The sequence below is a fragment of the Phocicoccus schoeneichii genome, from assembly GCF_014635565.1.
In the GTDB taxonomy this organism is placed as follows: Bacteria; Bacillota; Bacilli; order Staphylococcales; family Salinicoccaceae; genus Phocicoccus; species Phocicoccus schoeneichii.
Genome location: NZ_BMDB01000001.1, coordinates 748958 through 806628, shown reverse-complemented (window position 1 = coordinate 806628; position 57671 = coordinate 748958). Strand labels below are relative to the sequence as shown.

Annotated in this window: 57 protein-coding genes, 1 pseudogene and 2 riboswitches (2 of these 60 running past the window's edge); of the genes and pseudogenes, 41 read left to right on the top strand and 17 right to left on the bottom strand. The window is 38.6% G+C overall.

Going from position 1 to position 57671, the window contains the following annotated elements:
- On the bottom strand, positions 1-641 hold the 5' portion of the coding sequence (locus tag IEU51_RS04140) for an ABC transporter permease (protein ID WP_186085370.1). The gene continues 124 nt to the left of window position 1, outside the view; the window shows 641 of its 765 coding nt (coding positions 1-641); the start codon lies at positions 639-641; its stop codon lies beyond the left edge, outside the window.
- A complete protein-coding gene (locus IEU51_RS04135; protein ID WP_186085373.1) occupies positions 638-1342 on the bottom strand; it encodes an ABC transporter ATP-binding protein in 705 nt (234 codons plus the stop codon). The genes IEU51_RS04140 and IEU51_RS04135 overlap by 4 nt, the downstream gene beginning before the upstream one ends.
- A 71-nt stretch (positions 1343-1413) precedes the next feature.
- Here IEU51_RS04135 and IEU51_RS04130 point away from each other — a divergent pair, with 71 nt between their 5' ends.
- From IEU51_RS04130 to IEU51_RS04105, 6 genes are all read left to right on the top strand, one after another.
- On the top strand, positions 1414-2262 hold the full coding sequence (locus tag IEU51_RS04130) for a DUF72 domain-containing protein (protein WP_186085376.1): 849 nt from the start codon (positions 1414-1416) through the stop codon (positions 2260-2262).
- 13 nt (positions 2263-2275) lie between these two features.
- Entirely contained in the window at positions 2276-3103 is an 828-nt protein-coding gene (locus IEU51_RS04125; RefSeq protein ID WP_186085378.1) for a sulfite exporter TauE/SafE family protein, read from the top strand.
- A gap of 9 nt (positions 3104-3112) precedes the next feature.
- On the top strand, positions 3113-4432 hold the full coding sequence (locus tag IEU51_RS04120; RefSeq protein ID WP_186085381.1) for a bifunctional metallophosphatase/5'-nucleotidase: 1320 nt from the start codon (positions 3113-3115) through the stop codon (positions 4430-4432).
- 155 nt (positions 4433-4587) lie between these two features.
- Positions 4588-4753: riboswitch (Lysine riboswitch) on the top strand.
- Between the two features lie 64 nt (positions 4754-4817).
- Positions 4818-6419, top strand: coding sequence for a Na+/H+ antiporter NhaC family protein (locus IEU51_RS04115; protein ID WP_186085384.1), 1602 nt, complete (start codon positions 4818-4820; stop codon positions 6417-6419).
- An 82-nt stretch (positions 6420-6501) separates the two neighbouring features.
- The gene (lipA, locus tag IEU51_RS04110; protein WP_186085387.1) at positions 6502-7422 is read left to right on the top strand and encodes a lipoyl synthase; all 921 of its coding nucleotides are present in this window, start codon (positions 6502-6504) and stop codon (positions 7420-7422) included.
- Positions 7415-7765, top strand: coding sequence for a YutD family protein (locus tag IEU51_RS04105; protein WP_229713829.1), 351 nt, complete (start codon positions 7415-7417; stop codon positions 7763-7765). The genes lipA and IEU51_RS04105 overlap by 8 nt, the downstream gene beginning before the upstream one ends.
- A 33-nt stretch (positions 7766-7798) precedes the next feature.
- Here the strand turns inward: IEU51_RS04105 and IEU51_RS04100 are convergent, their stop codons facing one another.
- Positions 7799-8083: a DUF3055 domain-containing protein gene (locus tag IEU51_RS04100; protein WP_186085391.1), complete on the bottom strand. Its 285-nt coding sequence runs from the start codon at positions 8081-8083 to the stop codon at positions 7799-7801.
- A 76-nt stretch (positions 8084-8159) separates the two neighbouring features.
- On the opposite strand from IEU51_RS04100, the gene IEU51_RS04095 reads away from it, so the two are divergent.
- Both IEU51_RS04095 and IEU51_RS04090 read left to right on the top strand, forming a co-directional pair.
- On the top strand, positions 8160-8585 hold the full coding sequence (locus IEU51_RS04095; RefSeq protein ID WP_186085394.1) for a DUF86 domain-containing protein: 426 nt from the start codon (positions 8160-8162) through the stop codon (positions 8583-8585).
- A gap of 68 nt (positions 8586-8653) precedes the next feature.
- Positions 8654-9190: a biotin transporter BioY gene (locus tag IEU51_RS04090; RefSeq protein ID WP_186085397.1), complete on the top strand. Its 537-nt coding sequence runs from the start codon at positions 8654-8656 to the stop codon at positions 9188-9190.
- A 157-nt stretch (positions 9191-9347) separates the two neighbouring features.
- Here the strand turns inward: IEU51_RS04090 and IEU51_RS04085 are convergent, their stop codons facing one another.
- Positions 9348-9665: a YuzD family protein gene (locus tag IEU51_RS04085; protein ID WP_186085400.1), complete on the bottom strand. Its 318-nt coding sequence runs from the start codon at positions 9663-9665 to the stop codon at positions 9348-9350.
- A gap of 112 nt (positions 9666-9777) precedes the next feature.
- Here IEU51_RS04085 and IEU51_RS04080 point away from each other — a divergent pair.
- From IEU51_RS04080 to IEU51_RS04050, 7 genes and pseudogenes are all read left to right on the top strand, one after another.
- Positions 9778-10002 (top strand): annotated as a pseudogene (locus IEU51_RS04080) (NifU family protein); the annotation flags it as partial.
- Positions 10003-10047: 45 nt separating this feature from the next.
- Positions 10048-10305 carry a DUF1450 domain-containing protein gene (locus IEU51_RS04075; RefSeq protein WP_186085405.1) on the top strand — a complete coding sequence of 86 codons (258 nt, stop codon included), beginning with the start codon at positions 10048-10050 and terminating at the stop codon, positions 10303-10305.
- Positions 10306-10344: 39 nt separating this feature from the next.
- Positions 10345-10704: a HesB/IscA family protein gene (locus IEU51_RS04070; RefSeq protein WP_186085408.1), complete on the top strand. Its 360-nt coding sequence runs from the start codon at positions 10345-10347 to the stop codon at positions 10702-10704.
- A gap of 117 nt (positions 10705-10821) precedes the next feature.
- Positions 10822-12033, top strand: a complete 1212-nt coding sequence (locus IEU51_RS04065; protein ID WP_186085411.1) for an NAD(P)/FAD-dependent oxidoreductase — start codon at positions 10822-10824, stop codon at positions 12031-12033.
- 57 nt (positions 12034-12090) lie between these two features.
- Positions 12091-12408 (top strand): YuiB family protein, encoded by a 318-nt coding sequence (locus IEU51_RS04060; RefSeq protein WP_308808169.1) that lies wholly within the window; start codon positions 12091-12093, stop codon positions 12406-12408.
- A 9-nt stretch (positions 12409-12417) separates the two neighbouring features.
- Positions 12418-13890, top strand: a complete 1473-nt coding sequence (locus IEU51_RS04055; RefSeq protein WP_186085414.1) for a leucyl aminopeptidase family protein — start codon at positions 12418-12420, stop codon at positions 13888-13890.
- Entirely contained in the window at positions 13883-14248 is a 366-nt protein-coding gene (locus tag IEU51_RS04050; RefSeq protein WP_186085417.1) for a PaaI family thioesterase, read from the top strand. Before IEU51_RS04055 ends, IEU51_RS04050 begins: the two co-directional genes overlap by 8 nt.
- Before the next feature lie 190 nt (positions 14249-14438).
- Here IEU51_RS04050 and mnhG read toward each other — a convergent pair whose 3' ends face one another.
- From mnhG to IEU51_RS04015, 7 genes are read right to left on the bottom strand one after another with little or no spacing between them, the layout of a single operon-like run.
- Entirely contained in the window at positions 14439-14840 is a 402-nt protein-coding gene (gene mnhG / locus IEU51_RS04045; RefSeq protein WP_229713828.1) for a monovalent cation/H(+) antiporter subunit G, read from the bottom strand.
- Positions 14833-15132, bottom strand: a complete 300-nt coding sequence (locus tag IEU51_RS04040) for a Na(+)/H(+) antiporter subunit F1 (protein ID WP_186085423.1) — start codon at positions 15130-15132, stop codon at positions 14833-14835. The genes mnhG and IEU51_RS04040 overlap by 8 nt, the downstream gene beginning before the upstream one ends.
- Positions 15129-15608: a Na+/H+ antiporter subunit E gene (locus tag IEU51_RS04035; protein WP_186085426.1), complete on the bottom strand. Its 480-nt coding sequence runs from the start codon at positions 15606-15608 to the stop codon at positions 15129-15131. The genes IEU51_RS04040 and IEU51_RS04035 overlap by 4 nt, the downstream gene beginning before the upstream one ends.
- Positions 15609-17102 (bottom strand): Na+/H+ antiporter subunit D, encoded by a 1494-nt coding sequence (locus IEU51_RS04030; protein ID WP_186085429.1) that lies wholly within the window; start codon positions 17100-17102, stop codon positions 15609-15611.
- On the bottom strand, positions 17092-17433 hold the full coding sequence (locus IEU51_RS04025; protein WP_186085431.1) for a Na(+)/H(+) antiporter subunit C: 342 nt from the start codon (positions 17431-17433) through the stop codon (positions 17092-17094). Before IEU51_RS04025 ends, IEU51_RS04030 begins: the two co-directional genes overlap by 11 nt.
- Positions 17433-17852, bottom strand: a complete 420-nt coding sequence (locus IEU51_RS04020; RefSeq protein WP_229713827.1) for a Na(+)/H(+) antiporter subunit B — start codon at positions 17850-17852, stop codon at positions 17433-17435. Before IEU51_RS04020 ends, IEU51_RS04025 begins: the two co-directional genes overlap by 1 nt.
- 16 nt (positions 17853-17868) lie before the next feature.
- Positions 17869-20286, bottom strand: a complete 2418-nt coding sequence (locus IEU51_RS04015) for a Na+/H+ antiporter subunit A (protein ID WP_186085437.1) — start codon at positions 20284-20286, stop codon at positions 17869-17871.
- A 175-nt stretch (positions 20287-20461) separates the two neighbouring features.
- On the opposite strand from IEU51_RS04015, the gene IEU51_RS04010 reads away from it, so the two are divergent.
- The 15 genes from IEU51_RS04010 to IEU51_RS03940 all read left to right on the top strand — a co-directional run bounded on the left by IEU51_RS04010 (position 20462) and on the right by IEU51_RS03940 (position 38797).
- Entirely contained in the window at positions 20462-21049 is a 588-nt protein-coding gene (locus IEU51_RS04010; RefSeq protein ID WP_186085440.1) for a peptidylprolyl isomerase, read from the top strand.
- A gap of 81 nt (positions 21050-21130) precedes the next feature.
- A complete protein-coding gene (locus IEU51_RS04005) occupies positions 21131-21328 on the top strand; it encodes a hypothetical protein (protein ID WP_186085443.1) in 198 nt (65 codons plus the stop codon).
- Between the two features lie 157 nt (positions 21329-21485).
- On the top strand, positions 21486-21866 hold the full coding sequence (gene ygs, locus IEU51_RS04000; protein WP_186085446.1) for a S1 domain-containing post-transcriptional regulator Ygs: 381 nt from the start codon (positions 21486-21488) through the stop codon (positions 21864-21866).
- 176 nt (positions 21867-22042) lie between these two features.
- Complete coding sequence (gene pruA, locus IEU51_RS03995; RefSeq protein ID WP_186085448.1) at positions 22043-23584, top strand: L-glutamate gamma-semialdehyde dehydrogenase; 1542 nt, start codon at positions 22043-22045, stop codon at positions 23582-23584.
- 25 nt (positions 23585-23609) lie between these two features.
- The gene (locus IEU51_RS03990; RefSeq protein ID WP_186085451.1) at positions 23610-24797 is read left to right on the top strand and encodes an ornithine--oxo-acid transaminase; all 1188 of its coding nucleotides are present in this window, start codon (positions 23610-23612) and stop codon (positions 24795-24797) included.
- 164 nt (positions 24798-24961) lie between these two features.
- A complete protein-coding gene (locus IEU51_RS03985) occupies positions 24962-25561 on the top strand; it encodes a TVP38/TMEM64 family protein (RefSeq protein ID WP_186085454.1) in 600 nt (199 codons plus the stop codon).
- A gap of 9 nt (positions 25562-25570) precedes the next feature.
- Complete coding sequence (gene lepB / locus IEU51_RS03980; RefSeq protein WP_186085457.1) at positions 25571-26107, top strand: signal peptidase I; 537 nt, start codon at positions 25571-25573, stop codon at positions 26105-26107.
- Positions 26108-26119: 12 nt separating this feature from the next.
- The gene (locus IEU51_RS03975) at positions 26120-29689 is read left to right on the top strand and encodes a PD-(D/E)XK nuclease family protein (protein ID WP_186085459.1); all 3570 of its coding nucleotides are present in this window, start codon (positions 26120-26122) and stop codon (positions 29687-29689) included.
- On the top strand, positions 29655-33173 hold the full coding sequence (gene addA, locus IEU51_RS03970) for a helicase-exonuclease AddAB subunit AddA (RefSeq protein WP_186085462.1): 3519 nt from the start codon (positions 29655-29657) through the stop codon (positions 33171-33173). The genes IEU51_RS03975 and addA overlap by 35 nt, the downstream gene beginning before the upstream one ends.
- Positions 33166-34188 (top strand): DUF418 domain-containing protein, encoded by a 1023-nt coding sequence (locus IEU51_RS03965; RefSeq protein WP_186085465.1) that lies wholly within the window; start codon positions 33166-33168, stop codon positions 34186-34188. Before addA ends, IEU51_RS03965 begins: the two co-directional genes overlap by 8 nt.
- Before the next feature lie 101 nt (positions 34189-34289).
- On the top strand, positions 34290-34907 hold the full coding sequence (locus IEU51_RS03960) for a DUF47 domain-containing protein (protein ID WP_186085468.1): 618 nt from the start codon (positions 34290-34292) through the stop codon (positions 34905-34907).
- A gap of 10 nt (positions 34908-34917) precedes the next feature.
- On the top strand, positions 34918-35916 hold the full coding sequence (locus IEU51_RS03955; RefSeq protein ID WP_186085471.1) for an inorganic phosphate transporter: 999 nt from the start codon (positions 34918-34920) through the stop codon (positions 35914-35916).
- 68 nt (positions 35917-35984) lie between these two features.
- Complete coding sequence (locus tag IEU51_RS03950; protein WP_186085474.1) at positions 35985-36875, top strand: fumarylacetoacetate hydrolase family protein; 891 nt, start codon at positions 35985-35987, stop codon at positions 36873-36875.
- A 17-nt stretch (positions 36876-36892) separates the two neighbouring features.
- Positions 36893-37279 carry a YisL family protein gene (locus IEU51_RS03945; RefSeq protein WP_186085477.1) on the top strand — a complete coding sequence of 129 codons (387 nt, stop codon included), beginning with the start codon at positions 36893-36895 and terminating at the stop codon, positions 37277-37279.
- A 114-nt stretch (positions 37280-37393) separates the two neighbouring features.
- Entirely contained in the window at positions 37394-38797 is a 1404-nt protein-coding gene (locus tag IEU51_RS03940; RefSeq protein ID WP_186085479.1) for an alpha-amylase family glycosyl hydrolase, read from the top strand.
- A gap of 126 nt (positions 38798-38923) precedes the next feature.
- Here IEU51_RS03940 and IEU51_RS03935 read toward each other — a convergent pair whose 3' ends face one another.
- The 3 genes from IEU51_RS03935 to IEU51_RS03925 are packed head-to-tail and all read right to left on the bottom strand — an operon-like array spanning position 38924 to position 41928.
- On the bottom strand, positions 38924-40249 hold the full coding sequence (locus IEU51_RS03935) for a CoA-disulfide reductase (RefSeq protein WP_186085482.1): 1326 nt from the start codon (positions 40247-40249) through the stop codon (positions 38924-38926).
- A 1-nt stretch (position 40250) separates the two neighbouring features.
- Positions 40251-41093, bottom strand: a complete 843-nt coding sequence (locus IEU51_RS03930; protein ID WP_186085485.1) for a DegV family protein — start codon at positions 41091-41093, stop codon at positions 40251-40253.
- 10 nt (positions 41094-41103) lie between these two features.
- Complete coding sequence (locus IEU51_RS03925; protein WP_186085487.1) at positions 41104-41928, bottom strand: Cof-type HAD-IIB family hydrolase; 825 nt, start codon at positions 41926-41928, stop codon at positions 41104-41106.
- 97 nt (positions 41929-42025) lie between these two features.
- On the opposite strand from IEU51_RS03925, the gene IEU51_RS03920 reads away from it, so the two are divergent.
- Both IEU51_RS03920 and thiT read left to right on the top strand, forming a co-directional pair.
- Positions 42026-42334, top strand: coding sequence for a metal-sulfur cluster assembly factor (locus IEU51_RS03920; protein ID WP_186085490.1), 309 nt, complete (start codon positions 42026-42028; stop codon positions 42332-42334).
- 70 nt (positions 42335-42404) lie between these two features.
- Positions 42405-42502: riboswitch (TPP riboswitch) on the top strand.
- A 31-nt stretch (positions 42503-42533) separates the two neighbouring features.
- Positions 42534-43091 carry an energy-coupled thiamine transporter ThiT gene (gene thiT / locus IEU51_RS03915; protein WP_186085493.1) on the top strand — a complete coding sequence of 186 codons (558 nt, stop codon included), beginning with the start codon at positions 42534-42536 and terminating at the stop codon, positions 43089-43091.
- A gap of 105 nt (positions 43092-43196) precedes the next feature.
- On the opposite strand, the gene IEU51_RS03910 is transcribed toward thiT, so the two are convergent.
- The gene (locus tag IEU51_RS03910) at positions 43197-44018 is read right to left on the bottom strand and encodes an undecaprenyl-diphosphate phosphatase (protein ID WP_186085496.1); all 822 of its coding nucleotides are present in this window, start codon (positions 44016-44018) and stop codon (positions 43197-43199) included.
- A 179-nt stretch (positions 44019-44197) separates the two neighbouring features.
- Between IEU51_RS03910 and clpB the strand changes: the two genes are divergently transcribed.
- Positions 44198-46789: an ATP-dependent chaperone ClpB gene (gene clpB, locus IEU51_RS03905; RefSeq protein ID WP_229713826.1), complete on the top strand. Its 2592-nt coding sequence runs from the start codon at positions 44198-44200 to the stop codon at positions 46787-46789.
- 53 nt (positions 46790-46842) lie between these two features.
- Here the strand turns inward: clpB and glpK are convergent, their stop codons facing one another.
- Together glpK and IEU51_RS03895 are read right to left on the bottom strand one after the other, a co-directional pair.
- The gene (gene glpK / locus IEU51_RS03900) at positions 46843-48342 is read right to left on the bottom strand and encodes a glycerol kinase GlpK (RefSeq protein ID WP_186085499.1); all 1500 of its coding nucleotides are present in this window, start codon (positions 48340-48342) and stop codon (positions 46843-46845) included.
- A gap of 66 nt (positions 48343-48408) precedes the next feature.
- Positions 48409-48612: a YjzD family protein gene (locus tag IEU51_RS03895; protein WP_186085502.1), complete on the bottom strand. Its 204-nt coding sequence runs from the start codon at positions 48610-48612 to the stop codon at positions 48409-48411.
- 265 nt (positions 48613-48877) lie between these two features.
- Here IEU51_RS03895 and IEU51_RS03890 point away from each other — a divergent pair, with 265 nt between their 5' ends.
- The 8 genes from IEU51_RS03890 to putP form a co-directional block, all read left to right on the top strand.
- A complete protein-coding gene (locus tag IEU51_RS03890) occupies positions 48878-49924 on the top strand; it encodes an ABC transporter ATP-binding protein (protein WP_186085505.1) in 1047 nt (348 codons plus the stop codon).
- The gene (locus IEU51_RS03885; RefSeq protein ID WP_186085507.1) at positions 49924-50874 is read left to right on the top strand and encodes an ABC transporter ATP-binding protein; all 951 of its coding nucleotides are present in this window, start codon (positions 49924-49926) and stop codon (positions 50872-50874) included. The genes IEU51_RS03890 and IEU51_RS03885 overlap by 1 nt, the downstream gene beginning before the upstream one ends.
- Positions 50867-51829 (top strand): oligopeptide ABC transporter permease, encoded by a 963-nt coding sequence (gene opp4B / locus IEU51_RS03880; protein ID WP_186085509.1) that lies wholly within the window; start codon positions 50867-50869, stop codon positions 51827-51829. The genes IEU51_RS03885 and opp4B overlap by 8 nt, the downstream gene beginning before the upstream one ends.
- 174 nt (positions 51830-52003) lie before the next feature.
- Positions 52004-52927 carry an ABC transporter permease gene (locus IEU51_RS03875; protein WP_186085677.1) on the top strand — a complete coding sequence of 308 codons (924 nt, stop codon included), beginning with the start codon at positions 52004-52006 and terminating at the stop codon, positions 52925-52927.
- A 304-nt stretch (positions 52928-53231) separates the two neighbouring features.
- The gene (locus tag IEU51_RS03870) at positions 53232-55049 is read left to right on the top strand and encodes an oligopeptide ABC transporter substrate-binding protein (RefSeq protein ID WP_186085511.1); all 1818 of its coding nucleotides are present in this window, start codon (positions 53232-53234) and stop codon (positions 55047-55049) included.
- Positions 55050-55161: 112 nt separating this feature from the next.
- Positions 55162-56121 (top strand): beta-ketoacyl-ACP synthase III, encoded by a 960-nt coding sequence (locus IEU51_RS03865; RefSeq protein ID WP_186085514.1) that lies wholly within the window; start codon positions 55162-55164, stop codon positions 56119-56121.
- Positions 56121-57362, top strand: a complete 1242-nt coding sequence (gene fabF / locus IEU51_RS03860) for a beta-ketoacyl-ACP synthase II (RefSeq protein ID WP_186085517.1) — start codon at positions 56121-56123, stop codon at positions 57360-57362. The genes IEU51_RS03865 and fabF overlap by 1 nt, the downstream gene beginning before the upstream one ends.
- 117 nt (positions 57363-57479) lie before the next feature.
- Positions 57480-57671: the start of a sodium/proline symporter PutP gene (gene putP, locus IEU51_RS03855; protein WP_186085520.1), read on the top strand. Its footprint extends 1359 nt past the window's final position; the window shows 192 of its 1551 coding nt (coding positions 1-192); it begins with the start codon at positions 57480-57482; the stop codon falls past the right edge of the window.

Sequence of the window (57671 nt, the reverse complement as noted above, 5' to 3'; positions counted from 1 at the left end):
AGTTGGTACATCACTGCTTCTAGTGGATCGCCACCACCGATGATGAGACCGCTCATCATTCCTGGTAGTTGCACGAGTCCCATCGTCTTCTGAGCTTCAATCGTCGGAATCATGCTGGTCTTAATCGCCGACTTCAAACTCGTCTTAATCGCATCTTCTGGTGTCCCACCAAAACTCAAGATGAGTTCAATCACTTCATCGTTTTGACTGATTTCAGACTTAAATTTATTTAAGAATAGAAGCGATAAAACCATAGTGTTACCGATAATCATACCTGAAATTGGAATGACGTACTGAGGTGTAAACGGGATGATGTTGAACACGATGAGCATAGTCATTGAAAAAGCTTCAACGACAACAAGCGCCAGAATAATGATCCACGTGATGTGCGGAATACCTTTTCCTTTTTTTACGATATTTTGACTCGCTGCACCAATCATCAATAATATCATCAAAACAATATAAATTGCGTTGTCGCCTTCGAACACGAAAGTCAAGATATACCCGACCGCAATCAGTTGAATAATCGAACGGATAGTCGCAATTAAAATATCTTTCGTTAACCCAAGCTTCAAATACGCTGTCAAAATTAAAGGGATGATAACGAACACTAATGATAATAGAAGACTCGTAATACTCAATTGTCATCACTCCTTAAAAATTCACGTAAACGTTCTGTTTTTGGATTGTTTAACAACGCTACCTCACCAGATTCAATCAATTGTCCATCAGATAAAAACCAAATATCATCTGAGACACGTTTCGCCTGTTCTAAATTGTGTGTTACCCAAACAATCGTTAAGTTATGTTGGTCACGTAATCTCACAATGAGGCGCTCGATTTCTCGAGACAATCTGTAGTCGAGGCTTGCCGTGATTTCATCGAGTAATAGAACTTCCGGTTTATTAACAAGTGTGCGTGCGAGCGCGACCCTAGACCGTTCTCCACCGGACAACTTTTTGACCTTATGATCTAGAAATGATTCGTCTAAATCCACGTCAGAAAGAAGTTTCAGAGCTTCTTCTCTTGGCAATTCCTCATTAAACAAATCACGCGGGAGTTTCAAATTGTCGTACACAGTACCTTCAATCATCGGGCTCGACTGAAAGGCCATACCGATGCCTCGGCGAAGCGAGATGACATCGTAGTTTTTTTGGTTTTTATCTTTAAAATAAATTTCACCAGAATCTGGAGATAACAAACCATTGATGTGCTTTAAGGTCGTTGACTTTCCTGCACCAGATGGACCGACGAGCGCGGTAATTTTATTTGTTTTAAATTCACCGCTGATGTGACTCAAAATATCTTGATGTGAAACGTTTTTAAATTCTATAAGTGCCACACTATTCCTCCTAAGTGTTGATATATTAATATACCCATTTTCTTGTGGTAAAATACATATAGGTGATTATTATGATATATGTTGGGCTCACTGGGTGGGGAGACCACGACTCAATCTATACGGATTTAACAAATAAAAATGATAAATTAAAAAAATATGCTTCTTATTTCCCGCTCGTTGAAGTCGATTCAACATATTATGCAATTGTTAGACAGTCTACCATACAGAAATGGTGCAGCGAAACACCAGATTCTTTTAAATTTGTTGTAAAAACTCACAGATTTATGACTGGACATGGTGATTTTAGGGAAAACTATAAGTCAATACGTGATGTTTTCGATGAATTTAAAGAAATGCTCGCTCCGATGGTGGCGTGTGGCAAACTCGCTTATATTTTAATGCAGTTTCCACCTTGGTATGAATTAAATGAGCGCAACATCAAGTACATTCGCATGGCAAAGGAGATGCTCGCACCGTTAAAAGTTGCGATTGAGTTCCGAAATGAAACTTGGTATCAAGATGAGTACAAAGAACAAACTATCGAGTTTTTACATAGCGAAGGGCTGATTCACACAATTGTGGACGAACCGCAAGCAGGTGTTGGATCTGTGCCATTTGTGAACCGCATTTCTGACGAGATAGCGTTTATTCGTTTACACGGTAGAAACGTACATGGATGGACGCAAAAAGACCGCACGAGTGAAGAGTGGCGAAATGTTCGATACTTATATGATTATAATAAATCTGAGCTCGAGTGGCTCGAAAAACAAGTTCAAATTTTGAAATATAAGTCGAAAGATGTGTTCATCATCTTTAATAATAACTCAGGAGGACACGCGGCTAGTAATGCGTTAGAGTTCATTGATGCTTTAGGCATTGAGTATCAAGATCTCGCACCGAAGCAACTCAAGTTGTTCTAGAGGAGTGTAAGTTATGATATTAACGATCATCATTCTCATATTAATAGGTCTTGGTTCGTCCGTACTTGGTGCTTTAGTCGGTATCGGGGGCGGAATTATTATCGTGCCTGCCCTTGTTTTTATCGGTATCAACCTTGGTATGATTGAAGGGATGACGCCACAAATTGCGATTGGTACCTCTTCTATGATTCTCGTGATTACTGGGCTGTCGGGGATGCTTGCCTACGGGAAGAGTAACCAAGTCGACCGATATAACGGAAGTATCTTTTTAATAGGCCTCGTGCCAGGTGCGTTTGTTGGTTCGTATGCCAGTAGTTATTTAACAATTGATAGTTTTAACTTATATTTTGGAATATTTCTTATTTTTATTAGCATATTATTAACAGTTAGAGATAAAATCAAGCCAATCAAAATGTTTCAGAATCCTAAGTATATGCGACCACACGTGGATAAGGACGGTAACGTGCATAACTATGGTGTGCAGCCGTCGATTGCGATTATACTGACGTTTATTGTGGGATTTGTTACTGGGCTATTTGGTATTGGTGGAGGTGCGTTAATGACGCCACTCATGCTCATCGTATTTAGAATGCCTGCGTCGATTGCGATTGGTACGTCTATGATGCTTATTTTCTTCTCGAGTATGTCGAGTGCAGTGGGACACGCGTTCCAGGCACATGTATCATATTGGAGCTTGTTGTTACTTGCGCCCGCTGCGTTTTACGGTGCACGACTTGGTGCGAAAATTTCACATCGATTCTCGAATGATAGTTTAGTGAGTCTACTTCGTGGAGCGCTGTTTTTAATCGGTATCTATTTAATTATCCAAACTGTGATTTAGGAGGACATTATGGACATTCATATCTTTCATACAAATGACGTTCATAGTCATCTACACAATTATAAAAAGCAAATGCAATACATAAAAGATAAGCGTGCTGAGTATGGAGATCTTATGCTGTACGTGGATATTGGAGATCACGTAGACCGTGCGCATCCGTATACTGAAGCGACGCTTGGGTCAGCGAACGTTAAACTCCTGAATGAAGCGGGTTGTGACGTTGCAACGATTGGTAATAATGAAGGAATCACGTTGCCGAAAGAGACACTCATGCATTTGTATGATGATGCTGATTTTGACGTCGTATGTGTAAATTTGAGAGATGTGGATACGGACTCGCTTGTTTTTAAACCTTACACGGTAAAGGAAGTTCGTGGTGTGCGTATTGGGTTTGTCGCTGCGACAGTTGAATTTACGCCGTTTTATTTGGCGGAAGGATTTTTAGTTGAAGGTGCGTTTCAGTATTTGGAGCACTATTTAGCGGAACTCGAAGAAATCACGGACTGCATCGTTGTCTTGTCGCACCTTGGTAAGTTTGACGAAGAGCGCATCGCGGAGACATTCCCGAGTGTCGATGTTGTGCTCGGTGCGCACACGCACCACCATTATCCTAAGGGCGCAGTCGTTTCAGACACGCTCATCTCAGCTGCGGGGCGTTACGGTGAATATACGGGTCACGTGACTTTATCTTTTGAAGATAAAAACATGGTAGCAAAACGGGCAGAATTAATTAAAACAGACATGCTCGTTGGAGTGGAAGAAAACTACTACCAGGTTGGGAAGTCGTTGCTTGAGAAAATGGTAGTTGTGGAAAATTCTGTTCCTGTGACGCGCGACTTGTATAGTATTTCAGAATTTACGTATACATTCATGCAGATGTTGAAGCGGTTCACGGAGACAGACGTCGCGCTGATTCATGCGGGACTTGTGGCAGATGCATTTGAAGGTGGGACGTTGACGCAGTTCGACTTGCACAGAATTTTGCCACACTCCATTAACGCGGTGCGCGTGGAGATTACGGGACGCGAGCTGAAAGAAATTTATAGTCTTGCGAATCAACATGAATTCAAGGACCGCATTTTGAACGGACTTGGGTTTAGGGGCGACATATTTGGTGTGTTTCTAATGGACGGACTCGAAGTTGTCGAGTTAGAGCGGAAGTTTCTAATAGGCGGAGAATTGGTAGTGGACAGTGCGACGTATACAATCGGAACGCTTGACATGTATACCTTCGGCCGCATCTTTCCACAATTTAAGAACGCTAAAAAAGAATACATGATGCCAGAATTTTTGAGAGACATCGTATATAAGTACAAAGAGATGCTGTAGAGCGTCTCTTTTTTATTTAGTAGTATCTTGGAATGTGCGTGTGTTTTATATTGCTGTGATGATACGCCCGTCAGCGCGATGAGGAGGGATATATTCTGACCTAGAACCCCCTCTTTGACATCTCACAATTTCTTTCGTATAATGATAGTCAATTAAATACAAGTAGAGGTTGCACACAACATCAGTAGTTTCCGGGAGTAGTCATGCGAGGATCGGTTATGAAAGGGGCGTGTGCCGAAGGGTAGCACCGGAAAACTGCTTCCCTGGGACTTGTCTTAACAGGATAAGTACTGTCAGTTTTACTGATGCGCTACACGCCATAACACACAAGTGCGTCGTATCGTACTTGTGTTTTTTTATTACAAAAATAGGAGAGTTTATAAAAATGGAAGCATTCTTAAACTGGACATATATGCCACTGATTCCACCGTTACTCACGTTACTGCTTGTCCTTATCACAAAACGCGTGGACTTAAGTCTCGGCATTGGTATTTTAACAAGTGCATTTGTCATCACGAACGGTGATATCTTAGGTACGCTTAAAAAAATCTGGGATGCATTCATTGGTCTTATGATAGAAGGGAACTGGCTCAATACGTGGAGTGCCTATATCTTAATCTTCTTAGCACTTCTCGGAGTGATGAGTGCATTCATGAGCATGTCGGGGGGTGCGCGTGCCTTCACAAACTGGGCGCTCACTAAAATTACGACGCGCCGCGGAGCAACGTTCTTAACGGGTATTCTTGGAGTTATTGTGTTTATCGACGACTATTTCAGTGCAATTATTACAGGTCAAGTTGCAAAACCTTTAACAGATAAATACAGAGTATCCCGCGCGAAACTCGCGTACTTTGTAGATACAACAGCATCACCAGTATCTGTAATTTTCCCGATTTCATCGTGGGGAGCAACGATCATGGGTCTTACAGCACCACTACTGATAGCAGCTGGGCTCAATCACATCACACCGTTCGAATCGTTTATGTACATGATCCCGCTTAACTTCTACAGTATTGCGGCTCTCACACTCATGTTCATCGTGATTTTTACGAACTTCGATATCTTTGGGATGCGCCGCGAAGAAACGCGTGCGTTTAAAACAGGCGTTCTGCGTGACGAAGGCATGGATTTAACTGAAGATGAAGACCTACCAACCGCGAAATACTCACAAAAAGAGGCATTAATCGTCCCGCTCATCGGTCTAGCAGTCGGGGTGCTCGTTGGTATGACGATTACAGGTATTCAAGCGGGTGGCAGTTTAAATCCGCTCACAATTATCGAAAATAACTCTATCACCCACTCACTGATTCTTGGTGGTATTATCGGAGTTTTACTTTCAATTTATTACTACTATAAATACACAAAAGACGATAAATCATTTACCGGAAAATCAACGCTTTTAGGATTCAAAGAAGGATTCTTAGCAATGCTTGGACCAATGACAGTTCTTACACTTGCGTGGATGACTGGTGAATTAATTGGAGAACTAGGAACAGGAACACTCTTAGGTGAGATGGTACAAAATTCAAATATTCCATCACAACTTATTCCAGCGATTGTGTTTATCGTTGCATGTATCATGGCAGTTTCAACAGGTACGTCATGGGGTTCATTCGGTATCTTAGTACCAATCGCAGGTAACATCGTTGTGACATTACAAGAACCAACGTTACTCTTACCATCAATCGCGGCAGTGCTCGCAGGTGGTGTATTCGGTGACCACGTTTCACCAATTTCAGACTCAACGATTCTATCATCAACGGGATCTGGGTCAGACCACATCACACATGTGATGACGCAAATTCCATACGCATTAATTGCAGCGACAATTTCACTTCTATCATTCATTACAGTTGGATACACAGAATCAACAGGGATGGCACTCATCGTGTTCGTCGTGCTCTTTATCCTCTTATTCGTGTTGATAAAAACACTGTACAAACCGGTGGTTACAACTGAGGATAAAAAAGAAATTATTGGCGCATAGAAAACCGATTTCAAAAAGGCCACAAATTAACAGTTAATTGTGTTATGATGAATCTAAATGACAATGATGGGTAGGGATAGAATTGGCAACTAAGCGTGAAGAAATTCTTAGAAAACCAGAATGGTTAAAAATCAAACTTAATACGAACAAAAACTATACAGATTTAAAGAAAATGATGCGTGCGGAAAACTTGCACACAGTATGTGAAGAAGCAAGATGTCCAAATATCCACGAATGTTGGGCAGACAGAAGAACTGCAACATTCATGATCTTAGGTTCAGTATGTACACGTGCGTGCCGTTTCTGTGCGATTAAAACAGGTCTTCCAAGTGAAGTGGACTGGGATGAGCCACGTCGTATTGCAGAGTCAGTTAAGAAAATGAATCTGAAACACGTTGTAATCACAACAGTTGCGCGTGACGACTTACGTGACGGCGGTGCTGGAGTGTACGCTGAAACAATCAGACGTGTGCGCGAAGAAAACCCGTATACTACTGTAGAAGTATTACCGTTCGACTTTAATGGTAATAAAGAAAACATCAAATTATTGATGGATGCAAAACCAGACATTCTAAACCATAACATTGAAACAGTAGAGCGTTTAACACCAAGAGTACGTGCGAAAGCAAAATACGACAGAAGCTTAGAAATGCTTCGTTATTGTAAAGAGCTTTACCCAGAAATTCCAACAAAATCAAGCATCATGATTGGTTTAGGGGAAACTGAAGAAGAGATCTTGCAAACAATGGACGACCTATTAGCGAACGGCGTTGATATCTTAACAATTGGTCAATACTTACAACCGACAAGAAAGCATATCAAGGTAGAAAAATACTACTCTCCATTAGAGTTCGGTAAACTGCGCAAAATCGCAATGGAAAAAGGATTCAAACATTGCCAAGCGGGACCAATGGTACGTTCAAGCTACCACGCAGACGAGCAAGTAAACGCTGCTGCACGTGCGCGTCAAGAACAAGGTGAGGCGTTACTTAACCGTGAATAAATATATTACGGTCGGGCACATGCATTTTGAACTCATCAAAGAGCATCGAGATGCATTTGACATCGAACAATTCAAAGACAAATATAATGAAGTACTGAATAAGTATGATTTTATTGTCGGTGATATTGGTTACGAAAAGTTAAGACTCACTGGATTTTTTAGAGATGATAAGAAAAAGACAGATATAGATAAGAAATTCAGTGCGATTGAGGACTATCTGTTCGAGTATTGTAACTTTGGATGTGCGTATTTTATCTTGCGTAAATTGTCTAAAGCTGAACAAAAATCACTCGGTTTAAAAGATGAAAACCCGAGCGCCAAAGAAGAATCTATAGAAAAATAATAAGCATGTGCCGACGGTGGCGCATGCTTATTTTTATTCGCTGAACCAGCCTGGGGATAGAACTTGGTTTAAGAAATCTTTTACTTCAAGAGCTTGGTCTTCAGTTAGACCGAGCGCGAATTCTACGTATCCAGGTTCTTCTAAATCGTCTGGACCCATGATACTAAATTTATTATTTTGCATATTCAAGACGAGCGTTTTACCGAAAAATTTTGTTGTATGCACGACAGTTAGGTCATAACGCCCATAGTCTCCGGCGATGCCGACGAATCTCACGGCACCATTTTCTTCATCGTCATATAAATAAACGTTTTTCACTATACTCCTCCTAAGGCGTGTCTACTTTCATTATGGTATCATATTATTTAGTAAAGAATGTAATTGGAGGACCAACATGTATTTTGTAGATAAAGACCTATTACTAAGAAGATTGGATTACATTGAGTATTTGACAACGGAGATTGATACAGATCACACACTTGCCTTAGAGCGCGTATGTCAGATGCTGATTGAGGCAACGGTGGACGTTGGAAACATGATTATCGATGCGTTTATCTTAAGAGATCCAGGGAACTATTTAGACGTGATGGATATCATGAAGAATGAAAAAGTGATTCCTGAAGCAGATTTTAGTAAATTTGAGGCGACGTTTAAGTGGCGTAATGCCCTTGTTCGTGATTATAAACAAATCGACCATGAAGCGATGCGTAGTGAGTTTAAAGAGAATCTATCGGCGTATCAGAACTTCAAAAAAAATGTGGAACACTTCTTTAAAACGGATCCACAAGCTGTGACTGCATTTATGAGTGACAAAGAATGAGTAGTGGTTTGACCACCGAATAAAAGTTTTGTTATGATATTTCCATATTGTTTAAAAAGGAGATCTAAATGAAGACAAAACAACTGATTTTAGTCGCATTATTTGCAGCATTGATTGCTATTGCAGCACAAATCAGCATCCCGATTGGTCCAGTACCGATTACATTACAAGCACCGATGGTGATTTTAGCAGGATGTTTACTTGGACCAAGATACGGAGTCATGAGTGTCGGTGTATACATACTACTTGGTTTAATCGGAATACCCGTATTTGCAGGAGGAAGTGGCGGATTTGCATCAATTGTAAGCCCAAGCTTTGGGTTTATACTTGGATTCTTACCACTCGCAATGTTTGCAGGGATTGCTGCTCAGCCAGAGCGCAGTGTAGTTATGAGCGGAGTGATTGTTTCGCTTGGCGTACTCGTATTATTTACAATTGGTTTAGTATACTTTTATTTTGTAATGAACTATGTGGTGATGACACCAGTGAACCTTACAAAAGCAATCGGATTCACAGTAACACCATTTATTTTAAAAGACTTGATAGTAGCCGTGTGCACGATCGCATTCTCGCGCGTACTTGTACGTCGAGGCGTGCATGCTTAGAAATTAGAACCATCCACTTTGAGTGGATGTTTTTTTGGTTTGTAGTCGGTTTGTGCGACAAAGTCGGGTGAAAAAGAGAGCGTTTGACGCACAATAATCAACATCACTAAAAATAAAAAATCTCTCCCCATATATATAGGGAGAGATTTCATTTACTTTATGCTGTAACACCTTTAGTTTCGAACCATTTTATTATTGGTTTTAATTGTACGTAACCATCTTGTACGATTTCGTCGTTGATTGTTACGAGTGGATAGAAGAGCTCATCGTTGTTCACTTGTTCGATTAATTCCTGATCATAATCAGAGAGGTTCGTATCATTGTCCATATCGATGTAATTCACCTTGATTTCCTCATTAGGAAATTTCTTTTGGAACAATGCATCTAACCAATCATGTGTGTCTTTTGAGCTCGGTGCGTTCACACATGATGCACAAATTACGTCACGACCATAAACATTTACTGTGTAACTCATGTAATACTCCTTTCAGATGATAGATTTTTGTCAGTAAATCCATTATAATATATATACAGACATATTTCTTTATAATAGTTTTGGAGTGATATTAATGACATTAACAAAAGACACTATGTACGAACAAGTTGACGCTGTTTTAGATAAATTACGCCCATTCCTTTTACGTGACGGAGGAGACGTTGAACTGGTTGCTGTTGAAGACGGTATCGTTATGTTACGTTTACTTGGTGCTTGCGGTACTTGCCCAAGTTCTACAATCACGTTAAAAGCAGGAATTGAACGTGCACTTTTAGAAGAAGTGCCTGGGTTCGTAGAAATCGAACAGGTATTCTAAAAACTAGAGAGACGTTCTCTAGTTTTTATTTTTAGGTGGTATACTATGAAACTCATTGAGTTTTGCAATGCAAATATGCAGAAAGGGACACAAGGTGTGTACGATGCACTCGAGGATCGCATGGATGTCGACTGTGTGGATTACGAATGCACGAATAACTGTGGACTCTGCAGCAAGATGGCATTTGCTCTTGTCGAAGGTCAGATTGTATCTGCAAAAGACAATACCAAGTTACTCGAAAAAATAGAGAAGAAGTTAGACAAACGTGATGATGAGTTCGATGAGAAGTATTTAGATTTTTAATTTGATATAATAGTTATAACAATTGAGTGGGGTGAAGAAATGTCACAGGTTACATTAACAAAAGAAGCAGCATATGAAGTTAAAGATATGTTAGAGAAAAACGACATGGCAGGCGGCTACTTAAGGTTTAAAGTACAAGGTGGCGGCTGTACAGGTCTCACATATGGTATGAGTGCTGAAGATAAGAAGAATGATAATGATCTCGAGTTCGAATATTACGGTGTTAAGCTTATTATTGATCAGCATGATATCCCTGTCGTTGACGGTACAGTGATTGGTTATAAACAGTCATTGCTCGGTGGAGGATTTACAATTGATAATCCACTAGCAAGTCTGTCATGCGGTTGCGGCGCATCATTTAGAACAAACAATAAAAAAGGTACGCCAAGTCAATGTTAATATCGTCACATACCTTGATTAAATAGCTAGAAAACGCTAATATTATAGTGATAAATATTAGCGGTTTTTTTATGTTCATATTTAGTAATTATTTATAATATTTTGGGAGTTGGGCAAATGAGCTATGAAAGAAAGAAAATCGTTGTTCTAGGTGCTGGTTACGCAGGACTATCAACGGTTGTTAATTTACAGAAAGAGCTTGGATTCCAAGACGCAGATATTACACTTATCAACAAGAACGAATATCATTATGAAGCGACGTGGTTACACGAAACAGCTGCCGGTTCAATCAACTGGGAAGACGGTGTTTATCCGATTTCAAAAGTAGTAGACAACATGAAGACAAAATTCATTGTAGCTGAAGTTACCAAAATCAACAAAGACGAGAAAACAGTGGAAACAACACAAGGTGAATTTACTTTCGATTATCTTGTAGTTGCGCTTGGTTTTGAATCAGAAACATTTGGAATCACAGGAATGGAAGAGTACGCTCAAGTGATGACGAATCCAACAAATGCTTTACAAGCAAGAGAATCATTGGAAGCAAACTTCAAAAATTACTTGACTTCGGGCGACGAAAAAGACCTCTCTATCGTTGTTGGTGGAGCTGGATTCACAGGTATCGAGTACCTTGGCGAGTTAGTTGAAACGTTACCAGAATTATGTGCACAACTTGGAATTGACTACAATAAAGTACAAATCACTTGTGTTGAAGCAATGCCATCTATGTTACCAATGTTCCCTAAAGAACTTGTTGATTACGCTCAAAAATTCCTTGAAGATCGTGGCGTTAAATTTATGCTTGGAACTGCAATCACTTCAGCAAATGAAAAAGGGTTCACTGTTAAAGTTGGAGAAAAAGAAGAACAACTTTACGCAAATAACCGTATTTGGACTGCAGGAGTTCGTGGTTCACGTTTAATGGAAGAATCATTTGATGGCGTTAAACGTGGTCGAATTATTGTAAAACCTGACCTTTCAATCGAAGGTTACGACAACATCTTCGTAATCGGAGACGTTGCAGCAGTTATGAATGGTGAAGGTCCAGATGCACGTCCTTATCCAACAACTGCACAAATTGCAATGCAACTTGGTCAGCACTTAGGGAAAAACATCAAACGCAAATTAAACGGTGAAAAACTTACTGCATTTGTTTATGATGATAAAGGTACGGTTTGCTCATTAGGTTCTAAAGACGGTATCGGAATCGTTTACGGCAAACCTGTCAAAGGTAAATTTGCAGCGTTCATGAAGAAAGTAATCGACACTCGTTCTGTATATATGCTTGGTGGCGCGATTCTTGCATACTCAAAAGGTAAAATGTTTTAATTTATAAATCGCATGAGTATTGTATAATGCTCATGCTTTTTTCATAGAGGTGACACTTTGAATATTGTTCAAGTATTTATTTCTATCGTGTTATACTTTGTTTTATTCTTTGGAATTAGCTTTATATTGAATATGATTTTACGCATGACATGGATTATGGCTTTTATTTATCCAATCATCGTAATCTTAATTGTAGACCGCGTAGAAACTATTGATTATATAAAAAATCCAAGTGAAACATTCAATGTTGCTTTGGATAACATCATTCACATACAGATGTTTGACGTGATTATCTTGCTTGCTGGATTCATTGGAATCTTACTTGCAGGTTGGTCAATTAAGTATCTGAGAAAGCTCGGCTATCAAATGTTCTAGGAGGATTTCATGGAAATTAATTTAAATCAAACGATTCAAGAAACAAACGGCGCAATTGTCATTGGTCTTTCTGAAGACATCAAAGATTTGAAGAATTTTGATACACTCGATGCATATTTCAACGGTAATTTAGTAGACGCGATAGAGTCTGGTGTTTTATCTACAAAACTCGGGGAGGTAAAAACGACAGGTGCATTACTACAGACTGAATACCGCAAAATTATCACTGTTGGTTTAGGGCCGTCTGACACACTCACGCGACTCAACATGCAAGAAGCACTCGGAAAAGTGTTCCAGTTCATTGCGAAAGATGGTAGAGACGCGGCGTTTGAGCTTAGTTCATTTGTAGTCGATTCGGACGAATTTTTCTATGATATCGGCTTAATGTCTGAAATCAGCACATACGAAGTATATTCTCACAAGTCTCGTGAAGATAAAAATCTGAATGTCTCATTTATTGGTGAAGTAAATGCTGAAGCACTTTCTGACGGAATGATCGAAGGACGCGCAATTAACTTCGCTCGTGATTTCAGTGAAATGCCACCGAACGAATTATATCCGGAAACTTTTGCTCACTTGATCGTTGAAGAGTTCGAGAAGAAATCTAATGTCACTATCGATGTTAAAGATGATAAGACACTTGAAGAAGAAGGGTATGGCCTAATCACTGCAGTGGGTAAAGGTTCAAGGAAAGGGCCACGTCTCGTGACGCTTACATACAAGCATCCTGAGTTTGATGGTAAGGCAGTAGCTCTAGTTGGTAAAGGGATTACTTACGACTCAGGTGGGTACTCATTAAAGCCACGTAATGGTATGGTTGGCATGAAGTATGACATGAGTGGTGCAGCAAATGTACTCGGTATGTTGAAAACGTTAGTTGACCAAGAAGTGAAGACGCATGTTGTAGCGATTGTTGCACTTGCAGAAAACATGGTGACTGGAGATGCAAACCGTCCAGACGACGTGTATTTTTCTAAAAAAGGATTAAGTGTCGAAGTGACAAACACAGACGCAGAAGGCCGCTTAGTGCTTGCTGACGCTGTGTATGAGGCAACGACTTACGATCCTGTGGTAATTATGGATTTCGCGACATTAACTGGTGCAGTAATCGGCGCACTTGGCATGGATCGCACGGGCTTATTTACGAATAAGGACCGAATTTTCACGTTGCCAATCTTAGAATCTTCGATTACAACGGGTGAAAAACTATGGCACTTACCGATGGATGAGTTAGAAGATAAAGCAGTACGTGCAACGGATTCAGCAGACCTCGTTAACAGTAACCTTAAACAGCCATATGGTGGTGCATCATTCGCAGCATCGTTCATTGAAAAATTCGTTGAAGACTATCCATGGTTGCACTTTGACATTGCTGGAACAAGCGGATTTAATAAGCCGAACGCATATGGACCAAAAGGTGCGTCAGGTGTCATGATTCGTACAGTTCTCGATTACATCAAAACTGGCAAAGCATATGACTAATCTGATTGAGTATTTTGGAATTGAAGTCGTTGATTTAAATTCAGAATCCGCGACAATAAAGATGGAGATTGATGAGAAGAGTTATCAGCCGTATGGATACGTCCATGGTGGTATGAATGCAGTGCTCGTTGAGACGGCAGCATCGATTGGTGCGAACCACAACTTGGAGGGCAGCGTCGCGATGGGACTCGAAGTCAACGTCAATCATCTGCGCGCAAAACGAGAGGGTACTTTAATTGCGAAGGCTAGAAAAGTCCACCTCGGCAGACGTACCGCAGTCTATTCAGTAGACATCTTTGACGAACAAGATAAACACATCGCCACCGGCAGGTGCACGATGCAGATAGTAGAAATGTGATGAGCATCTTCCCGAAAGGGAGGATGTTTTTTGTTTTCTAGATTACCACTACTCAATTTTTGATAAATAACCAGTTTGTTTCTACTATACAGCAGTTCCCCCACAAACTCTCGAGATCACATCAATTCTACACACCAACTTTCAAAACAAAAAATAGACCCTCCACCAAGGAGGGTCTTTATATCAAGTATTACTCTTCAAGTTCTTTTTCTTTTTTGCGTTCTTCTGCTCTTTGTTTGTCTTCTTCTCTCAGTTCTTCGTGTCCAATCTCATCTCGACGGAGCTCGTTCAGAATCGTGAGCTTATATGGTTCGACGTCGGAGTGAAATGCACTACGCGCTAGCATATGTGCACCTGTTGGTGCAATCACGAAGATCAACACAATCGCTAAAAGTAACGTCATTTCAAAGTTGTTATTGAAGTACCAGAAATATAGAAATACTCCGAGTAAAACGGATGATACTCCTAAAGTTGAACTAATTGACGCTGCGTGGAGTCTTGAATACATATCTGGTAAACGGACGACACCTATCGCTGCAATGATTGAAAAGAATACGCCAGATAAGACGAGGATTGCAATGATACTACTCATCAGAATCTCTATCAATGTCAATCACCCACCCTTTCTCGAGGAATTTCGCCATAGCAATCGTTCCGACTGCTCCGAGCATCCCAATTAACATAATCACGACGATTAAGTACGACGTATCAAGTAGAACACTGAATATACCAATCGTTGCCATGAGCATGACACCAAATGCATCTAGAGCAACAATTTTGTCGTGTAGTGTTGGTCCACGAATAATTCTATATGAGGCGATGCCCATGGCAATCGCCATTCCTACAATTGCGATAATGAATACGATGTTTAAGAATAGATTCATGGCTGACCAACCTCTTTAATCACATTTTCAAACGATGACTTAATGCCTCTAATCTCTTCATCTGCATCTGTTAAGTGAACACCGTGAATGTATAGTTTCGAATAATCATCACTGATGGCTACAACCACAGTACCTGGTGTCAATGTAATGAGTGATGATAAAAGCACGACTTCCCAATCTTCTTCTAGCTCACAAGGATATGCGTAGAAGCCAGGGTGTACGTTGATTTTTGGTTTAAGCACGATCTTCATCACCGTAATGTTTGCGATGACGAGCTCTCTGATAAACACAACAATCAACTTGATAATTCTATAAAAACGAATCATATAGAACGATCCAGGTAAGAAGTTACGAATCACATAAATCGCAATCATACCCATGATATAACCCATGATTAAGGTAGGTAATTCCAATGTATCGTTCATTGCAGCCCAAAGGAAAGCGAGTAAAAAGTTCAGTAAAATTTGTAAAGCCAATTACTCCACCTCCATAATATAGTCTGCGTATGTTGACGGATCCACAATGGATGTTGCAGCCATTTCGAATAATGGGTATAACAAATCCGCTGTGAAACCAAACACGACTGATAAGATAATCAGTGCGAATGAACTGAATAATAGTTTGTCGTATTTTATCTGTCTAAGTTCAGATTGTACTGCTGGTTTTCCCCAGAATACTTGAATAAAGATTCTAATGATTGAGTATAGAATAACTAAGCTCGATAACAGTACGACAATACCTGCAATGTAATAGCCGTTTTCAAATGCTGATTTAACGATGAATAATTTACCGTAAAAACCAGGTAATGGCGGTACACCAACGAGTGACATCGCGGCTATAAAGAACATCCATCCCGTAACTGGATGTACGCTCATCAGCCCATGTATCTCTTTGGCATTAGTCTTTCCAGTTCTATAGATAATAAATCCAATAATCAAGAATAACCCAGCTTTGATAATCATGTCGTGGATTAGATAGTACATTGCTCCAATAAGTCCAGTTAAGTCCATCATTGTGATTCCAACAAAGATAAACCCAATCGCAATCATGATGTTGTAAATCAAAACTTTCTTTAAGTCGTAGTAAGCAAGAGCACCAATACAACCAATGACGATGGTAATGAGTGCAAGTGCTAGGATAATCGTGTTGGTAAACGACTGATCAAATGAGAAGAACAGGCTCATCGTACGCATCATCGCATACACTCCGACTTTTGTGAGTAGTGCACCAAAAATAGCTAAGATAGGTAGTGGTGGTGCGCTATATGAATCTGGTAACCAGAAGTATAACGGGAATATCCCGGCCTTCGTTAGGAATACGAAGAAGAATACAATAGACACAAGTGTCATCACGTCTTTATTACCGTCAAAGCTCGCTAGTTTTACGTGAATGTCCGCCATGTTTAATGACCCTGTAATTGAATAGAGATAACCGAGTCCAAGTACAAAGAAGTTTGATGAAACAATGTTTACAACAAGGTATTTAAATCCTTCACGCAGTTGTTTCTTTGTACTTCCAATGACGATTAAAACATAAGATGCAATCAGGAATACTTCAAAGAATACAAACATGTTGAAGATATCACCTGTAGTGAATGCACCGTTAATACCTGTAATCATGAAGAGAAGCATTGGATAATAATAGTACGTTTCTCTCTCTATACCAATCGATTGATAGCTGTAGATGATTACAAAGAACGTGAGGATGGAAGTTGTCAGTACGAGCAGTGCTGCGACCATATCGTAGACAACCGTAATACCGAATGGCGCTGGCCAGTTCCCGACGTTCGTGTGTAAGGTACCGTTTTGATATACAGCTACGACAATTATGATTGAAACAATAATCATGAATAGTTCCGAAAGAGCTGCGATTACACGGTGAACCTTTGGTTTTTTACCGATGAAAAGCATGATGACCGAGAATAAAAACGGGATGATAAGGGGCATCATGAGTAAAAAGTTAATTTTCATTTTGAGCTCCTTTCATCGTTTCCGTATCATCAGAACCTAATACTTTATAGTTGCGTAACGCAAGCACTAAGCTGAATGCTGTTAACGCGAATGAAATAACAATGGCAGTTAAGATCATTGCCTGAGGTAGAGGATCTGTATAATTTGTCACACTGTCCTCTAAGATTGGGACGTTACCACGTTTCAGCTGTCCCATTGTAAGTAACATCAAGTGAATCCCATGACTGAGCACGGATATACCAATGATAATGCGGAGCACACTCTTCGACAAAATTAAATAAGTCGCTGCTCCAATTAAAACACCTGAGAGCACAATGGTTATAAATTCCATTAGTCATCCGCACCTCCTACTAGTATGATAATGAGCAGCGTAGAACCACATACTGTTAAGAATACGCCTAAGTCAAAAGGTGTTGCTGAATGGAGTCCAATTTCACCCAATATCGGTAAAGTAATTTCCGTAAATTCATGTGTGAAGAACGGATAACCGAAAAACATAAGACCTGTCGGAACACCAAGTGCAAGGAATAATCCACTTGCAATAAGTAACCTAAAGCGAATCGGCAACATCTTTTTTAATGTTTTCACATCGAATGCAATCAATAAAAGTACGATTGCAGCTGATGTCAGTAAGCCACCAACGAAGCCACCACCTGGAGTATAATGCCCGGCAAAGAACAAGTTAAACGCAAATAATAGGATGATGAAGAATGCAACTTTAGAAATAAACTGCAAGTGTACATCATTCATCTGCTTGTGAACTTGTTTATAGCCTGCTCTCTTCAGCGCGCTCTTCATTCTTATCATCCTTTCTATTATTGATAGTTAATCTCATCAGAACATATATACCGATTCCCGCAATACCGAATACGAGTGTTTCAAAAACAGTATCATAACCACGGAAGTCAACAAGAATTACGTTTACCATATTCTTTCCTGCAGCTAAATCGTATACATGATCGATATGGTATTGGCTAATTGATTCGAATAAACGATTCGAGAATGCAGACAACCCAATAAGAATAGAAACTGCACCAACCCCAACAGCAACAATAAAGTTAGTAAGCTTAAATTTACGTTTTTCAGGCAATTTGCTCTGTTTTGGTAAGTGATAAAAACATACTAAGAATAGTGTCGTCGTCACTGTTTCAATCGCTAGCTGCGTTAGAGCAAGGTCTGGCGCTCTAAAGAATACGAAGAATAACGCCATACTGAACCCAACAGCCCCAAGCATGATGATTGAGACCATACGAGATTTTGTAATCATGATAATGCCTAGTGCGATTAGAATCACACCAACTAAAATCATATCTTGAATTCCGATTGGTGCTAAGTTTGAAAAGTCTAAGTTGAGTCCAGTTCTCAACATTGTAACGAAACCTAGAATAACTAAAAATCCAAAAATGTAAACCATGTATGTTCTTAAGAACCCAGTCATTAGCATTCTAGTGAAGCGATTTGAATAGATGGTAATGTAATGAAGTCCTTGATCATACAGATAGTTGATTGTAAATTTATCTTTAATATATTTGTAGATAAAGATCCACGTATCTCTGAAATAGTAGAGTGCTGCACCGACTACGATAATGACGATTGTCGCCCATAGTGCAGGCGAATTAAATCCGTGCCAGTGTGAAATTTTTGTGTTTAACGGTTCAACCGCATTGATGATGCTCATTGCAGCTGGATCGATGATGGACTTTGTAAGTAGGTTAGGGAATAATCCGAACACTACAACAAGTAAACTTAAAATTGCTGGTGAAATTAAGAGTAATGCTGAAGCCTCTTTAGGCTCTTTAGGCGTCTCTTTTGTTTCTTCACCAAGGAAGATTTGCATCACAATTTTAGCTGAATAAAGGAATGTAAAAATACTTCCGACAATCGCAAGCAGTGGGAATAAGAATCCAACTGAAGCGAGTGCACTGAAGTTAGCATTTGAGATTTCAAACATTGCTTCTAAGAACATTTCTTTAGATAAAAACCCGTTAAACGGTGGAATACCAGCCATTGATAATGACGTTACAAGAGCCATCGTGAATGTGATTGGCATAATCGTCATTAAACCTCCGAGTTTTTTGATGCTTCTTGTACCTGTTTGATGGTCGATGATTCCTGTGACCATGAATAAGGCACCTTTAAATGTCGCATGGTTGATGATATGGAACACTGCAGCCACTACAGCGACTGTGAATATTTGTTCGTTCGCACCGCGTACAACAGCTAGTCCGCTAATGCCTAGTAACGACATGATTAGACCGAGCTGAGAAACAGTCGAGAATGCGAGCACTGCTTTAAGGTCATCTTTAATAAATGCATTAAAGCTCGCCCAACACAGCGTGATGAGTCCGACTATTAATATCGTCCAAACCCAAGTCGTAGATAACATGAATACAGGTGTAAATCTCGCAACCAGATAAAGACCCGCTTTAACCATTGTTGCAGAGTGTAGATACGCACTGACCGGAGTCGGTGCTTCCATCGCGTCTGGTAACCAAACGTAGAATGGAAACTGGGCACTCTTAGTAAATGCACCTAAAAGCACTAATACAACTGCAAGAGTGCCGGCACCAATGCCAGTTACTTGGTCACTTGCTGAGATCATTTCGCGGATAGAGAATGTACCCGTTAAGTTAGATAAGAGTAAAAATCCACCGAGCATCATAAATCCACCGAACATTGTAATGAGCATAGATTTTTGAGCTCCGTATGTGGAACGTTCTTTCGTAGTCCAAAATGCAATGAGAAGGAAACTTGAAATAGAAGTCAGCTCCCAAAATAAGTAAAGCATTAAGACGTTATCAAGTAAAACAACCCCAAGCATTGCAGTCATGAACAAGAGAAGATAGATATAGAAATTTAACAACTTCTCTTTTTGACTTAAATAGCCAATTGAATATAGGACAACGAGTGTTCCGATACCTGAAATAAGTATCGCAAATAGAAGTCCTAGACCGTCTATGTAGACATCATAATTCATACCGATTCTTGGCATGAAGTTTAAATTTAGTAAAAGTGTATCACCGTTTCGTATTGTTGGAATTAGAGTAAACAAATACGATACAATAATGAATGGAATCGGAAGTACGAACCATCCTAAGTGAATACCTTTGACATACTTATGAATAATCGCAATTAAAAACGCTGCGATTAATGGTAGTATGATTGCAAAATGTATGAAAGTCACAACTTTGCCTCCCTTACGCATTATATTTTTATATTATACATGAAATATCATGTGTTTGTAACGAGAGCCACTGTATATATTGTAGGAATTTTAAAAAGTACTTCTGAATAACAATGCACAATTGTAAATGAATGTGCTAATCTATTAAAAGTGAAACATATTAGGAGGAATAATAATGAGCTTTAACCAACTCGCAAACGAAGTATTAGAAGGTGAAAAGAAAGCGATTATCAAAACAAATATGGGAGATATCACTGTACGTCTTTTCGCAGATAAAACACCAAAAACTGTAGAGAACTTCTTAGGGCATGCAGCAAATGGTTACTATGATGGACAAATCTTCCACAGAATCATCAAAGATTTCATGATCCAGGGTGGAGACCCATCAGGAACTGGTATGGGTGGAACAAGTATTTGGGAAGACGAGTTTGAAGATGAGTTTTCAAATGAATTATTCAACCTTTACGGTGCGTTATCAATGGCAAACAGAGGTCCAAACACAAACGGTTCTCAGTTCTTTATCGTACAAGCAAGCCACGTCCCTAGCGACATGCTCGGACAACTAGAAGGTGCAGGATATCCTACTGAAGTAATCGAAGCATACGCAACTAAAGGTGGAACGCCTTGGTTAGATAACCGACACACAGTTTTCGGTCAAGTCATTGAAGGTATGGACATCGTTGAGAAAATTGCTAATGTGAAAACTGGCGCTATGGACAAGCCGGTTGAGGATGTTGTTTTAGAAACTGTAGAAGTATTATAATTCCGTCATAAAAACTTCAGATTTTGGTAAGTTTTAACAGGAGTGCTCTGTTATAATACACTCTATAAGGGTGTGAGCAATATGATGGAATTTCTATATTTTCCAGATGATAAAACAGAGTATATTCCTGGTTTAATTTCTATCGTAATTTGTATTATTGTTGCGTATATTGCGTTTCGTCTTATAAAGAAATATTCAAAAAAACAAGAAGAAAAGGCAAAGGCGTTTGAACAAGAAGTATACAGAAAAATGAAAGAGCACGAAGAAGACAATAAATAATTACCGTGAGCGTATGCTTGCGGTATTTTTTTCTTTATGGACCCATGTGAGTTTATCGATTATTGAGGTAAGAATCATAGACAGTGATCTAAAGATGGAATGTGTCACGAATTTGTGATATTATATTAAAGCATTGTAATAAAAGTGGGGTAATCATGTGACAAAACAATACCGGGTTGGCCAGTTTGTAAAGGTGAAGGTCACAGGTATTCAGCCGTACGGTGCTTTTGTCAAAACCCACGATGATAGAGAAGGGCTTATTCATATTTCAGAAATTATGAATGATTACGTACACAACGTAAATCAATTTCTGACAAAAGGTCAGATTGTAAAGGCTAAGATTATTGGAATTGAAGACAATGGAAAGATGAGTCTGACTCTGAAAGAGAATGAATATTTTAAAGTTAAAGAGCACAAGAAGAAAAGACGCTCTATTTTAGAAAAAATTGAAGAGACAGAACGATATGGCTTCCAGTCTTTACAAGAGATGATGCCGATATGGATTCAAGAAGCAAAAGATCGTATGAATAACGAGTGACCGGAACCTAATATGAGACTTAAGATTAACGCAATCTTAGGTCTATTTTTTTGTATGTTTGTATCGTTTTTTATTCGTTAACATGCATGAGTAAACGTTTAAATCAAAGGGGTTGAAAACTGTTTCATAATCGTGTTAAATTTGAAGAGAAGATAATTCTTTAGGAGGAATTTTTAATGATTGATTACAAACATGAACCATTTACGGATTTTTCTAAACAAGAAAATAAAGACATGGTTGCAGAAGGTATTAAAATAGCACAGGAGTATTTTGGTCAAGACTTCCCATTAGTTATTAATGGTGAACGCATTATGACTGAGGATAAGTCAACAGTATACAACCCTGCTAAAAAAGATGAAATTATTGGCTACATGTCTCAAGCAACTCAAAAAGAAGCGGACAAAGCGATGGAAGTTGCTCTTGAAACATTTAAATCATGGAGAAATTATTCATTTGAATTCCGTGCAGATGTACTATTTAAAGCGGCTGAAATTGTAAGAAGAAGAAAAGCAGAATTTACAGCACTTCTAATTAAGGAAGCAGGTAAACCTTGGAACGAAGCAGATGCAGACGTTGCAGAAGGTATCGACTTCTTAAATTACTATGCGCGTTTACATCTTGAATTAAAGAACGGTAAAAAAGTTGAATCACGCCCAGGCGAATACAACCAATTCCACTACATTCCACTTGGTGTGGGTATGGTTATTTCACCATGGAACTTCGCGTTTGCGATTATGGCAGGAACAACTGCAGCAGCACTTGTTTCAGGTAACACAGTTTTACTAAAACCATCATCATCAACACCAGTTGTTGCTTACAAGTTTATCGAAGTACTTGAAGAAGCAGGACTTCCAAACGGTGTTGTGAACTTTATCCCAGGTTCATCACGTGAGATTGGTGACTATCTTGTAGACCACAAAGACCTTTCATTCGTATCATTCACTGGTTCACGCGACGTAGGTGTACGCATTTACGAACGTGCAGCAAAAGTTCACGAAGGTCAAGTTAACCTTAAGCGTGTAATTGCTGAAATGGGTGGTAAAGATACAATCGTTGTTGACTCTGGTGTCGACTTAGACAAAGCAGCAGATGCAATCGTTGCATCATCATTTGGATTCTCTGGACAAAAATGTTCAGCATGTTCACGTGTCATTGCTTTAGAAGATATCCATGATGAATTACTTGAAAAAGTAGTTGAAAAAACTCAAAAGTTAACAGTTGGCGATCCAGAAACTGGGGCATACATGGGTCCAGTGATCGATGAAGCTTCTGTTAAGAAAATCAGTGAGTACATCGAAATTGGTAAAAAAGAAGGTAAGTTAGAAGTTGGTGGAAACATCGACAACGAAACAGGTCACTTTGTTTACCCAACTGTATTCTCAGGGTTAAAACATGACGACCGCTTAATGCAAGAAGAAATCTTCGGACCTGTTGTTGGTTTTGCTAAAGCGAAAGACTTCGATCAAGCAATTGAATTTGCGAACGATACTGACTATGGTTTAACGGGTGCAGTAATCACGACTAGCCGTGAAAAGATGGAACAAGCACGTCGCGACTTCCACGTAGGTAACTTATACTTCAACCGTGGCTGTACTGGAGCAATCGTTGGTTACCAACCATTTGGTGGATTCAAGATGTCAGGAACAGACTCAAAAGCAGGTGGACCTGACTACCTATTACTCCACATGCAAGGTAAAACAACTTCAGAAATGTTTTAATTACTCATAAAAAGGGGATGCAGTAATGACAAAAACACAAGATATTATTAAACTCGCTGACAGCGTAGCAGCGCCTACGTACAAACCGCTTCCGATTGTAATTGCAGAAGCGGAAGGTGCGTTTGTCACTGACCCTGAAGGCAATAAATATCTAGATATGCTTAGTGCATATTCAGCAGTAAACCAAGGACACCGTCATCCAAAAATTATTCAAGCACTGAAAGAACAAGCGGACAAAGTAACGCTTGCTTCACGTGCATTCTACACTGATAACATGGGTGAATGGTTAAATAAACTGAAAGAAATTTCAGGTAAAGATATGGCAATTCCAATGAACACAGGTGCTGAAGCAGTAGAAACTGCAATTAAAACTGCACGTCGTTGGGGATATGAAGTTAAAGGTGTTGAAGCGGGTAAAGCAGAAATTATCGGCATGAACGGTAACTTCCACGGACGTACGTTAGGTGCAATCTCTTTATCTAGTGAAGATGAGTATAAGAGTGGCTTCCATCCGTTAGTTCCAGGCTTCCCACTCGTTGACTTCGGTGACATTGATCAGCTTAAAGCTGCAATTAATGAAAACACTGTTGCTGTAATCTTCGAGCCAATTCAAGGTGAATCAGGAATCAACATTCCACGCGAAGGCTTCTTAAGAGAAGTTCGCGAGTTATGTAATGAACACAACGTGCTAATGATTGCTGACGAAATCCAATGTGGCCTCGCAAGAAGTGGTAAATTATTCGCATGTGACTGGGAAGATGTTAAACCAGATATGTATATCTTAGGAAAAGCACTCGGTGGTGGGGTATTACCAGTGTCTGTAGTCCTAGGTGACAAAGAAGCATTCGAATTAATGACACCGGGGTCACACGGTTCAACATTCGGTGGTAACCCACTCGCTGCAGCAGTTTCAATCGCAGCTCTTGATGTTTTAATCGATGAAAACCTTGCAGAACGTTCAAACGAGCTTGGCGAATACTTTAAAGCAGAACTCAGAAAAATCGATAATCCAGTAATCAAAGAAGTGCGTGGTCGCGGATTATTTATTGGAGTAGAGCTGACAGAAGCGGCAAGACCGTATTGTGAAAAATTAAAAGAACTTGGTTTATTATGTAAAGAAACACACGACACTGTCATTCGTTTCGCACCACCACTTGTCATCGAAAAAGAAGACTTAGATTGGGCAATCGAACAAGTAAAATCAGTGTTCTAAAAAATTGGGGAAACTTTTTAAGACGCAGGCCTGTAGGCTGTGCGTCTTTTTTTGTAGATAAAAACAATCTCTCTATGTCGCAATAATCGATGTCCACTCACGACTCTTTTCTTCTGTAATGTTATAATAAACATACTCATTTTAAAAAATTAGAGGTTAATGTTATGCAGCACTTAATAGAGCTTTTATCGACGCCTGAGGGGATTGAGCTAGTCTTTGATAGGTTCAGTCAGTTTGGTATTTTGGTTGGATTGTTTCTCGTTGTGTTAGAATCATTTCTTCCAATTCTTCCACTCATCGCGATTGTCATTTTAAACACAAATTCATATGGTCTCTTAGTAGGTTTCTTGATTAGCTACGCTGGGAGTGTCACGGGGAGTTATAGTGTATTCTTACTTGCACGTTATCTCTTTAGAAATCGAGCGACGAAGTATATCAACAAGCACAAACGGCTCTATAAGATGCGTGAGTTTATCGATACGAGAGGATTTAGTTTTCTCTTTATATTGCTGAGTCTTCCGTTTACCCCTTCTAGTGTTGTTAACATAATCACTGCGATGTCGAATGTGAGTCGTCATGTGTATCTATATATATTACTTGCATCGAAGTTTGTCATGATTTTATCGATTTCTGTTATCGGTTATGACATCACTGGATTCTTAAAATCACCGGTGCGCATCATTATATCTGTCGTATTTCTTGTTTTACTCTATGTATTATCAAAAATATATCAACGGTATATTGACAAAAAAATGGAAGGTTAAGGTGCTTTTATGTTAAAAGAAATTAGAGACTGGATAATATCGTTTGTGATTGCGATTGCAGTCATCTTAGTGATTAGATATTTTCTATTTGCTCAGTACGTGGTTGATGGTTCGAGCATGGAGAACACCTTCCATGAGAACGAACGTGTGATTGTGAATAAATTTATTTATAATTTTAAAGATATTGAGAATTCTGATGTCATTGTTTTCGATGCTGGACACGAGCAAGCCTATATTAAACGTGTCATCGGTATTCCTGGAGACACAGTTGAAATGATTGATAAGGTCGTTTATGTCAACGGTGAAGCGCTCGACGAAGCGTATGTAGATGATTATGAAAGATCGTATAGTGATAATTTCACGTTAGAATCTCTCGGTGTTTCTGGAGATAAAATCCCGGAAGGACAATATTTAGTGCTTGGCGATAACAGAGCAGTCTCGAAAGACTCTAGAGAAATCGGCCTTGTGAGTGAGGATGACATTATCGGAAAAGTTCAACTTAAGTTTTGGCCATTTAGCGAATTTACAACTGATTTTAGTGAATAGGGTGAAACGTGTATGATTCATATTTGGACAGGTGTTAGTGGTACAGGTAAAACAACACACATGTTTGAAGAAATTATTAAAAAGACTGAAAAAGAACCACTTGGTAACAAGATTTTTATCATCACACCAACTCAGAATACACTGACATACGAAAGTATGTTAACGGACCCAGATAAATCTATATATAGTGGAAGCTTAAGAACAAGTGTCTTAAGCTTTTCTAGATTTATGTGGCATATTTTAAACGAGATTGGTGCAGGAAATAGAGATACATTGTCAGAATCTGGGCACATCATGCTGATACATAAATTAATCGAGAGTTTCGGTGAAGATGAACTCAAGTACTACCGTGATTCAAAAAATCATGTGAAGTTTTCTCGAAAAGTACTGGATATGATTGAAGAATTTGTGAGTTATGAAGTGGACGTGGAAACACTAGAGTCCATTGAATGGCCCAACAATAGAATGGCTGAGAAGTATAGTGACTTAATTCAAATTTATAAGAGATGGCAAAATACAATTGAACGACACAATATCGAAAAAGTGAATGCAATGCCAGACTTTGTGGATCGCCTTGCGAGGCTATCACCAGATGAAGTCCCAAGTCTCAAAAATGCTACAATTTATATTGACGGATTTCACAACTTAAGTGAAGTTGAGTACCGTTTCTTAAAGGTGCTAAATAAATTCACGGATGACATTCATTTAATCTTGCTGCAAGACGGCAATAATAAATCACTGTTCAGAAAAACAAATGCCGTAATCGAAAGACTTCAAATGCCGGATATGTTCACTGAAGCAGGTACAGAAATCGTGCATTTCGATGAGCGTAATGTGCGTGCAAATAAGCAAGGACTGGTTGATGTAGAGACGTTTCTTTATGATGGCAGTTATATCAGAGATTATGACGGTATCACGATTATCGAAGCGGAGAATCCACGTGCAGAAATTACAGAAGTAGCGCGACAAATTGAGTCACTTGTAAGAGATAAAAAAGCAACGTACAACGACATTGGTGTGCTATACAGAGATGATACGTATGCACGTCAAATTGAACACATCTTTAACAAGTTCAACATCTATTTTCATATCGATGAAAAATATAAGATGAATCGACATCCATTTGCACAGTTTATCTTAAGTCTCTTCAATGCGTATTCTAGAAATCTAGAACGCACGACTGTCATCAACATCATGAAGAGCGGTTACTTAAATGAAATCACTGATATAAACTCGATGTATTTATTTGAAAATATTGTCCTAGAGCGGGGCATAAATTACACGAAACTCCGAAATGACGACGTCTTTAAAACTCAATTTGAGTTAACTGATGATGGACGTATTGTTGAAGTCGACGAAGAGACGAACGAAAACTTAGAAGCATTAATCCAGTATAAGAATAGAATTTTAGAAGCGTTAGCGACACTTTTTGCTGCGTGGGATAATGCAACAACTGTAAAAGAATATTTAGAAATTCTATATTATTTCCTAGAAAATAATGGTGTTTTAGAGAAAGTATCGAATGAAATTAATGCACACGACGAATCAGTACGCCGAGTTAACGAAACTGAAGAGGTCTACAAGCACTTAATATCTCTTATGGATCAAGCTTATACCGTATATAAAGATGAGGAAAAATCATTTGACTCATTTATGTCTACATTTACGGAAGGACTAAACGAAGCGGAGTTTAGTATGTTGCCGTCTACTTTAGAAGAAGTGGTTGTCGGTAAAATCGAACTCGCGAAAGTCGAAAACAAGAAGTATGTGTTTATTGTTGGAATGAATAACACGGCAATGCCGATGGATATGTCAACGAACCATATACTGACAGATGACGAGAAACGTATTTTTGAAGATAAAAACATCGCACTCTCTCCGACGTCAGACACCCTTCGTGCGGATGAGCGATTCGTGTTCTACCATGGACTTACGAGACCGACAGATGGTCTATATATTTCATTCTCAAACGTGTCGATTAGCGGAGAACTGACGACTATTTCTCCATTTGTTAAGGAAATTTTAGACTCAAATGAAAAACATACTAATCTAAAATACATTGAAACAGCAAAGTATCAGACGCAAGATATTTATAGTCAACTTTCTAGTGAGTCATCTATGAGAGACTTATTGCATATGAATTTACGTAAGATGATGAAAGAATCATACACAGATTTAGAAAAACTGGACCAAGTACCGAACTATCTTCCGTTCTTAGAAGGTTTGAGTCTCTTAAAAGAAAAAGATAATGATTCGTACAGGAAGTTAAAACGTACGCTTAAATTTACGAATCGAGCAGAAAATTTATCGACTGATGTTGCTCTTTCGCTTTACGGAGATGCACTCAAGACCTCTGTTTCAAGATTTCAAACGTTTTACAATTGTCAGTTTAAACACTTCTCACAATATGGGCTAAACCTGAAACCAAGAAAGCCGTTTGAAGTAAGGCCACTAGAAATCGGTAACTTGTATCATAGCGTGCTAGAAGATGTAATAGGTAAAAGACTCGGTAAACAGCTTGTTGGTCAATCAAATGAAACGATTAAAGAAGAAGTTACTCAATCCGTAGATCGTATTGTCGAAAAGATTTCGTACGGAATCTTCGAAACAAATGCCTTCTATCAGTCACTAAAAATCCGTGCAGCAAAAACAATTTCTGAGACGATTATTAACTTGAGACGTTACTTAGAAAACAGTGACTTTAAAATTGAAATTATTGAAGGTACATTTGGAGAAGAGTATAGCGATTTTGGTGAGTTACAACTTGTGAGTGACGCGGGTCATAAAATTAATCTACGCGGTAAAATTGACCGAGTGGACATCAAGCACGACGGTCCATTTTCTTATATTTCACTCATTGACTACAAATCAAACTCTACAAAAGACTTAAATCTAAAAGAAATCTATGTAGGTAAAGAGCTTCAACAATTCACATACATGAAAGTATTACTCGAGAACGGACACAACAAAATCAGTGGTGAACTCATCCCATTACTTATGCATTTTTATCCTGTAGTGAATCCGACAGTGACACTAACTGATAGAGAAATTCAAAAGGTGAGAGACATGACGGATTTAGAGTTTGAAGCGTTTGTTCAAGAGAAGAAAGAGGCAGAGCTTCGTCCGAATGGTAAATTTGTGGCTGATTTAAATGATAGTGAGATGCATACGTTAAATCGTGAGAGTCCAGGTCTCGTTGAAATGTTGAATGGTGACGCGAAACTGTCAGACTTTTACAGGTTACAAGTGAACAAAGATGGCGCGTTCCATAAGAGAGATCTTTCTAAAATACTATCGACGGATGGGTACAAACGCATCGAAACATTCACAATTAATAAAATTAGAGATGGCGCAGATCTATTGTATTCAGGAAAAGTTGATGTTAACCCACTGACAGTGAATGAAATACTGTCACCATGCGCGTTTTGTGAGTTCAAATCAGCATGTAACATTGATTATCTCATGAACAAACGTGATTTCGTCGAGATGAATAGCTTAGAAGTAGAGGAAGCGAGTAAGAAATTGAAGGAAGGAGTGCAAGAAAGAGATGAAGTTTACCGAAGCGCAACAAGCTGCAATTGATTATAAAGGCAGCGACTTACTGGTCTCAGCAGCAGCGGGAAGTGGTAAGACAGCTGTACTCGTCGAACGTATCATCAATAACATTCGTACAAAATATTATAGTGTCGATGAAATCTTTGTTGCGACATTCACAAAAGCAAGTGCACGCGACATGAAACAAAAGTTAGAAAACCGTCTGAGAGAAATCATTCTAACACTTGAGCCGTTCTCAGAAGAACGCACACATTTAGAAGAAGAAGTGTTAAAGCTGAATGGTGCACATATTTCGACACTTCACTCCTTCTGTATGTTCTTGATTCAAAACCATTACAACGTGATTGGTCTGTCTCCAGACATGCGTACATTGATGGAAGAAGAAAAAGTATCGCGTATTTCTGACGTCCTCGATTCTATCTTAGAAGAGTGGTATAGAAGTGGAGATAAAGACTTCCTAAAGCTCGAGCGATTTATCGCGACAGATAAAGTGAACGACCCATTGAAAAGAGAAGTTAAGAAGCTATACGAAACAGCAATCGCAACGAGTGATCCGTTTCAGTTCTTAGAGTCGCTTCTTAATCAATATATAAATGTAGACAAGATTGAAGAACTCTACAAAGTAGGAAAAGATAAATACAAGCTAGAAATCACGAGAACAATCGAACGAGTAGATGAACTCATATCACTATACACGATCGCTCATGATAATGACACGCTATTAAAACAACAGGCACAATTCAATAAAATTGGTAAGTTAAAGGATCAACTACACGTACTTCTTAATAATGTTGAAGCGGATAATTTTACCTTCGAAACATTAGAAAAAGTGCCAACGCGTTCAACAAAATTATATAAAGACATTGAAGAGCCTTCGGTGAAATTCAGAATTGATCATACGATGGACGAAATTTCAATGTACACTCAGTCACTTACCTCAAATCTACCAGTGAGTAAAACACAATTAGAAAAAGAACTGACAGAATTAAATGGAATGAATAACGTGATGATTGATCTCGCAAAGTCTCTCATCGAGGGATATCGTTTGAATAAAGCACGTGACCAAGTCATCGACTTCAGTGATTACGAACATTTTGCGATACAGATTTTAACGGCAAATAACGGGGAAGTGAGTGACCTCTATAAAAATAAATTTAAAGAAGTCATGATTGACGAATATCAAGACACAAACTACGTTCAAGAAAAAATTGTTTCACTCATCAAGACAGGTGACGAATCAAATGGAAACTTGTTTATGGTGGGGGATGTAAAACAGTCTATTTATAAATTCCGTCAAGCTGCACCTGAGCTATTCATAGAGAAGCAAAATAGATTTAACTCTAAAGGCACAGGGAAAGTCATTCCACTCAACATGAACTTCCGTTCGAATATCGGTGTGCTCGACACGACAAACTTCTTGTTTGAACACTTAATGGATAGTGACGTCGGTGAAATTGAATATAACGATGACGAAAAACTATACGTTGGGTTAGATGAAAACAAGGATACGATCATGACAGAAATCGTAGGCCTTGTTGGTAACAAAGATCGCAACATTAGACGTACAGAAGTAGAGCTTGATTATGTCGTAAAGAAAATAAAAGAACTCCATAATTCTGGTGTGAATTATAAAGGTATCGTTCTATTAACACGTAACAGAAAAGCGATTGACCAGTTTAATGAAATATTTAGAGCGCATGATATTCCGTTATCATATCAAGATACAAAAGGGTATTTCGATACGTTAGAAATCAAAACGTGTGTCAGTCTTTTATCCATCATCGATAATCCATTACAAGATGACAAACTTATCGGAGTCATGAGGTTACCGTTCTTTGATTTTACTGAAGATGACCTCGCAAAAATTAGATTGAACTCAAAAGCGCATTATTTCTATGATGCACTCTTTGACTATTTTGAAGCGGACGATACAAAAGAAAAAGTCGACATGCTCTTAGACACATTGACACTACTTGTTGAAGAAAGTAGATATCACACGGTATCTGGGTTACTCAGAACAATATTTGACCACTTTAACATTCTTGAATTCTTCTCAGGTCTTCCAGGAGGAGATGTCAGACGTGCGAATCTATTCGGTCTCATTGAACGCGCGATTGAATTTGAAAGCATGAATCATCATTCTCTCTATCAATTCATTAACCATGTCAATTATTTACGAGATAAAGACATCGACTTCGGTGAAGAGAGTGCCATCAGTGAGCATGAAGACGTTGTGAGAGTGATGACGATTCACGCATCTAAAGGACTTGAATTTAAGCATGTGTTTATCTTAAACCAAGACTATTCTATTCTAGGTCGCGGGTTATCTGACAAGATCCTCGTACATCCAGATTTTGGTATGTCATTAAAATCTTATGATGAAGACAAAGGTCTTGTCATGTCTAACTTAGATTACGAAATAATGCACCAAAAACTCGTTAAAGAGCGAATTTCAGAAGAGATGAGACTGTTATATGTGGCATTAACACGTGCAAAGTCGAAACTCTACATGCCGTTTGTGAATATGGTGTCTGAATCTGATTTTGAAGAGGCTCGTAGTGACAAATTGTCGTATCTCGAGACCAAAAAACCACTGTACACGTATGAGTATGGTGTATCAGTACCCGCAGATATTAGACTCTCTGCGAAATCAATTGAAGCATTGATTATACCGATGCTATTTGGCTCGAAAGAGACGTTCTATCAAACACGTACAGAATACATCGATGAAATACGTCACGAAGAAGAGAACCAAAAACGCATCTCATTCGACGATTTACTCAGTTTAAAAGTAGCGTATTCGCCTCAAGTAGAAACGCGTATGAACTACGCGTATGTCCCGAACGAAATGAATAAAGAAACAGTGAAAGAATCTGTCTCAGAAATAAAGCGCAAGAATGAAACTGTTCCAGACGAAGCGATTTTACGCACAGATTTATTTGAACGTGAAGTGGAATTGTCGAAACCTAAATTCTTAGATCAATCCACAGATGCACCACTCTTTGGTACGCATATGCACGCAGTGATGGTGCAAGTGAGTCGTAGATTTGAATCACTCATGAATATAGATAGAGAGGCACAAAGTGAAATCATTAAACGCATCGTCATCCACTACACAGAGGATATTCCACTTGTCACAGAAACAATGCAGACACGTATGATGAATTATGCCTTACGATTTATTTCTGATGAGACGATTATGAGTATATTTAAAGATGCGACAGTCGTGCACACAGAATTGCCATTTATTATGAGCCAAAAGGTAATCGGCTACAGTGATATTTCTGGTAAGATGGTACAAGGTATTGTCGATTTACTCGTTGAACACGAGGATTACTATGTGTTAATCGATTATAAAACAGACCGTGTGGATGGTCTCAATGTAGAGGCACTTAAAGACAGATACTTTACACAGATGGATATCTATCAAAAGTCACTGATTGCAGCTTTAAATAAGCCTGTGAAAGTGTACATCTATTACTTTAATTATGGAGTGGTAAACGTTGCTTAATGAAAAGTTAAAGATAAACACAATGCTATCATTTACATTCATCATCTTGATGATTGGTGCGAGCATTCAATTCGTCTTACCATTGCACCTCGTGAATCCGTATGAATATTTCTATGGTGCAGAATTAAAAGAGTTTCAAATCTATCAGATCTTCTTTGGGGGTGTGCTGTTACCACTGCTGTCACTCACAGTTGGATACTTTGTGACAGTCCGAGAAGATATAATAAAACCACTAATCATATCTGTCCTCATATTATTTATGATTTCTTTGGTTTTAAATGGACAAGATGTATTATTCTTAGCTTGTGTAAGTGGACTCGTGATTCTCTTATATAGAAATCGTTCGATTTTACTAACACTCGCGACGATTGCAGTTTTAGTGGTTACACATATTTTTATCAATGTCGTACTAAAAGCGCTCAGTGCATTACAGACAAATAATATTGTCTATAGTGCGATTCAAAAGTTTAATGATTATGTTTCTATTTTTAGAACAGGAGATGTTATCGAGTATGCGCGCTTAAACTTAAGCACAATAGTGGAGTTACCACTTTTTGTACTTCTTGTATTTATCAGCATACCGTTTGCGTTAATTGGTAGTTTGATTGCACGAGTGAAGATTGAAGAAGTATTACCAAAATATATGCAAGCCGCGCTGATTGTCGTGTTTCTAATCGGCGGACTGGTCATTAAGATGATTGAAGTGTTAAGTGTTGGGTCAATGAGTAGCACAATTATTGGTGAGTATATCGGTGGTCCGATGATTGCAGTAGGCATGTTTTTATCTATTTGGGCATTGAGCCAAAATTTACCGGAAAACGTGCTTAAGCGTTTCAATCACCACGGAAAATATTCTGTAATTTACTACTTGGTATTCGCGATTATCATGGGTATTATCTTTTACGGAATTGGCTTTAATTTATATGGAGAAGTACAGGTCATCACTGCGATTGGTATCTCGTCAGTGGTGACGCTTTCAACTTTACTCGTTAGCCAAATCTTAACGAAATATTAACATTATCTAGATAATTATCTATGCATTTTTGAAGAAAAGATTTATTATAGTTAAGGAAGACTAAAAAGTCTTCCTTTTTTAATTTCAGGAGGAAAAGAAAAGTGTTTAATAGAAAACCAAACAAATTTGCAGTTCAACTCAACACTATGGTAGAAAACTTAGAACGTGCAGCAAAAGATTTTGAGAATGTGAATCTCGATTCAGAATTTGACTTCAAGACGTACTTTGATAATATCAAAGCGTTTGAAACTCATGGGGATAACCTCATGCATCACTTAATCTCTGACTTAAACCAGACATTTATTACGCCAATCGAGCGTGAAGATATCTTAGCGTTAGCGAATGCATTAGATGATGTATTAGACGGTATGGAAGAAGTTGCAGCGATGTTCATGATGTATAACCGAAAGAGACATACGCCACATATCAATGTGTTTGTAGAAAATATCTCAAAAGCTTGTTCTGAAGCAAAAGTTGCTGTAGGACTTGTGAATGAACGTAAATTTGATCATGTTCGTGTTCATGCAATCAAGATTAAAGAATACGAAACAAATTGTGACGCGGTACTTAGAACATCTATTAAAGAATTATTCGAAACTGAAGAAAATCCTATTAAAATTATGCAAATGAAAGATATCTATAATAATTTAGAAAACATTGCAGACAGATGCCAAGCGGTCGCAGTTATCCTTGAATCTATCGTAATGAAAAATAGCTAAGGTGCTGTAGATGGATACTTTATTAATAATTACTATATTAATCGTAATCGCAGCACTCGCATTTGACTTCATCAACGGATTCCACGATACAGCAAATGCAATCGCTACTGCTGTATCGACACGTGCGTTAAAACCACGTCATGCAATTTTAATTGCAGCAGGAATGAACTTCGTCGGTGCGTTGTTATTTACAGGTGTTGCAAAAACAATCACTGGGGATATCGTTGACCCATTCGCACTTCAAGATGGTTCAATCGTTATTCTTTCTGCATTGATTGCAGGTATTTTTTGGAACTTGTTTACGTGGTACTTTGGTATTCCAAGTTCTTCATCACACGCACTTATCGGTGCAATCGCAGGTGCCGCGATCGCATCAAGTGGCTTTGGTATTTTAGAGTACAAAGGATTTACTAAAATCTTAATGGCGCTCATTACGTCACCACTCATTGCATTCGTCGTTGGTTTTATTATTTATACAATTATTAAAACGGTAATGAAAGATAAAAACTTAGCGAAGACAAACCAAAGATTCCGTTTTGTACAAATCATCACGGCATCTTTACAAGCATTATCACACGGTATGAACGACGCGCAAAAAGCGATGGGTGTAATCACGATGGCACTGATCGCAGCAAACTTACAAACATCCACAGACATTCAGTTCTGGGTACAGCTCTCATGTGCGACAGCAATGGGACTTGGTACAGCAGTTGGTGGTTGGAAAATCATCAAAACAGTTGGTGGTAACATCATGAAAATTCGTCCAGCAAACGGGGTTGCAGCTGACCTTTCATCTGCATTAATTATTTTTGGTGCGACGTACATTCATTTACCGGTATCAACGACGCACGTTGTGTCTTCATCGATCCTTGGTGTAGGATCTTCACACAGATTAAAAGGTGTGAAATGGACTACAGCACAGCGCATGTTAATCACTTGGGTGATTACATTACCAATTTCAGCACTTTGTGCGGCATTCACGTACTTTGTCATTAATATTTTTATTTAAGTGGTTTAAAAAAAGAATTTGTATTTGAAATTTGATATACTTGTTAAAAGAGAAAAAGGAGTCGTCCTATGAAATTCTTAACATTCGAATACAACAAACAAAAATACTATGGAGTAAAAGTGAAACGCGAAGATAGTGCGTGGATTTTACCTAAGCTTTTTGAGGCATTTGGTGAAGACAAAGACTATCCAAAAACTTTACTTGAAGGTATTACAAAATATCACACACTTGATTTCCAAGAAATCGTGCGTAAGCTCGTAGAAAAAGCAGATCAAGAAGATGATCGTCATCTATATAAAGCACCATTTAGCGAGATTACATTTTTAGCACCAGTGGAGCCACCAAACAACACGATTAGCTTTGGTCGTAACTACAAGAAACATGCAGAAGAATTAGGGAATAAAGTGGAGTTAACTGTGTTTACTAAGGCAAACTCTAGTCTCGTTGGTGATGAGGGCACGATCAGTGACTTCAAAGAAGTGACATCTGAACTCGATTACGAAGGAGAGCTTGGTGTTGTAATTGGTAAGGAAGCACACAATATTGAACCACACATGGCGTTTGATTACATTTATGGGTATACAATCGTCAATGATATCTCAGCAAGAGACTTACAGAAGAAATTTAAACAGTTCTTCATGGCGAAGAGTCTTGCGACACCAATGGGTCCATATATTGTTACTAAAGATGAACTTCCAAACCCCGAAAACACAGCGATTGTTACAAAAGTGAATGATGAGATTAGACAAGACGGCAATACAAGTGATATGGTCTTAAAGATTGAAAATCTTGTTTCTGAAGTGTCTAAATATGTTAAACTTCAACCAGGAGACGTTATCGCAACTGGTACACCTGAAGGAGTAGCTGCTGGATTACCAGATGTTGACTTCCTTAAATCAGGAGATGTTGTGCGCGTATCTATCAATGGTATTGGTACATTAACAACTTATATTAAATAAAAAAAGGGGAACTTTAAGTGATACATTTACACTTAACAGCGATTGTACTTGCTGTTGTGCTATTTATTGTTACTTTACTTTCTTACATGAAAAATTCATCAGCTGAAAACAAAGGTGGAAAGATTACACACATGATTTTACGTGTTGTTTATCTACTTGTTTTATTCAGCGGACTGATGATCTATGTACAAAACATGGATGTAATCAGTGCACTTGGATCACACATGATGTACGGAATTAAAGTATTATGTGGTTTATTCTCAATTGCATTAATGGAAATGGCACTTGTTAAAACTCGTAAAAACGGTATGGGTGGCATGTGGTTAATTATTACAATCGTATTAATTATCGCTACATTCATACTTGGTGCAACATTACCACTTGGTACGATGGCATTTAATTAATATAAAAGGAGCATTTGCTCCTTTTTTTTATGTATAAATTTCGAACTTTAAAATGAATGTAACAAAAATATATTTTTTCATATATAATTTATGTATGAGAAAGGTGGCAGCAGGATGAAAAGAATACTCCTCGCGTTTATATTTACGCTACTGATAAGTGGAATAACAATTGAATCAATCTATGCAAAAACTGAAAATGACCGTATCTATATGATCTCAGTCGATCGTTTTTTAAATAATGATAAGTCTAATGACATCGGTGTACCAGGAGAATCGGATCCATATCTTTCATATGGTGGGGATTTTAAAGGAATCGAGTCTCAGTTAGATTACATAAAAGAGTTAGGATTTGACACAATTAACTTGAGTCCAGTGTTCGAAATGGATGAATCTGATTATCTTGGATATTCTGTTAAATCCTATAAAGAAATCGCCAAGCGATACGGTAGTAAGGAAGAATTCAATCAACTGATTGAAGCGATTCATGAGAAAGATATGAAGGTTATTGTAGATATGCCAACGACGGCAACATCTGACTTTAAACGTCTGGATAATCCAGAATTAACAGAACAGATGGAAAGTTACTATTCACATATCGAACGTGATTTTATCGACTTAAACAATGCACAAAATCAGAAGAAATATTTTGACATTGTGACGGAATTCTTGAAGCATTTTGATGTGGATGGGATTAGTATGTACGTTGTACAAAGTGGTCTGAATCGTGAAGACTTTTTGCCGAATGGAGTGCCTGTGTATGCCATCAACATGAGTGGTGGCGATATTACTGGTTTTGATTATGTGACGGACGAAGAAGTGAGAACTGCGGTGTCTAACGGATTTAGTTCTGTAGATAAAGACATCATGGAATATCCGACAGATAATACCATTTTACTAGCGGACCACTGGTTTAGTGAAAGATTTACAAGTGAATCCGCTAAGAATAACATGTTCCCAGGAACGCGTATTAAACAGTTGTTTGCTTATTTGAACGGGTATAATGGACCGATTATGTTTAATTACGGAACAGAAGTTGCACAAAACGGTGTGGATTTCCCAGAAATTCACCCACAGATGGATCTTTGGACAGACAAAGAAGTTGTGGATTACATCAAAGAAATCGTTGGTGTAATGAGTAAACATGAAAATATGTTTAACGGTGAAGTAGAGACAATCAAGAATGAAGCGGGACAATATGTCGTCAAGTATAATACGACAGACGTGGACTTTATCTATAACATCAACAATACAAGCGAAACACAAAAAGTGTATTTAGACGAGCGCTATATACCAAGTGACAAAGAGATGAGTGGACTGTTAATTGGAGATGTCGTACGTCCACATGAAGATGAATACATCGCAGTAACGGATAGAGAAGAAACAGAATTATACGCGATTATAGAACCTGCAGGATTCAACCACTGGTATCTGATCTCAAGTTTCCTAGTATTCGGCGGATTTGCTGTCTTTATCTTCTTAGTTGCAAGACGATCAAAACGAAAACAAGTAATTGAATGATTGGATTTGTTGCACCTTACTCAAGTGAGTAGGGTGCATTTTTGTTGAGTGTTAAAAATCTGATTAACTAAAACGTAAATTAGGAAGTTATACTAATTAAAAAACTCTCAGCTAAAGCTGAGAGTTTTAATATGTCATTTTCTCTATTGCTTTGTAACCAATCATATTGAGCAGGTCTTTCGTTGTACCATATGGTGGTGCGTATCCAATTTCTATATGGATCAGATTTTTGATGTTGCCGTCTGTTCTCATAAATGCCGCGAGTGTGTTGAGTCTCTTATCCACGCCTTTTTTTCCTACAAATACGCCTCGTAATATTTTTCCATCGTCATCGTAATATACACGTGCCTGAATGTTTTCAACGTTTTTCATGTATCCTGCAATATTTCCTTGCGTGTGATCGATGTACTTCGTGTCTTCATCTAAATCTTTCATGGATAAACCTACTTGAGCTATAGTGTAGCCGAAAAACTCTACGATGGAAGTACCTAAAAGTCCGTCGTGTTTAAATTCAGTAGATCCTGAAATGTGTTTTGCAATCACAAATGCGAGTCTATGTGCTGGCCAAGCGAGTGCGACGCTCACTGGTTTTTCAGGGACGTGTGCGTAGTGGGTTAAAATCGCATCACCTAAGGCATACACGTCTTTCACACTTGTTTCACCAAATTCATTAACTGGAATATATCCATGTTCGAGTGACACATTAGACCCCTCTAAAAAACCAGTATTTGGCTTGATACCAACAGCCACAATGATGAGTGGCGCGCTGATTTCTTCACCAGATTTTAGTATTGCTTTATCTCCAACAACTTTTACGATCTCAGAATTTAACTTAAGGTCGACACCTTGTACTTTAAACGACTCATACATAAAACCTTTCATGTCAGTTTCAAGCGGGCTATATACATTATCGTTGTGCTGGATTACTGTCACCTTAAAACCGCGACGAACGAAGTTTTCAGTCACTTCGAGGCCAATAAACCCAGTCCCCACAACAACGACTTCTTTGACATTGTGCGCCTCAATATATGATTCGATTGAATCAAGCTGGTGCAATTGTTGAAGAACAAAAGATTGCGGCACGTTTTTGAGAGAGTCTAATATTACTGACTTACCGCCCGGTGACAGTACAAGTTTGTCATAGCTCACGGATTTTATAACACCCGTGTCTAACACTTTCACGTCTACCGTTTTTTTATCTGTATCTACATGAATGACTTCATGACCCACATGTACATGAATTCCACGCTTCTCCATATCCAGAGGAGTACGTTCAAGAAGTTTAGATCTACTCTCCACTTCTCTTGAAAGATAATAGGGTAGACCGCAGTTCGCAAAACTGATATGTGGTCCCTTTTCAAACACATGAATTTCAGCATTACTATCGATTCGGCGAAGTTGGGAGGCCGTTGTCATGCCACCTGCAACACCACCAACGACGATTACTTTCATATTACTCACCTCGTTTAAAGTAGAACAATGCGACAGTACCGTTACCTGTATGCGATAGAATTGTAGGTCCGATATCAAAAATTCTTACGTCATTTACTTTCGTGTCTTTTAAGATTTGTTTCTTTAAGTCTAGAGCTAAGTCCATTGCATCTGAGTGCGTGATAACTGCTTCAACCTCTGCACCTTCTTCGTTCATGAGTTCGGTCATGCGTTTATAGATGCGCTTCATTCCGCGATATTTTTCAATCGGTACAAGCTTTCCATCTTCTACGTGCAAGAGAGGTTTGATGTTGAGTAAACTTCCGAGGAATGCTTGTCCTTTTGATAATCGGCCACCTTTAGCAAGGTAATCTAAATCATTTACTGTGAATAAGTGGCGGATCGTGTTTTTATCTTGTTCAATATTTTTAAGAACTTCTTCTTTAGAAAGTCCATCATTGATGTACTTTGCAACACGTTCAGCCAGCAGTCCGTAACCGTAGCTCGCAGAAAGCGAGTCGATTACTGTGATATCCGCATCTGGGAATTCTTCTAGGACCAAGTCTCTTGCGATTACTGAGCTCTGGTATGTGCCAGATAAACCGCTTGAGAACCCAAGATAGATGATCTCATTATCTTCTTTTAGAACTTCACGGAATACTTCAGCGAATCGGTCCGGGTTCACTTGTGAAGTCAGTGGACGTACTCCTTTTGAAACAGCCTCAGATACTTCTTTACTCGAGATTTCAAGCTGGTCTAAATACTCTGTCCCATCAACATTTACTTTTAATGCGATTGGATAAGCGTTCATTTTTTCAATGTTTTTAAATGGAATGTCTGTACAACTATCTACAATTAGTTTCATGTATACCCTCCTAGTAGTAATTTAACCCTAAGTTAAAATAGTCATTTAAATATCGGCCGACGCCGTCTTCATTGTTCGTAAATTCAGTAATGTCATTTGTGCGTTCCTTTAATGGGTCTACTGCATTTTTCACTGCAACTCCGTGACTCACGTATTCAATCATTTGGAAATCATTGTCTTCATCGCCAAACGCGATTGTATTTTTCTGGTCCACGCCGAGGTAATCGAGCACGTACTCAATACCCGTCGCTTTAGATATACCCTTTTTGATGATTTCTACAACAGGCTGAGATGGATCCCATTGTCTATGTGCGATTGTTTCTGCATATACGTCTTCCATTGCTTGGCGAATTTTTCGCACTTGTCCATGCTTTGCTTTGATTAAAACAGTCGTCGCTTCTTCGAGCATCGTTTCTCTGATATCTCCTGTTTTTATCATTGGATCTCCCATGAAAAACTCTTGCATCATGACTTCGTCGTGATAGTGAATGTAAAGATCATCTTTGACTTCTGCAACGATGTTTTCAATTCCAAATTTTTCAATGTTTTTTACGATATCGTTTAACACTTCCTGACTAAGCGTTTCGTGTTTTATCTTAAAATCTTGGTCAAGTGGGTGATGGACGAATGCCCCGTTAAAATTCACCACTGGTGTGTTTAGTTTTAAATCTCTATAGTAAGGCATCGTTGCACGATATGGGCGACCTGTTGTGATCATTACTTTATGACCGTATTGTTTTAAAGTGTTGATTACATTTTTTGTATATGTACCGATTGTTTTGTCATCTCTTAATAATGTCCCGTCAAGGTCGAGACAGATGAGATGTTTTTCCATGAACACTCACTCCTTACTTATACATAATAGCATTATTATTTATTAGTTGTCGTTAATTTGGTATATTATATACAGTAGATAAAATAGGAGTGACATTATGGATAAAGCAATGGAAGAAAGCATGATGGGCGCACTAGAAAACGTGATTGACCCTGAGCTTGGAATAGATATCGTAAATCTAGGCCTTGTGTACGGTGTACATTTAGATGAAGATGGTAACGCAGGTGTAGAGATGACACTAACTTCAATGGGATGTCCAATGGGACCTCAAATCGTTAGCTCAGTTGAAGAAGCATTAGGAGAATTACCAGAAGTTAAAGATACAAACGTACAAATCGTTTGGAGTCCGCCATGGGACAAAGATATGATGAGTCGTTATGCAAAAATCGCTTTAGGCGTAAGCTAATCGAGTAAAACCGTTCTTTTTTTAAAGAGCGGTTTTCTTTTTGTCTAAAGTTCGGTACAATGATTATGCTATGAACCATAAGGGGTGCGTAAAGCTGAGAGTGGAAATTTCACAACCCTAGAACCTGATTGAGATAATGCTCGCGAAGGAATATGGTAGAGTCTTGTGGTTCATAAGTAACTGAAAAGGAGTTATTTAGATGACCGCGTCAAGACAACGACTAATAGTAATGATGGAAATTGCGATTTTAGCCGCGCTTTCAATGGGGCTTGATTTTATTGATTCTAGTTTTAGAATTGGACCGTATAGCTTTAGTTTCTCAATGGTACCGATTTTAATTTTAGCAATTCGACGAGGCGTTGGTGCTGGAGTTCTCGGTGGACTCATCTGGGCGTTATTACAGATGGCACTCGGCGATGCAGCTGCATGGTTTTTCCACCCAGTTCAAGTGTTGCTAGACTATCCGTTAGCATTTATGGCACTTGGATTAGCGGGATTTGCAAGTAAAAATCCAACACTTACAAACATCATTATCTTTTCAACACTCGCTGTTTTTGTAAGATACATGGTATTCCATTTCCTATCTGGAATGGTGTTCTTCGGAATGTATGCACCTGAAGGACAGCCAGCTTGGCTATATTCAGCAATCGTCAACGGATCAACAGGAATCATTAACCTAGTCATCTGTGTGATTGTTATGGTATTACTGTACAAAGCAGCGCGAGTAATATTTATACCAAAAGAAGCATCTATATAATAGAAGAAACTTTATTTTAATGCGTGTCTCCTTACGGAGGCACGTTTTTTGGTTTTAAAAGATAAAAACCCTCATGCTGATGTGAGTTCAACATGAGGGTATTTCTTACGCCCAAAAGATTTGGTAAAGAATTGAGAATGTTCCGAGTGCGAAACAGTAGTAACTAAAGTAGTTCAGTTTGCTGTTTTCCATGAGTCCTTTCAGAATCTTGAATCCGAAGTATGTCATGATTAGTGATGCAATGAATGCGAGTAAGTATGGTAACCATAATGTATTCATATCCGGATCGTTGAAAAGATCACTGACGGATAATAATGCTGTACCTACTGAAACTGGAATGTATAGTAAGAACACGAAACGAAGTGCATTTTTTTGTTTTAATCCAACAGCCATTGATGCAACGAGTGTTGATCCGCTTCGGCTGATCCCCGGAATGATCGCGATACATTGTGCAAGTCCTACAATAATAGAATCTTTTACAGTGATTTCACCGTCTCTTTTCTCACCATTTTTATTTTGAATAATCCATAATGCAACACCTGTAATGAGTAACATAACTCCAATGAATCCAACTGTCACGTTATCTCCGACAACGTCTTTAAGTAAGAAACCAGCAAATCCAATTGGAATAGTTGCGATTATTAAATAAATGACATATTTAAAATCTTCTTTTGCTTCTTCATCTCTCTGTCCAGCAAGATATCCGAAAAAGTTTTTTGCAATTTCAATAATATCTTTCCAATAGATATAGAGTATAGCGATGAGTGAAGCGGTATTTAATAACATTTCAAATGAAAGTCCTTTAGCTTCAATACCGAGAAGTTCACGTGCGATGACTAAATGTCCACTGGAAGATACAGGAATAGGCTCTGTAATTCCTTGAAGAAAACCAAGAAAAATGTACTTTAAAATTTCTATAATATCCATAAATGCCTCCTAATGTTTAACATATTAACTATAAACTAATTGACGATAAAAATAAAGTTGAACTAATAGTCAAAAAAGGTCAAAATTATCGTGCGAATGTCTTGCTTTATACTGTATAGCGTGTATAATATAGGTATAGTCAAAATTGGTCAAACGAAATTTAATTCGAGGTGATAGACTTGGATATTAACAAAATGACTTACGCCGTTCAATCCGTGATCGAACGTGCGCAACAACTTTCAGTAGATTTAAAATTACAAACAATAGAACTAGAAGCAGTAATGAAAGCATTATTCACTGTGCCAGATTCTATGGCAAGCGATGTCCTGCAACGTGCAAACATCAATGTGGATGCATTACTTGATTCTTATGATAAAAAACTAAGCATGCACAATACAGTGAGTGGAGAGAATGTACAATACGGACAATATATGTCTCAAGGTTTCTCAAACCTAGTAAGTAAAGCCACTTCCATTATGGAAGACATGAACGATCAATATATATCTCAAGAACACATTCTCTTAGCAGCAATGGAAATAGACGAAAGACTAAAAGAATCTGTAGGAAATAAAACAGAAGTTATTAAAGAAATCATTAAAAAAATAAGAGGGGGAAATCATGTGACAACACAAAACCCAGAAGTACAATATGAAGTGTTACAAAAATATGGTCGTGACTTAGTAGAAGAAGTTCGAAAAGGGAACATGGATCCTGTCATTGGTCGTGACGAAGAAATTCGTAACACAATTCGTATATTAAGTAGAAAACGTAAAAATAACCCTGTGTTAATCGGTGAACCAGGTGTTGGTAAAACAGCAATTGTGGAAGGACTCGCGCAACGTATCGTACGTCGCGACGTTCCAGATTCATTGCTTGATAAAACAATTTTTGAACTCGATTTATCAGCACTTGTTGCTGGTGCGAAATATCGTGGTGAGTTTGAAGAAAGATTAAAAGCAGTATTAAAAGAAATTGAAGAAGCCGATGGGCGTATCTTACTCTTTATCGACGAAGTGCATATGCTTGTTGGTGCAGGTAAAACAGACGGTGCAATGGATGCAGGTAACATGCTAAAACCGATGCTTGCCCGTGGCGAACTGCACATGATTGGTGCGACAACACTTAATGAGTACCGTGAGTTTATCGAAAAAGACTCAGCATTAGAACGTCGTTTCCAAAAAGTTCAGGTGAGTGAGCCAGATGTAGAAGATACCATTTCAATTCTTCGTGGACTTAAAGAGCGTTATGAAGTGCACCATGGTGTACGTATCACAGACAGAGCGCTCGTTGCAGCAGCGGAATTATCTGACCGTTACATCACAGACCGTTTCTTACCGGACAAAGCAATTGACTTAGTTGACCAAGCAAGTGCAACAATTCGCACTGAAATGGGATCAAACCCAACTGAACTCGATCAAATTAACAGACGTGTGATGCAGATGGAAATTGAAGAACAAGCACTCTTAAAAGAAGATGACTCTGTATCGAAGAATAGATTAGAGGAACTTCAAAAAGAGCTTGCGGACTTAAGAGAAGAACAAAAAAAACTACAATCTCGTGTTGACCGTGAGCGTGAACAAATTGAAGGCGTAAGTGCTAAACGTGCAGAGATTGATAAAGCGCGTCAAGAACTAGAAGAGGCCGAAAGCAATTATCAACTAGAACGTGCAGCAGAACTTCAGCACGGTATTATTCCGAAGTTAGAATCTGAGTTAAAAACACTTGAAGAAGCGCTTCAAAAAGACACTGCTGGTGAAGACCGTATTATTCGTGAAGTTGTGACTGAAGAAGAGATCGGTATGATCGTGTCTCAGTGGACAGGAATTCCTGTTACGAAACTTGTTGAGACTGAGAAAGACAAACTCTTGAACTTACCATCTCTACTCCACAATAGAGTAGTAGGGCAAGATGAAGCAGTAGATCTTGTGTCAGATGCTGTTGTTCGTGCGAGAGCAGGTATCAAAGATCCAAATAGACCAATCGGTAGTTTCCTATTCTTAGGTCCGACTGGTGTTGGTAAAACAGAACTTGCTAAAGCGTTAGCCGCTACACTCTTTGATTCAGAAGATAACATGATTCGAATTGACATGAGTGAGTACATGGAAAAACATTCTGTGTCTCGTTTAATAGGTGCACCTCCAGGATATGTTGGATTTGAAGAAGGTGGCCAGCTTACTGAAGCTGTACGTCGTCACCCATATTCAGTCATTCTGTTAGACGAAGTTGAAAAAGCACATACAGATGTGTTTAATATCTTACTTCAAGTGATGGATGACGGTAGATTGACTGACTCTAAAGGACGTACAGTCGACTTCAAAAATACGATTTTAATTATGACTTCAAATATCGGCTCACATTATCTACTTGATACCGTTGTTCAAGGTGGAGAAATTACAGATAAAACACGCGAAGTTGTAATGAACGAAGTACACAATTACTTTAAACCAGAAATCATCAACCGAATGGATGACATCGTGATGTTCAGTCCTTTATCTAAAGAAAATATGACTGGTATTGTTGATAAACTTATCAAAGAATTAAATGATAGATTAAATGATCAACACATGAGTATCAAAGTTACAGATAGAGTTAAAAAATGGATTGCGGATGAAGCGTACGAACCACAATTCGGTGCACGACCATTAAAACGATTCATTCAAAGACAAATTGAAACGCCTCTTGCGCGTAAAATGATTGAAATGGATTTAGAAGAAGGACTTAAAGTAAACGTTGATTTAGTTGACGATGAACTTAAATTCGAAGTCCTATAAAAAGATGCCTGTAGATTGAGTAATTTCTCAAGCTACAGGCATTTTTTTATCTTTTATAATTCGTGATAATGAATGACGGCTTCTATTGCGCGTTGCCATCTGCCGTATTTTCTTGTACGTTTTTCTTCTGACATTTCTGGAGAGAATGTCTCATCGATATGTTTCATTTTGCATAACGCTTCTTTTGACTCAAAGAATCCTGTCGCGAGTCCTGCGAGATATGCTGCACCAAGTGCTGTGGATTCTAAAACTTCTGGACGTTCGACGTCTGTATTTAGTATATCTGACTGGAATTGCATCAAATAATCATTGGCCGTAGCGCCACCATCCACTTTTAGTGTATTAATGGAAAGGTTAGCGTCTTTTTCCATCGCATCTAATACATCTTTTGTTTGATAGGCGAGTGCTTCTAACGTTGCGCGACTAATATGTTTATCGGTTGTCCCGCGAGAGAGCCCGAACATCGCACCACGAACATCTGGTTTCCAGTACGGCGCACCAAGGCCTGTGAACGCTGGCACGACGATGACACCGTCCGTTGTATCGACTTCAGTTGCGAACATTTCACTCTCACTCGCATTATTAAAGAAGTGAAGCCCGTCACGCAACCATTGAACCGCACTGCCTCCAACAAAAATAGAACCTTCTAGAGCGTATTTTACTGGTTCATCTTTAATTTGATAGGCAATTGTTGTGACGAGGCCATTGTTACTGCGCTTCGCTTCTTCTCCAGTATTTAATAGTAAGAAGCAACCAGTACCGTACGTATTTTTTGCTTCTCCAGGATTAAAACACGTTTGCCCAAAGAGTGCCGCCTGTTGGTCACCGGCAACACCTGAAATGGGCACTTTTGATCCGAAGAAATGATCGGGTTCAGTAAACGCATAAATTTCACTTGAACTCTTTACTTTAGGAAGCATTTCTTTAGGGATATCGAGAATTTCAAGTAATTCATCATCCCATTTTTGTTCATATATATTATAGATGAGTGTGCGACTCGCGTTAGTTACGTCTGTCACGTGAGTATCTCCATGAGTAAATTTCCAAATCAGCCAAGTATCTATAGTTCCAAATAATAGGTCACCATTCTTCGCACGCTCATCAGCACCTTCTACGTGATCTAAGATGTAACGAATTTTTGTACCTGAAAAATAAGGATCTAAAACAAGGCCTGTCTTATTTAAAAACGTTTCTGTATGCCCATCTTTTTTTAATTCATCACAAATTTTTGCGGTTTGTCTAGATTGCCAAACGATTGCATTATATATAGGAAGTCCCGTGTGTTTATCCCACACCACAGTTGTCTCTCGTTGGTTTGTAATACCTATGGCAGAAATTTGGCTACTCTCAATATTATTATCGTTTAATACTTGGGCAATCACTGAGAGAACAGAGCTCCAAATTTCATTCGCATTTTGTTCAACGTACCCAGCTTTCGGAAAGTATTGTGTAAATTCCATCTGTGCTGCATGTTCAATTTCACCATGCTTATTTACGAGGACAGCTCTAGTCGATGTTGTTCCCTGATCAATTGACATTACATATTTTTTCATAATCTCACTCCTAAATTAAAAAAGAATAAAAAAAAGACTCTAACTTATTAATTAGAGTCTACCAAATTACTGCTCATCTTCTATAACTTCACGGTAGTTTTTATCTGGTTTTAACATGATGTCCAAGATAAACACAGTCAATGAGATGAGAACAGCTAATAACACACCGATGCCGACATATAGCTGTCCGCCACCGTTTAAGCTGTTTAGGATAAAGTTCACCATTTGCGTGAGCAAGAATGCCCAAAAGAACGTCGCGATGTATCTCACAATGCACACTCCTAAAAAAATTTCATTTCTTATAAATTATTTTACATTAAACTAGACAAATTGTATAGTACATAGGCTATAATAGATGTTAGCGTTTTCAGGTCGTCTTTAGTATATTTACAGAATATATTATTATAGTACTAAAGCGTTTACTATTCTGAAAACAGAAATTTTTTTGAATTATCGTATTGCTTTAAATTTTATCGAGCATTACAATAATTACATTGGACAGTTACATAATCGTTAGAAAGTATAGGTGATAAGTATGTCAGACAAATTATTGCAAGTAAAAGGATTGACTACATCGTTTAAAATCGATGGCGAATATTATCCTGCTGTGGAAGATGTGACGTTTGATATCGGTCACAATGAAGTACTCGCACTTGTAGGAGAATCTGGTTCAGGTAAAAGTGTTACAGCATTTTCATTAATGAAACTACATAAGAAGGCACGTGTTGAAGGCGAAGTTACTTTCGATGGAAAAAATATACTTGAAGCCAAAGAGAGTGAAATGAATAAAGTTCGTGGTGGAGATTTCTCGATGATTTTCCAAGACCCGATGACAGCGTTAAACCCTCTAATGCGAATTAAAGCACAAATTGTTGAAACATTAGATATTCATGAAACTAAAAAGAAAAGTGAACGTGAAGCATATGCGATTGAACTCTTAGATAGAGTAGGAATCCCAAATGCTGAACGTGTTGGTGATTCATATCCACACGAACTTTCAGGCGGTATGAGACAGCGTGTGGTAATTGCGATTGCGATTGCAAACAGTCCAAAGCTTCTCATTGCAGATGAACCAACAACAGCACTAGACGTTACAATTCAAGCGCAAATCCTAGATCTGATTCGTGAGTTAAAAGATGATTTAGGATCTGGGGTATTAATGATTACACACGATCTCGGTGTAGTAGCAGAGATGGCAGATAGAGTAGCCGTAATGTATGCAGGTCAAATTGTTGAACTTGCTCCAGTAAGAGAACTATTTAAAAACCCATTGCATCCATATACAAGAAGTCTATTAAACTCGCTTCCAAGTGAGGACATGCTCGGTGGTAAGTTACACGTTATTCAAGGTGTAGTTCCTGCCTTAAACAAGATGGACAGAGAGGGTTGTCGTTTTGCACCAAGAATTCCTTGGATTAGTGCAGATGAGCATGAACATAACCCACAATTACGTGAAGTATCTGAAGGGCATTTTGTAAGATGTACATGCTATAAAAACTTCTACTTAGAATCATCTGATGAGATTACTAAACAAGTAGAGCAAGAACAATTTGATGAGCTTGAGCAAGGAGGTAATGTGTAGTGAGCGAATATTTATTAGAAGTGAAAGACTTAAAAGTTCACTATCCAATTAAAGGTGGGTTTTTCAATACCACAAAAGATTACGTTCGTGCAGTCGATGGTGTATCAATCAGAATCCCTAAAGGTAAGACATATGGTCTTGTTGGTGAATCTGGTTCAGGTAAAACAACGACTGGGAAAGCTGTTATTGGTCTTAACCATGTAACTGATGGAGAGATTTTTTACAAAGGTGAAAAAATGAACTCGGGTAAAAAAGTAGACGTAAGTTCTGAAATTCAAATGATTTTCCAGGATCCATATTCATCTTTAAACCCGCGTAAACGCGTATTCGATATCGTTGCAGAGCCAATCAAAAACTATCATAGAAAATCAAAAGATGACTTGATTGAAGAAGTACTTGGTTTACTGAATAAAGTAGGTCTTCCACCAGGTTCATTATACAAATATCCACACGAATTCTCGGGTGGTCAGAGACAACGTATTGGAGTTGCGCGTGCAATTGCACTGAATCCTGAACTAATTATCGCTGATGAACCTGTATCAGCGCTAGACGTATCAGTACAAGCACAAGTGTTAAACTTCATGCAAGAAATTCAACAAGAAATGGGCCTTACAATGTTGTTCATTGCCCATGACCTTGGGGTAGTAAGACACATGTGTGAATGGATTGGAATCATGTATCACGGACGACTTGTTGAAGAAGGTCCAGCAGAAGAAATTTTCAACAATCCTCAACATATCTACACGAAGCGCTTAATTGCAGCTATTCCAGATACAAACGTGGATAACATCGAAAGAAACTTACAGAGACGCGAAGAAGTGAGAATTGAATATGAAAATCACTTCCACGAATATTTAGATGAAAACGGCAAGCCGTTCCCATTAGTGAGTATCAGTGAAAACCATAAGGTTGCATTACCGCCAAAAGGAGGAGAACAAGTAAATGCTTAAATTTACAATACGAAGATTATTAGTATCACTTCCACAATTAATCATCTTGAGTTTGCTCATCTTCTTCTTAGCGTCACTCATGCCAGGGGATGCACTAAGTGGAGTAATTGATCCTAACATCCCGGCCGAAGCCATAGAGAGACAACGTGAAATGTTAGGACTAAATAACCCATGGTACATTCAGTACAAAGACTGGGTTATAAATATGTTACAAGGTGACTTTGGAAACTCTTACTTCAAAAAACAACCGGTTCTTGACGTTATCGGAGACCGTTTAATGAATACGGTTTGGTTATCGTTATTCTCAGCTGTACTTATCTACCTTATCGGTTTACCACTAGGTTTAGTATCTGGTAGATACAACGACACATTCTTAGACTCAGTAATTACAGGTTATACTTATCTTGGTTTCGCAACACCAACTTTCATGTTCGGTTTACTTATGTTACTTGTATTTGGTTACAACTTAGGTTGGTTCCCAACTTCAGGTTCAGTAGATGCAAAAGTTACACCAGGCACATTTGAATACGTGATTAGTAAGATGTATCACTTAGTCTTACCAGCCTTCTCAATCGCACTGATTGGTCTCGTTGGTACAGTTCAGTACTTACGTAGTGGAATTATCGAAACGAAACAAAAAGATTATGTTACATTAGCTCGTGCTAAAGGTGTATCAGAAAGTAAAGTATATACGAAGCACATTTTCAGAAACTCAATCATTCCAATTGCAGCATTCTTCGGTTATGAAATTACTGGATTACTTGGTGGGTCTATCTTTATCGAGCAAATCTATGCGTATCCGGGTATGGGTCGATTATTCTTAGAATCAATCTCTACGCGTGATTTCTCAGTAGCGAACGTACTTATCCTAATGTATGGATTCTTAGCAATCGTTGGTGCGTTATTATCTGACATTATTTTAAGTATCGTAGATCCAAGGATCAGAATTAAATAAGGAGGGTGCATAATGACAAAATTTGAAGATGAAAAAAGAAAATTAGATAAACAAGAGCTAAATGAAGATCGTGAACGATTAGACAAAGATATGCACGAAAAAACTCATTCAACTAAAAATGACTCATTCAGCAAAGATCGTACAGATGCAACTCCACATGACATTGACACACATATGCAAGCAAATCCAGGCGCGAGTGGTGAAGGACATGGGGCAATTGATCAGGAGTCATTACCGCGTTCAACACCAGGTTGGAGGATCTTGATTCAAGAAGTTATACATGACAAACTTGCATTGTTCAGTTTCATTATTCTGGTCGTAATCACATCTTATGTGTTTGGACTTACGTTATTCCTGAAGCAATCTGAGATAGTATTTGTAGACTTATTTGCAATTAACGAACCACCTGGAGATACATTCCGTTTAGGTACAGACTACGGTGGACGTGACGTCTTTGGACAATTGATTATTGGTACAAGAAACTCGCTTGCTATCGGATTCTTAGTTACAGGAATTTCAGTAGGGTTCGGTGTCGTTTATGGAGTCGTTGCAGGTTACTTCGGTGGCCACATCGATAACATTATGATGCGTATCGTAGACTTCTTCATGGTATTGCCATTCTTAATGGTTATTATCGTTTACGTTACTATTTCACCAGACTATGACATCCTTAGTTTCTCACTAATCATGGCTGCTTTCCTTTGGGTAGGTACTGCACGTCTGATTCGTTCAGTAGCGATTCAAGAGAAAGAACTGGATTACATCAACGCATCAAGAACACTCGGAAGCTCACATATTAAGATTATCTTTACACAATTATTGCCAAACTTAGTAGGTATTATTATTGTTAACGCAACGCTTAACTTAGCGGGTAACATCGGTATTGAGTCCGGTCTATCATTCATCGGATTCGGTTTCCCTGAAGATACACCATCTCTCGGTACACTCATGAGTTATGCAACTCAAACACAAACATTACGTCATAGACCATGGATTTGGGCACCTGCCGCAATCCTAATCTTAGTTCTTATGTTATGTGTGCGTAACGTAGGGGAAGCTATGAGACGTGCAGGAGACGCTAGACAACGTAATGCATAATACAAAGAAAGAGATCCAATTGGATCTCTTTTTTTATTTTTTCAAACTTTTTATATTTTTAAAATATTTATAAGAAAACGATTACATTTATTGTTTTTTATAGTATAATGAGTTTATAGATATAAGATACATAAAATAATTACACCATTGCTTATATCTGTAAAAGTATTTTGAATATTATCAAAATTAAACTTGATTAATCAGACAATTATGATAATATTCATATTAAGGTAATTGTTACCTGTAATGTATTCGTACATCGTACGAATATGAGTTATCTTTTTTAAATAAAGGAGGAAACAAGATGACTAAAAGTGCCTGGTCACGAATTTTATTCGCGGCAATGCTTTCATTAGTACTTATCTTGGCTGCATGTGGTGGCGGAGATAGTAAAGATGAGGGCGAGAAGAAAGACGATAAGGATACTTCAGACAAGACTGAAGAAAAGTCTACTGAAGGACAATTCTCGTATGAAGATTTCGACCAAACGGTTGCTAATACCGGAGACCCATCTGGTACTGGTACACTAAAAGTTGGTTATACTTCAGACACACCTTTTGAAGGTACATTAAACTGGGCGTTCTATCAAGGTTCACCTGATGCTACTATGATCGGTTACTTTGATGAAGCGGTATTCTCAATGGATGCAGACTTCCAATACACACAAGATGGATTAATTACATACGAAGTGGACGAGGATGCTAAGACAGTTACATTCACACTTGCTCACGATGCAAAGTGGCATGATGGTACACCTGTAACAATTGAAGACTACGTTGCTTCTTATGAAGTAATTGGTCACCCAGACTACGACGGTGTTCGTGGATCTGACGAAGGTTTCACATTAATCGAAGGTTATGAAGAATACCAAGCTGGAGAAGCTGAATCAATCTCTGGTATCGAGGTTAAAGACGACAAAACAGCAGTATTCACATACAAAGAACTTGCACCTTCACTTACAGCTGGTGGATTCTGGGCATATGCATTCCCTAAACACTACTATGAAGGCGTAGAAGTTAAAGACATGGCTGCTTCTGACCAAACGCGTAAAAACCCAATCGGTATTGGACCTTACAAAGTTAAGTCAATTACTTCAGGTGAAGCAATCGTTCTTGAGAAATTCGAAGATTACTGGAGAGGCGAGCCAGGAATGGATGGAATCGACATCAAAGTTATTCCTTCATCTTCTATCGCTGATGCAGTTGAAAAAGGCGACGTTGACGTTGCACTTTCATTCCCAACAGACCAATACCCTGATGTTTCTGAAATGGAAGGCGTTAATTGGTTAGCGAACATCGATGGCGCTTACACTTACATCGGATTCAAACTTGGTGAATGGGATGCAGACAAAAACGAAGTTAACTATAAGCCAGAAGAAATGAAAATGGGTGACAAAGAATTACGTCGTGCTATGTGGCATGCAATGGATAACGATGCTGTAGGTAACAAGTTCTACCACGGTTTACGTTGGAAAGCTACTTCTTTAATCACTCCTTACCATGAAAACTGGCATACAGAGGTTGAAGTACCTGAATACGATCCAGAAAAAGCAAAACAAATTTTAGCTGATGCTGGTTACGAAGATGTTGATGGCGACGGATTTGTTGAAGATCCAGACGGTGAAAAACTTGAAATCAAGTTTGCTTCTATGTCAGGTGGAGACACAGCAGAACCACTTGCTAACTACTACATTCAGTCTTGGAAAGAAATCGGCTTAAACGTTGTTAAGTCTAACGGACGTTTAATCGAGTTCAACACATTCTACGACATGGTTGGTAAAGATGATCCAGAAATCGATATCTATCAGGGTGCTTGGGGTGTAGGCTCTGACGTTGACCCATCTGGTCTATACGGCAGAAAAGCTTCATTCAACTATCCACGTTACGCAACTGAAGAGAACGATGACCTTCTTAAGAAAGGTAACTCAACAGATGCATTTGACATTGAGTATCGTAAAGACATTTACAACCAATGGCAAGAACTTATGGTTGAAGAAATGCCTGTAATTCCAACATTATACCGTGCTTACGTAATCCCAGTTAACGAGAGAGTTAAAAACTGGAGCGAAGAATACGGATTTAACGAAGATACTCTTCTTTACCGCGTAGGTGTAGACGAATAATCTGAGTTAGAAAGAGCTGAGTACATAGTACTCAGCTCTTTTTTATTTGAATTTTCGACATTTTTGTGATAAATTAGTACCTAGTAATAAAAACGAAATAAGGTGTGAGTATATGTCTAATGTGGGTATTATAGGTATTGGTAGTTATGTGCCTGATAAAGTATTTACAAATGAAGATTTTGAAAAAATCTTAGATACTTCTGATGAGTGGATTACTGAAATGACAGGGATTAAAGAACGTCGTTTTGCAGAAGATATGGATACAAGTGACTTAGCAATTAAAGCTGCAGAAGCGGCTATAAAAGATTCTGGATTAAATAAATCTGAGATCGATATGGTCATTGTGGCAACGTCAACTCCAGATCATCATTTTCCAACTGTAGCAAACCTGGTACAACATGCACTTGGTTTAAATCATGTGCCGTCTTTTGACCAAGCTGCAGCGTGTACAGGATTTATTTATAGTATGATCACGGGTATGCAGTTTATAAAAGCGGGTACTTATAAACATATACTTGTAATTGGCGCAGATAAGTTGACTAAGATTACCGACTTTGATGACAGAAGCACTGCTATTTTATTTGGTGATGGAGCAGCAGCAGTTGTACTCGGGCCTGTAAGTGAAAATTATGGTATTAAATCATTTGAACTCGGGTCTAATGGTGAAGGTGGCAAGTGGCTATATGATGATAAAGATACGAATTACCTTCAAATGAACGGCAGAGAAGTATTTAAGTTTGCAGTTCGTATTATGGGACAATCTAGCGTAAGTGTAACTGAAAAAGCTGGACTCACATCAGAAGACATCGATATGTTTATCCCTCACCAAGCAAATATACGTATTATGGAATCAGCAAGAAAACGCATGGGAATTCCAGTTGAAAAGATGAGTAAAACAGTAGATAAATTTGGAAATACTTCAGCAGCAAGTATTCCATTAAGCATGGCTTATGAATATGATAATAATAAATTAAAAGATGGAGACAATATTGTTCTTGTAGGATTCGGCGGCGGACTCACTTGGGGTTCAATCTGTCTTACATGGGGAAAAAATAAGGAGGATACGGTCTAATGACAGAGCGTAGAGTAGTAATTACAGGTTTAGGCGCATTAACGCCCATCGGTAATTCAGCAAGAGAAACTTGGGAAAATGCATTAAAAGGGGTCAATGGTATTGGTCCAATCACACGTATTGACACAGAAGAATTTAAAGTAAAAGTTGCTGGGGAACTTAAAAACTTTAATGTTGAAGATTACATTGATCGTAAAGAATCTCGCCGTATGGATCGATTTACTCAATATGCGATTATTGCAGCAGACGAAGCAGTAAAAGACTCTGGTATTGAGATTACAGACGAGAACGCTGATCGTATTGGGGTATGGATCGGCTCTGGTATCGGCGGAATTCAAACTCTTGAAGACGGATTACGCCAACTCGTTGATCGTGGTCCATCAAGAGTAAGTCCTTTCTTCGTACCTATGATGATTCCAGACATGGCAAGTGGTCAAGTGTCTATCCGTACGGGTGCAAAAGGACCGAATGGAGCTACTGTTACAGCGTGTGCTACAGGTACAAACTCAATCGGTGATGCTTATAAAATTATCGCTCGTGGTCAAGCAGACATGATGATTACTGGTGGTACGGAAGCTCCAATCACAAACATGGGTGTTGCAGGATTCCAAGCTGCTCGCGCAGTTTCATTAAGTGATGATCCTGAAAATGCATCAATTCCATTCTCAGCAGATCGAAATGGATTTGTAATGGGTGAGGGTGCTGGAGTCTTAGTAATTGAAGAACTTGAACACGCGAAAGCACGCGGAGCTAAAATTTATGCGGAAATCGTTGGTTACGGTACAACAGGAGATGCATACCATGTAACTGCACCAGCACCTGAAGGTGAAGGTGGTCAACGTGCGATGAAAGAAGCAATGAAAGATGCTGGAATTGACATCACTGATGTTGAATACATCAACGCACACGGTACGTCTACTCCATTTAACGATGAGTTTGAAACAAAAGCAATTAAAGCAGTATTTGGAGCGCATGCATATAAACTAAAAATCAACTCTACAAAATCAATGATGGGCCACTTACTTGGCGGTACTGGTGGAGTAGAAGCGATCATTGCAGCGAAATCAATTGAAGAGGGTAGAATTCACCCAACAATTAACTTACGCAATCAAGATCCAGAACTTGATTTAGATTTTGTTAAAGATGGTCCAGAAGATTTAGATATTAACTACGCATTATCGAATTCACTTGGATTCGGTGGTCACAACGCAACTTTAGTATTCGCAAAATATACAGAATAATCGTATTCCAACACTAAAAGTGTAATTTTAGTGTTGGAATATTTTTATACCTATTTTAAAACGCTTCCACACTATGTACAATAGAAATATGTTTCAAAGAAAAGGGGAAGAAAGAACATGTATTTACTAAATGTTTCTACGATGTCCGACATGGTTCACCAATCGTGGCAGACGTATATCATGATTGCGTTATACTTCATTATCCTTTTAGGTATTGGGTATTACGCATACAAAAACTCAACAGGGGATCTTGATGAGTACATGCTTGGTGGGAGAAATATTGGACCTTATGTAACCGCTCTATCAGCT

Bases quoted from the DNA above. Each gene is read 5' to 3' on its own strand.
- IEU51_RS04130 (WP_186085376.1), top strand. From the start codon at position 1,414: ATGATATATGTTGGGCTCACTGGGTGGGGAGACCACGACTCAATCTAT.
- IEU51_RS04125 (WP_186085378.1), top strand. From the start codon at position 2,276: ATGATATTAACGATCATCATTCTCATATTAATAGGTCTTGGTTCGTCC.
- IEU51_RS04120 (WP_186085381.1), top strand. From the start codon at position 3,113: ATGGACATTCATATCTTTCATACAAATGACGTTCATAGTCATCTACAC.
- IEU51_RS04115 (WP_186085384.1), top strand. From the start codon at position 4,818: ATGGAAGCATTCTTAAACTGGACATATATGCCACTGATTCCACCGTTA.
- IEU51_RS04095 (WP_186085394.1), top strand. From the start codon at position 8,160: ATGTATTTTGTAGATAAAGACCTATTACTAAGAAGATTGGATTACATT.
- IEU51_RS04090 (WP_186085397.1), top strand. From the start codon at position 8,654: ATGAAGACAAAACAACTGATTTTAGTCGCATTATTTGCAGCATTGATT.
- IEU51_RS04085 (WP_186085400.1), bottom strand. From the start codon at position 9,665: ATGAGTTACACAGTAAATGTTTATGGTCGTGACGTAATTTGTGCATCA.
- IEU51_RS04075 (WP_186085405.1), top strand. From the start codon at position 10,048: ATGAAACTCATTGAGTTTTGCAATGCAAATATGCAGAAAGGGACACAA.
- IEU51_RS04070 (WP_186085408.1), top strand. From the start codon at position 10,345: ATGTCACAGGTTACATTAACAAAAGAAGCAGCATATGAAGTTAAAGAT.
- IEU51_RS04065 (WP_186085411.1), top strand. From the start codon at position 10,822: ATGAGCTATGAAAGAAAGAAAATCGTTGTTCTAGGTGCTGGTTACGCA.
- IEU51_RS04055 (WP_186085414.1), top strand. From the start codon at position 12,418: ATGGAAATTAATTTAAATCAAACGATTCAAGAAACAAACGGCGCAATT.
- IEU51_RS04050 (WP_186085417.1), top strand. From the start codon at position 13,883: ATGACTAATCTGATTGAGTATTTTGGAATTGAAGTCGTTGATTTAAAT.
- mnhG (WP_229713828.1), bottom strand. From the start codon at position 14,840: ATGAGTAGTATCATTGCAATCCTCGTCTTATCTGGCGTATTCTTTTCA.
- IEU51_RS04040 (WP_186085423.1), bottom strand. From the start codon at position 15,132: ATGAATCTATTCTTAAACATCGTATTCATTATCGCAATTGTAGGAATG.
- IEU51_RS04030 (WP_186085429.1), bottom strand. From the start codon at position 17,102: ATGAAAATTAACTTTTTACTCATGATGCCCCTTATCATCCCGTTTTTA.
- IEU51_RS04025 (WP_186085431.1), bottom strand. From the start codon at position 17,433: ATGGAATTTATAACCATTGTGCTCTCAGGTGTTTTAATTGGAGCAGCG.
- IEU51_RS04020 (WP_229713827.1), bottom strand. From the start codon at position 17,852: ATGAATGATGTACACTTGCAGTTTATTTCTAAAGTTGCATTCTTCATC.
- IEU51_RS04010 (WP_186085440.1), top strand. From the start codon at position 20,462: ATGAGCTTTAACCAACTCGCAAACGAAGTATTAGAAGGTGAAAAGAAA.
- IEU51_RS04005 (WP_186085443.1), top strand. From the start codon at position 21,131: ATGATGGAATTTCTATATTTTCCAGATGATAAAACAGAGTATATTCCT.
- pruA (WP_186085448.1), top strand. From the start codon at position 22,043: ATGATTGATTACAAACATGAACCATTTACGGATTTTTCTAAACAAGAA.
- IEU51_RS03990 (WP_186085451.1), top strand. From the start codon at position 23,610: ATGACAAAAACACAAGATATTATTAAACTCGCTGACAGCGTAGCAGCG.
- IEU51_RS03985 (WP_186085454.1), top strand. From the start codon at position 24,962: ATGCAGCACTTAATAGAGCTTTTATCGACGCCTGAGGGGATTGAGCTA.
- lepB (WP_186085457.1), top strand. From the start codon at position 25,571: ATGTTAAAAGAAATTAGAGACTGGATAATATCGTTTGTGATTGCGATT.
- IEU51_RS03975 (WP_186085459.1), top strand. From the start codon at position 26,120: ATGATTCATATTTGGACAGGTGTTAGTGGTACAGGTAAAACAACACAC.
- addA (WP_186085462.1), top strand. From the start codon at position 29,655: ATGAAGTTTACCGAAGCGCAACAAGCTGCAATTGATTATAAAGGCAGC.
- IEU51_RS03955 (WP_186085471.1), top strand. From the start codon at position 34,918: ATGGATACTTTATTAATAATTACTATATTAATCGTAATCGCAGCACTC.
- IEU51_RS03950 (WP_186085474.1), top strand. From the start codon at position 35,985: ATGAAATTCTTAACATTCGAATACAACAAACAAAAATACTATGGAGTA.
- IEU51_RS03940 (WP_186085479.1), top strand. From the start codon at position 37,394: ATGAAAAGAATACTCCTCGCGTTTATATTTACGCTACTGATAAGTGGA.
- IEU51_RS03935 (WP_186085482.1), bottom strand. From the start codon at position 40,249: ATGAAAGTAATCGTCGTTGGTGGTGTTGCAGGTGGCATGACAACGGCC.
- IEU51_RS03930 (WP_186085485.1), bottom strand. From the start codon at position 41,093: ATGAAACTAATTGTAGATAGTTGTACAGACATTCCATTTAAAAACATT.
- IEU51_RS03925 (WP_186085487.1), bottom strand. From the start codon at position 41,928: ATGGAAAAACATCTCATCTGTCTCGACCTTGACGGGACATTATTAAGA.
- IEU51_RS03920 (WP_186085490.1), top strand. From the start codon at position 42,026: ATGGATAAAGCAATGGAAGAAAGCATGATGGGCGCACTAGAAAACGTG.
- thiT (WP_186085493.1), top strand. From the start codon at position 42,534: ATGACCGCGTCAAGACAACGACTAATAGTAATGATGGAAATTGCGATT.
- IEU51_RS03910 (WP_186085496.1), bottom strand. From the start codon at position 44,018: ATGGATATTATAGAAATTTTAAAGTACATTTTTCTTGGTTTTCTTCAA.
- glpK (WP_186085499.1), bottom strand. From the start codon at position 48,342: ATGAAAAAATATGTAATGTCAATTGATCAGGGAACAACATCGACTAGA.
- IEU51_RS03890 (WP_186085505.1), top strand. From the start codon at position 48,878: ATGTCAGACAAATTATTGCAAGTAAAAGGATTGACTACATCGTTTAAA.
- opp4B (WP_186085509.1), top strand. From the start codon at position 50,867: ATGCTTAAATTTACAATACGAAGATTATTAGTATCACTTCCACAATTA.
- IEU51_RS03875 (WP_186085677.1), top strand. From the start codon at position 52,004: ATGCAAGCAAATCCAGGCGCGAGTGGTGAAGGACATGGGGCAATTGAT.
- IEU51_RS03870 (WP_186085511.1), top strand. From the start codon at position 53,232: ATGACTAAAAGTGCCTGGTCACGAATTTTATTCGCGGCAATGCTTTCA.
- IEU51_RS03865 (WP_186085514.1), top strand. From the start codon at position 55,162: ATGTCTAATGTGGGTATTATAGGTATTGGTAGTTATGTGCCTGATAAA.
- fabF (WP_186085517.1), top strand. From the start codon at position 56,121: ATGACAGAGCGTAGAGTAGTAATTACAGGTTTAGGCGCATTAACGCCC.